Origin of the sequence: Aestuariibaculum sediminum, assembly GCF_014596945.1 — a bacterium.
Classification (GTDB): Bacteria; Bacteroidota; Bacteroidia; order Flavobacteriales; family Flavobacteriaceae; genus Aestuariibaculum; species Aestuariibaculum sediminum.
This window is the reverse complement of sequence record NZ_JACVXB010000004.1, coordinates 1-57,671: the sequence shown is the minus strand read 5'-3', so window position 1 is coordinate 57,671 and position 57,671 is coordinate 1. Positions and strand designations below refer to the sequence as shown.

The 57,671-nt window shown below is 32.8% G+C and carries 35 protein-coding genes (1 of these 35 running past the window's edge); 9 read left to right on the top strand and 26 right to left on the bottom strand.

Going from position 1 to position 57,671, the window contains the following annotated elements; translation table 11 throughout:
• The 11 genes from ICJ83_RS10420 to ICJ83_RS10375 all read right to left on the bottom strand — a co-directional run.
• On the bottom strand, window positions 1–499 hold the beginning of the coding sequence (locus tag ICJ83_RS10420) for a carboxylesterase/lipase family protein (protein WP_188230337.1). It extends 1,049 nt beyond the left edge of the window; the window shows 499 of its 1,548 coding nt (coding positions 1–499); it begins with the start codon at window positions 497–499; the stop codon falls past the left edge of the window.
• A 17-nt stretch (window positions 500–516) separates the two neighbouring features.
• Entirely contained in the window at window positions 517–1,380 is an 864-nt protein-coding gene (locus ICJ83_RS10415) for an alpha/beta hydrolase (RefSeq protein WP_188230336.1), read from the bottom strand.
• Between the two features lie 11 nt (window positions 1,381–1,391).
• Window positions 1,392–2,360, bottom strand: coding sequence for an alpha/beta fold hydrolase (locus tag ICJ83_RS10410; protein WP_188230335.1), 969 nt, complete (start codon window positions 2,358–2,360; stop codon window positions 1,392–1,394).
• 42 nt (window positions 2,361–2,402) lie between these two features.
• On the bottom strand, window positions 2,403–3,401 hold the full coding sequence (locus ICJ83_RS10405; protein ID WP_188230334.1) for a glycoside hydrolase family 43 protein: 999 nt from the start codon (window positions 3,399–3,401) through the stop codon (window positions 2,403–2,405).
• A gap of 57 nt (window positions 3,402–3,458) precedes the next feature.
• Window positions 3,459–5,081 (bottom strand): family 43 glycosylhydrolase, encoded by a 1,623-nt coding sequence (locus tag ICJ83_RS10400; RefSeq protein ID WP_188230333.1) that lies wholly within the window; start codon window positions 5,079–5,081, stop codon window positions 3,459–3,461.
• Between the two features lie 365 nt (window positions 5,082–5,446).
• Complete coding sequence (locus tag ICJ83_RS10395) at window positions 5,447–6,694, bottom strand: DUF2264 domain-containing protein (protein WP_188230332.1); 1,248 nt, start codon at window positions 6,692–6,694, stop codon at window positions 5,447–5,449.
• A gap of 54 nt (window positions 6,695–6,748) precedes the next feature.
• On the bottom strand, window positions 6,749–7,300 hold the full coding sequence (locus ICJ83_RS10390; RefSeq protein WP_188230331.1) for a family 43 glycosylhydrolase: 552 nt from the start codon (window positions 7,298–7,300) through the stop codon (window positions 6,749–6,751).
• A gap of 130 nt (window positions 7,301–7,430) precedes the next feature.
• Window positions 7,431–9,422, bottom strand: coding sequence for a RagB/SusD family nutrient uptake outer membrane protein (locus ICJ83_RS10385; protein WP_188230330.1), 1,992 nt, complete (start codon window positions 9,420–9,422; stop codon window positions 7,431–7,433).
• An 11-nt stretch (window positions 9,423–9,433) separates the two neighbouring features.
• Complete coding sequence (locus tag ICJ83_RS16965; RefSeq protein ID WP_223154726.1) at window positions 9,434–9,817, bottom strand: hypothetical protein; 384 nt, start codon at window positions 9,815–9,817, stop codon at window positions 9,434–9,436.
• Between the two features lie 68 nt (window positions 9,818–9,885).
• The gene (locus ICJ83_RS10380; RefSeq protein ID WP_223154723.1) at window positions 9,886–12,741 is read right to left on the bottom strand and encodes a SusC/RagA family TonB-linked outer membrane protein; all 2,856 of its coding nucleotides are present in this window, start codon (window positions 12,739–12,741) and stop codon (window positions 9,886–9,888) included.
• Window positions 12,742–12,908: 167 nt separating this feature from the next.
• Entirely contained in the window at window positions 12,909–14,090 is a 1,182-nt protein-coding gene (locus ICJ83_RS10375) for a glycoside hydrolase family 88 protein (RefSeq protein WP_188230329.1), read from the bottom strand.
• A gap of 592 nt (window positions 14,091–14,682) precedes the next feature.
• Between ICJ83_RS10375 and ICJ83_RS10370 the strand changes: the two genes are divergently transcribed.
• On the top strand, window positions 14,683–18,798 hold the full coding sequence (locus ICJ83_RS10370) for a two-component regulator propeller domain-containing protein (protein WP_188230328.1): 4,116 nt from the start codon (window positions 14,683–14,685) through the stop codon (window positions 18,796–18,798).
• 165 nt (window positions 18,799–18,963) lie between these two features.
• Here the strand turns inward: ICJ83_RS10370 and ICJ83_RS16960 are convergent, their stop codons facing one another.
• Window positions 18,964–19,284: an Arm DNA-binding domain-containing protein gene (locus ICJ83_RS16960; RefSeq protein WP_317173284.1), complete on the bottom strand. Its 321-nt coding sequence runs from the start codon at window positions 19,282–19,284 to the stop codon at window positions 18,964–18,966.
• Window positions 19,285–19,865: 581 nt separating this feature from the next.
• On the opposite strand from ICJ83_RS16960, the gene ICJ83_RS10360 reads away from it, so the two are divergent.
• The 4 genes from ICJ83_RS10360 (at window position 19,866) to ICJ83_RS10345 (ending at window position 22,705) form a co-directional block, all read left to right on the top strand.
• Window positions 19,866–20,084, top strand: a complete 219-nt coding sequence (locus ICJ83_RS10360) for a helix-turn-helix domain-containing protein (RefSeq protein WP_188230327.1) — start codon at window positions 19,866–19,868, stop codon at window positions 20,082–20,084.
• Entirely contained in the window at window positions 20,071–20,406 is a 336-nt protein-coding gene (locus ICJ83_RS10355) for a HipA N-terminal domain-containing protein (RefSeq protein WP_188230326.1), read from the top strand. Before ICJ83_RS10360 ends, ICJ83_RS10355 begins: the two co-directional genes overlap by 14 nt.
• Window positions 20,396–21,334 (top strand): HipA domain-containing protein, encoded by a 939-nt coding sequence (locus tag ICJ83_RS10350; RefSeq protein WP_188230325.1) that lies wholly within the window; start codon window positions 20,396–20,398, stop codon window positions 21,332–21,334. The genes ICJ83_RS10355 and ICJ83_RS10350 overlap by 11 nt, the downstream gene beginning before the upstream one ends.
• Window positions 21,335–21,703: 369 nt before the next feature.
• On the top strand, window positions 21,704–22,705 hold the full coding sequence (locus ICJ83_RS10345) for a DDE-type integrase/transposase/recombinase (protein ID WP_188230324.1): 1,002 nt from the start codon (window positions 21,704–21,706) through the stop codon (window positions 22,703–22,705).
• Between the two features lie 610 nt (window positions 22,706–23,315).
• Here ICJ83_RS10345 and ICJ83_RS10340 read toward each other — a convergent pair.
• From ICJ83_RS10340 to ICJ83_RS10320, 5 genes are all read right to left on the bottom strand, one after another.
• Window positions 23,316–27,356 carry a DUF6443 domain-containing protein gene (locus ICJ83_RS10340; RefSeq protein WP_188230323.1) on the bottom strand — a complete coding sequence of 1,347 codons (4,041 nt, stop codon included), beginning with the start codon at window positions 27,354–27,356 and terminating at the stop codon, window positions 23,316–23,318.
• A gap of 78 nt (window positions 27,357–27,434) precedes the next feature.
• Window positions 27,435–27,773: a hypothetical protein gene (locus tag ICJ83_RS10335; RefSeq protein ID WP_188230322.1), complete on the bottom strand. Its 339-nt coding sequence runs from the start codon at window positions 27,771–27,773 to the stop codon at window positions 27,435–27,437.
• Window positions 27,774–27,837: 64 nt separating this feature from the next.
• Window positions 27,838–31,386, bottom strand: coding sequence for an RHS repeat domain-containing protein (locus ICJ83_RS10330; protein ID WP_188230321.1), 3,549 nt, complete (start codon window positions 31,384–31,386; stop codon window positions 27,838–27,840).
• A 569-nt stretch (window positions 31,387–31,955) separates the two neighbouring features.
• Window positions 31,956–33,089 (bottom strand): type II secretion system F family protein, encoded by a 1,134-nt coding sequence (locus tag ICJ83_RS10325; protein ID WP_188230320.1) that lies wholly within the window; start codon window positions 33,087–33,089, stop codon window positions 31,956–31,958.
• Window positions 33,090–33,222: 133 nt separating this feature from the next.
• A protein-coding gene (locus ICJ83_RS10320) for an IS3 family transposase (protein WP_188230319.1) occupies window positions 33,223–34,403 on the bottom strand; the annotation gives its coding sequence in 2 pieces (ribosomal slippage) (window positions 33,223–34,148 and window positions 34,148–34,403; 1,182 coding nt in all).
• 105 nt (window positions 34,404–34,508) lie between these two features.
• Here ICJ83_RS10320 and ICJ83_RS10315 point away from each other — a divergent pair.
• From ICJ83_RS10315 to ICJ83_RS10300, 4 genes are read left to right on the top strand one after another with little or no spacing between them, the layout of a single operon-like run.
• Entirely contained in the window at window positions 34,509–35,243 is a 735-nt protein-coding gene (locus tag ICJ83_RS10315; protein WP_188230318.1) for a hypothetical protein, read from the top strand.
• A 3-nt stretch (window positions 35,244–35,246) separates the two neighbouring features.
• The gene (locus ICJ83_RS10310; protein ID WP_188230317.1) at window positions 35,247–38,549 is read left to right on the top strand and encodes a dsDNA nuclease domain-containing protein; all 3,303 of its coding nucleotides are present in this window, start codon (window positions 35,247–35,249) and stop codon (window positions 38,547–38,549) included.
• A 23-nt stretch (window positions 38,550–38,572) separates the two neighbouring features.
• Window positions 38,573–41,116, top strand: a complete 2,544-nt coding sequence (locus ICJ83_RS10305; protein WP_188230316.1) for a sacsin N-terminal ATP-binding-like domain-containing protein — start codon at window positions 38,573–38,575, stop codon at window positions 41,114–41,116.
• Window positions 41,117–41,118: 2 nt separating this feature from the next.
• Window positions 41,119–42,195, top strand: coding sequence for an AlbA family DNA-binding domain-containing protein (locus ICJ83_RS10300; RefSeq protein ID WP_188230315.1), 1,077 nt, complete (start codon window positions 41,119–41,121; stop codon window positions 42,193–42,195).
• Between the two features lie 851 nt (window positions 42,196–43,046).
• Here the strand turns inward: ICJ83_RS10300 and ICJ83_RS10295 are convergent.
• The 9 genes from ICJ83_RS10295 to ICJ83_RS10255 form a co-directional block, all read right to left on the bottom strand.
• A complete protein-coding gene (locus ICJ83_RS10295) occupies window positions 43,047–43,901 on the bottom strand; it encodes a DUF7281 domain-containing protein (RefSeq protein WP_188230314.1) in 855 nt (284 codons plus the stop codon).
• Entirely contained in the window at window positions 43,901–47,599 is a 3,699-nt protein-coding gene (locus tag ICJ83_RS10290; RefSeq protein WP_188230313.1) for an ATP-binding protein, read from the bottom strand. Before ICJ83_RS10290 ends, ICJ83_RS10295 begins: the two co-directional genes overlap by 1 nt.
• Complete coding sequence (locus ICJ83_RS10285; protein WP_188230312.1) at window positions 47,583–48,155, bottom strand: condensin complex protein MksE; 573 nt, start codon at window positions 48,153–48,155, stop codon at window positions 47,583–47,585. The genes ICJ83_RS10290 and ICJ83_RS10285 overlap by 17 nt, the downstream gene beginning before the upstream one ends.
• A gap of 4 nt (window positions 48,156–48,159) precedes the next feature.
• A complete protein-coding gene (locus tag ICJ83_RS10280) occupies window positions 48,160–49,356 on the bottom strand; it encodes a hypothetical protein (protein ID WP_188230311.1) in 1,197 nt (398 codons plus the stop codon).
• 36 nt (window positions 49,357–49,392) lie between these two features.
• On the bottom strand, window positions 49,393–50,793 hold the full coding sequence (locus ICJ83_RS10275; RefSeq protein ID WP_188230310.1) for a 5-methylcytosine restriction system specificity protein McrC: 1,401 nt from the start codon (window positions 50,791–50,793) through the stop codon (window positions 49,393–49,395).
• A 1-nt stretch (window position 50,794) separates the two neighbouring features.
• On the bottom strand, window positions 50,795–52,906 hold the full coding sequence (locus tag ICJ83_RS10270) for an McrB family protein (RefSeq protein WP_223154720.1): 2,112 nt from the start codon (window positions 52,904–52,906) through the stop codon (window positions 50,795–50,797).
• Window positions 52,907–53,009: 103 nt separating this feature from the next.
• On the bottom strand, window positions 53,010–53,918 hold the full coding sequence (locus ICJ83_RS10265) for a hypothetical protein (protein WP_188230309.1): 909 nt from the start codon (window positions 53,916–53,918) through the stop codon (window positions 53,010–53,012).
• A gap of 56 nt (window positions 53,919–53,974) precedes the next feature.
• Window positions 53,975–55,645, bottom strand: coding sequence for a DUF6035 family protein (locus ICJ83_RS10260; RefSeq protein ID WP_188230308.1), 1,671 nt, complete (start codon window positions 55,643–55,645; stop codon window positions 53,975–53,977).
• Between the two features lie 685 nt (window positions 55,646–56,330).
• Window positions 56,331–57,614: a site-specific integrase gene (locus tag ICJ83_RS10255; RefSeq protein WP_188230307.1), complete on the bottom strand. Its 1,284-nt coding sequence runs from the start codon at window positions 57,612–57,614 to the stop codon at window positions 56,331–56,333.
• Window positions 57,615–57,671 lie beyond the last annotated feature (57 nt).

The window sequence follows — 57,671 nt, the reverse complement described above, 5'->3', positions numbered from 1 at the left end:
TTTCTGATTCAGCACTCAGTTCAGGATGTGCCAAAAAGCCGAGAATGCCTACTCGATATGCAATGGCTACCACTACAACGCCCTCTTTAGTTAGTTCAACACCACTGCAAACAGGATCAGCTGTAGTCCCTGCACCAAAACCTCCTCCATAAATCCAAACCATTACGGGCAATTTATCCTGATCAGACTTGGCACGAGTCCATACATTTAAATATAAACAGTCCTCGCTTTTACCAGCAGGAGGATTTCCTCTTTGAAATGGTGACGGAGCAAATTGAGTCGCATCACGCACGCCTTTCCATTTTTCAGGGGCTTGAGGAACCTTCCAACGCAAATTCCCTAAGGGCGGTTGAGCGAAAGGAATTCCTTTAAAAACTCTCAAATCACCTTCTACTTCTCCTTTTAATACGCCTTGATCCACTTCTACAAGTGAAGGATCTTCAGAGCTACAGGAGAAGAAGCTCAGTATAAAAAATAATAATAGTACTTCGGCCTTCATAATTCTTGGTTGAGTTATTAAAAATTCTTAGTTCTCATAAACCAATTTGGAAAATCGGATAGGTCTGGTTCTAAAAACACGGCGGACTTGTCCTTTTGCCCTTTTAGTTGCCAGTCGAGCCAGTTGAGGGCCATTCTGGCAAAGGCTCCTCCATATTTTTCGTTGAAGGTACCACCATGGTTACCATCTAGCATATTGGCAAAAGCCACAGGTACATGATTGATTCGCTGATAGTCCAACTTGGCATTGTTAGTAGCAATATCCTCTTCTCCTCCTACGATATACACCACACTACCATGTGTATCAGCCAGGGATTTGGTACTGGCTCCAGCCATTATCATATCGCCCATACCTGAGTTGAACATCATGTAGGTTTGAATTCGAGGGTCTTTGGCCACCGCCATTACCTGTGCCCCACCACAGGACTGGCCTCCTGCTGCTATTTTGCTCAAGTCTAAACTCTGGCAATAATCACTCCCTGGATTCGCATTTTGAGCAACCAACCAATCCATGGCCCCTATAAGCATATGGGCTTCTGTGCTTTCCCAGTTCTCATCATTGGCTAGTTTCAAGGCACCAATGGCTACCACGATATATCCATGTGAAGCTATTTCAGACAATACCCTTTCATGCGTGATGGATGTATTCGCACAGGCACCATTGGCAAACACCATCAATGGCAATAGCCCCTCTTTCTTGACTGCTTTTTTTAGTTTTTCGGGTCTATAGACTACAAAATCTGGCAAGGTCTCTTCTCTCACGGCTATGGCTTTATAAGGACCACTTCCCCCAAGGTCTATTACTTTTCTTTTAATTTCTTGACCAAAAATTGAATTAGAAATGACAAATAGAAACACTATCGATGTTATACTTTTTTTCATGTAGCAGGTTTTTAATTGGTATAAGATGACAAAAATTCATTTATAATCTCTACGGTTCGATCCAAAGCATCATGATGCAAATTATGACCTGCTCCATCAATATGAAAAAGTGAAACACGGTTCAATCCCTGAACAGCTTTCTTATTGGCTTTACGTCCTTCAGAAGATGTGTCAGCTTTTAGTACAAGTGCAGGAACTTGTATTTTTGAAAGCGCATCACCAATTTGCATCGTTCCACTCATAACGCTCCATGCATCTGTTGAATATGCCCCATGATATTGTTTTTTAGATAAAGCCCAATACTTCACATCCATGATGTGCCATTTTGGGTTTTCTCTTTTCCCCTTTTCTACCAAATCCTCAAAGGTATAATTGTTTTGCCTTACAAGGATTTCGGGTTCACCAAACATACTAAAAGACAAGAGTTTAACTGATTTATCTTCGGTCTGCTTTAAGGGCTTCGAGCGAGATTCACTTTTTCTTCTTGTACCTGGATGAGCAAGAAATGGGTCTAACATAATTATTTGTTTAGCAAGATTAGGGTATTCGGCCCCTAAACGCATCACAGTTGCCGCTCCCATAGAATGCCCTATAAGGATAGGATTATCTATTTCCATGGCCTTTACAAAACCAACCACATCTTTTATTAGTGTATTGGCATCATCGTTACAGGTAAATGGATCTGATAATCCATGACCACGTGTATCTAACATATATATATTGTAATCCGCTTGCATCTTTAATGCAAGTGTCGCCCAACAAAGTCCATTATCAGTAACTCCATGAACCATAACCATTACTGGTTTATCTTTAGCAGGCACAGCCTGGTAATAATGTAAACGAACGCCATTGGCATATACATATCCATCTGACCAACCAATCGGAATTTCTAAAAGCTCTGCTGCAAATCCATTTAAAGGACTTACTAGCATTATAGCTAGAAAGATTAATAATTGACCTACTATACTCTCTTTTTTCATTTTATATTTTATCATAAGATTACATTTTATGGTGTTATATATTTATCGTGGCTGATACAGCCCTTTAATTACAATCTTGTCACCAGAGTCATCCACTTCGAATAAATGCGGAATTCGAATGTAGCGTCCATTTACACTTTTATGGCTATGGGCAGACATTAACAAATTCCCATCAAAAGAGCGAAATAGCATACCATGACCAAAATTTGGTGGTGTTATGGGATTCTTTTCCTGTATCCAAGGCCCATCCAAAGTGCCACTTTCTGAATAAGCTACCCCTTGAACATAATCGCTAAATACCCAACTTGTCCAAATCATCCCTAATTTACCAGTTTGTGTATTAAACAGATAAGGACCATCTGTTACTTTGTTGGGGACAATACGACCGAATTGATCCTGCTCCTTACTCCATGGTGAATCGTGTGCAAAAAACATAACTTTTCTTTTACCTTCAGTACCACTCAAATCTGGTTTTAATTCTATTTTTTCCATGGTACCGTTCCAATTCATTAACCATTCTTCACAATAAACCATGTAAGGCTTACCGTCGGTATCTATCCAAAACGTTCCATCTAAAGTAGCTAAGTCTGGAGGTAAATACATTTCATCTTCCATAGGAACGTAAGGCCCATCTGGGCTTTCACTAACTAAAACATGGCTTGCTCGACGGTTAATCACATTTCCTTTAATGGTGTCAATAACTACTTCTCTATTAGTAAATGTTGCAAAGTAGTAATACCTATCCTTATATTGGTGAAGTTCGGCAGCCCATATCATAGGTCGCGATCCCATCCAAGATTCAGTATCTGTCTTAGCAACAACAAACGGGCCTGTCCATTTTGCCAGGTCTTTACTCTTCCAGAGCAATCCTCCTGTTCCGGTCATGTAATACGTTGATGTTTTTTTGTCGGCAAGTATTGCTGGATCGCTTAAGCGTATAGAATCTAAGGGAATGTTCTCTTTAAATTCTGGTTTCCAACCCTGTGACCAAATAGAAGAACAAAACATGACAAAAGAAAGTATACTAACACATTGTTTCATTTTATTAAACATATAATAAACGTTTCATTATCCTTTACATTGTAATAACCAAATTGCTTACTTTGACTTAACAAAAGAAACATCATCAACTAAGCAATATGCACCGGCCTTTCCATCAGCAAGAAACCCCAATTCCACTTCATTGTTTTTTACCTCTATATTTGCTATGCTTATAGTTGTCCACGTTTCATTTTTGTCTGTTACAACTACTTCAAAATGTGTAGCTCCTGATTTTGCATACATTTTAAGAGTATTAAAGTTATCGCTGTTTTTAATTTTCGCTCTTAATATATAGGTGTCATTCTCAAAGGTCACATAAGGGGAAGAGGTTATTTTTTGATGTACTTTTCTGATAAAATTGACGCTATCACTCATATTAAGGCTCCTTTCTCCAATAACCACCTTACGCTCTTCTTCTGTATTTGCATGGTTCAATATTGGTGAAAGTGAGTCTAAAGAAATTTCTGTTCCGTTAATTACAGTAGTTTCCCAGCCCAAAAGTTTAGTTTGTACAGGCTTATTGTGGCTAGGTATTTGCTTTCTGTCTGCTTCAAATGAAGGATTCTTTATCCAGTTATTATCAGGAGCCACATCCCATTGGCCTGTTTTTTCATTAAGGTTCCAAGAGTTAAGTGAATTAAAGTATGGTACAAAACCATCGAAGGATAATGGGCACCACTGGTTATATCCCAAACCATTACCAGCAAAATCGGCCCAGCGATCGCCACAGAAGATAACAGTTTCTTGTTTACTTCCACGGACAGTAACAAAAAATCCAGTTTGGGAAATATGTGCATAATCATCTTCTGCTCCTGGAAATAACTGCATGTGGTTTTCAGGCAGATAAGGCCCAAAAATATCATCTGAAACAAGATAATATGCATTAGAGCCATCCCAACCGTACAATTGCGATGCTGCTAAATAGTATTTACCTTTATATTTGAACATACAGTTGCCTTCACGTCCTGCTCCTTTAAATACTTGTTTATAATTCAATAAAGTAATGGTATCATTTTTTAAACCTATTTCGGAAATATAAATTTTATGACGGCCTTTTCCATAACTGTAAACCAAATAAGATTTACCTGTGTCTTCGTCTGTAAATACGGTTTGGTCACCTGTATTTGTTGTTCCAATCCAGTCTTCCATACTTTTAACATGGCTTTTGCTGAACGGCCCTAATGGCGAATCGGCCGTGGCGAAAAGTACCTTAGCACCATATTGAATAATCAAAACGTATTGCGCTGCTTCTTTCACATAAGCAACCCCCATACGACCAAGCCATCCCCATCTACGACCGCCTGAATCTTTAAAAACCTCGTCTGGTGTTAAAATGTTGCCTTCAAACTCCCAATTGACTAAATCGTTTGATGAGTAACAACTTACCCCCTCAAAGTTATTTCTAGCTTGGGTTATTGAAGGGTCTTCCCTATATAATTCTGCTTGCTTATAATGCACTCCATACCAAAAGTATTTTTTTATACCTGTTTTGGGATCCGGAAATTTGAATATACCCCCTCCCTGACTATATATGGGTTTTCCATTTTTGGTATCCCAAAACCTATCATTCTTAATGTTGTTGTTTTGGGCTTGGAGCAAGGTTACAGCACAAATTACAAAAAGTATCAACTTACCTTTAACAGTTGTTCTTTTCCTTGATTGTAATGTTTTAAGATTCATCTTATTTCTATATTTAAAAACCTGTGATTTATTTTAATCTCTACTCTTAACCATGTGCCAAAGTCTCCAAAACTGGATATTAATCCAAGCGGGAAACTTTTGTGTATAACCTTATTTTTATAAGTTACCGAATAATAAGGTACACCATCATCAAGCAAAAAAAAAGCTTAAGTCTCTCATCTGGACTCGTTACCGTTTGTGAATTTAATCCAGAAGTATATACTGCTCAAACTAATGTGAATATGTAACTTTTTCTGCCTAAAGTCATTTGTAATAATAGTTAAACTTTTCTTAGAGTGTCAATTATGTAAAATTTATCGTAACCTAATGTTGCACAACAATTTCTATAACTGAACTAATCTTAATTAATTTCTAATCGCATGATCAATTTTAATATCCTGTCCTGACCATATTTTCTTTTGTGTCCAAGGTTCATAAGGGTCACTCCAAAACGGGTCTTCCTTAGACAATCCTAAAACCAAAAAGGCTTCAGTGCACAAATACAAACTCCCCGTTGAGATATATCCTTCTCCTATATCTGGTTGATGACCATACAAACCTATTTGTAACCATCCGTTTTCATCGAAGGTCCCTTCTACATTAATCTGATTATAAATCATAGCATATAAAGCAGACCTTACTTGCGCTGGTTTTACATCCTCGGGTAGTTCTTTCCAAAGGGCTATTTGAGATAATGCCTGGAAAGCTCCAAACCGATATGCTAACGACCGTCCTATTGGCGGGTAAGTACCGTCTGGTGAAATTAATCGTTCCTGAATAGCGGCATAACGTTTTGCTCTTTTTAAAGCTATAGAATAGTCCCTCTTTATCCTCTCATCTTTTTCGACAAGTACCTTTAATATATCTAATATCATGGGTTGAATGACAAAGCTATTGTAGTAATCCCAATGAAAATCTGGCCCATCGCCATACATTCCGTCTCCCAAATACCATTCTTTATGTTTATTTAAGGGATAATCTAAGCGCATGTAATCTGGCCCTGCATCGAACTTTACTAATGCAGCTTCAACCATACCAGAAAACAGTAACCAATTGCTATAATACGGTTTTATAACTCTACTAGACTTTAAGGCATTAATAACATTGGCTTTTGTCGTTTCATCCAAAGGTTCCCATAATTGTTTAGGTGCTCTAATTAATCCTTGTGCTAAAAAAGCAGCATCAACTAGGGGCTGACCATCTTTGGTAAAGTTCATAAAATCTGGTGACTGGGGATTGGTTGCATTATGAATACACTTTCGAGCTAATTCTATGTATCTTGCCCTTAATTTACCTTCTGCAGTGTCGTCTGGACCTAATTCCAACCAAGGTGCCATTCCTGACAACAACCTACCAAAGGCTTCCAAATAAGTTACATGGGTTCGGTCGTCCCAAGCTCCTGGAGACCTTTCCACAGGCATCGTTTTTTTTAATTCATTTTTGCTTAATGCACTTAGAACGGGATCCCCTATTTTTATTAAAGAACTAACAAAGAAATCTCTTATCTCTTGCGGTATAGCTTCTTGTAATTTATTGTTTTGAGCATAAAAATTTAAACTATTCAAAAATAGAACCGTAATAATTAATAGCTTTCGTAATTCTTTATGTTTCATATGTATTTAAAAAATGATATTTTTTTTTTAAGATCTTTAGGTTTGACTGTAATTCTAATTAATTCTCGAAACCTTTGGCACCAAAGGCTTTATACTACCATCTGTATTAAGTTTTAATTTATCGATACAAAATTCTCTGTTATAAACTGCCGTAGGCTCCAATTCACTTCTATTTGAAGGTATAAAACGATGATACACCATATTACTTGTATCTGAGTCAGTTGTTTGAATTACACTATTATGCCCTGTTCCATAATTGCCGTGTTCTGGTATTTTCTCTAAAATTAAATTCTTTTCAGAAATATTTAGAGGCCTAAAAGGCGACATAGTATTTGTGTAACGAACACGATAATCTGGATTACCCATATCGTTTTCTAACAATAAAAAATAACACAGTTCATTGTGGTAAAACACTTCGGCTCCTTGTCTAAAAGAGGTTTGGTTTTTCATTATTTTCTTGATTATATCTATAAGAATGATATCGCCATCGATGCCGGCACTATCTTTGGAGCTAAAAAATAATGGTTTTGGTGCGTTGGCTAATCCTCTAAAATCGGCATTTGCATGCTCGTAGAATATTTTATCTAGACCTTCCTGTTCTTTCATAAACTAATAAATCATGCATTATTTAGTATTAGCCCCATATATTGTGAGTCATCATCCTCTTTATAAAAAGAGAAGAAGACATGTCATCTTCTTCTCTAAAAACAATTTAAACTAAAACAAACTATTTAAACTAATCTATATTGTCTTCGTCTGCTACAGCATCTTGCCAGTTGTCCCACATTTTTATGCTTGGATCGTAACCGTCATACCCATAATTCTGACTCAATTGTCCTTTGGTATTTGCGGTAATGGCACTATTTGGAACTGGCCAATATACATTACGCTTATCCATAGTATAATATTTGGTTCCATTAGGAATTACAATACCTTCTGGATGCTTGTTATAAAGCGTATAATGTACGATACGCTGATACCAATAACTACCACCAACATTGTCGGTTCCCGACTGTTTATCCCAAGTATTAACATCATAAGTATTCCCCCATTCATCAGGCATACCACTTATTGCTAAACAATGAGAAATACGCGTTAGTTCGACGTTTCTCCATTCTTCTAAATAAAGTTCTCTCCCTCTTTCTGCACAAATATCTCCAATAGTTACTGCACTATACATTTGCGAAGCACCTGCGCGTACTCTAATTGTGTTAACATCTTGGGTCGCACCAGGTATATTCCCTTGGTAAAAACGTGCTTCTGCTCGCAATAAATAAGTTTCTGCCAAACGATAGAGATACCAGTGTGCCTTACTACCAGTTGTTGCCCCTCTAAAATCACTAGAAGCTTGGTTGTTTTCACTTTCCACATCATGCAGATACAATTTATACAAAGGAAAATCAAACCAATCACGTATAGAGTCTTTAACGATTAGTCCGCCATTGTCATCATACATTCTAAAGTTTTTACCATAGTCTACAGAACTTGGGTCGCTATATTTAAGGTCTTCCATATTAACCCAGTTACCAACTTCGTTATTATGCCTTAAATCTTGAGTATCTTCTATTCCATTTACAACCCACATTGGTTTTTGCGAATAATACGATGCACTTACGGTAGCAATACCACGACCAAATGCTCTTGCGTAATCGAAGTTTGGGTCGTAATTAGAACTATTTAAGCCAAATCGATTAGCACCTCGTTTTCCATCAGTAGGTGTTATAATATTTCCAGAATTCCAAAATGGTCCAAAAATACGCATAGACATGAAGTATAAAAACGATTGCGCACCATCGTTAGGCATAATCATTAATGCTTCAGTGTTTTCCGAAAGCACCTTATTTTCTGGTCTATGTAAATCCCAAATTACATTTCTTGTAATTTCCCATGTCTGTGGGTTTCCACCTTCATCAAACTGTCCAAATGGGTTTCGCATTAAGGAATACCCCGATTGATCTATTAATATATTCGCTTGGTCCTCTGCTTCTCTAAACCGTCCTGAAGCTAAATAACATTTTATTAATAGTTGTCTACAAGCAGCTTTATTTACTAATCCTTTAAATTCTAACTGTCCTTGTTCAGGAACCCATTCTACAGCTTTTTCCATATCTGCAGTTATCATTTCAATAATTGCCGATTTCTTAGTAGAATAATAATTTTGCTTTGGTACTTCTAGAATTTTCGTAATTAAAGGTACATCTCCAAATTGATATACCAAGTTAAGATATCTGTAAGCTCTATGAAATAATGCTTGCCCCTTATACTTGTTTTTAACATCTTCTGATAGCCCTTTTACATCATCTATATACGACAATACTGTATTAGCATATTTAATACCATTATAACCTTCTTCCCAATAATATCCAAGATAGATATTATCGCTCGGGTTTACCTGAAAAGTTCCCGTTGGAATAATGGTGTTGGCATAATCTGCAATGGTGTTACTTGCATCTGATTTACCATATTTTGCCATATCTGAAAATACATATTCTGTACTAATAGGCACATTGTTGTATGCACCACTGTAGTGAATCCAAAATCCTCGTAAAGCTCGATCTGCAATAGCTATAGTTGCTTTTAATCCTGATTCGGTAGAAAACGTAGTTTCTGGTTCGTAAAAAGAAAGAGGGTCTGGTTCCAGAAAATCTTCCGAACAAGAAATAAACAAAGCAGGCCCAATAAAAAAAGGTGCTAGTTTCGTTATTTTATTTTTTAAATATCTTTTCATCGTTTTGTTTTTTAAAGAGTTAAATTAAATCCAAAGTTAAATGTACGGGTCGCAAGGCCTCCTGTTTCTGGATCACCAAAATATTCCCAATCTGCAGCCCATGTTGCCACATTACGAACAGACATAATAAACTTGAAATTCTTAACATTCATACGTTCTAAAATATTCTGCGGAAGAGAATATGATAAAGCTATATTGTCTAAACGAATAAAATTACGGTTATACAACTTTGCTGCTCTAGCACCAGCTGGTGCTATAGCATCGAGGCGTGCCCAATCGTTAGTTGGGTTATCAATAGTCCAATATGGGTTTTTAAAAGGATTGTAATTATAGGTATATAAACTTCCATCGTTGTAATTATTCAAGTAGTTCCCATTAAGAGATTTATGCCCCATATACGAGTACATATTTATGGAGAAATCCCAATTTTTAAAAAAAGTAAACTCATTACGGAGAGACCAATTTAAAGGTGGTGCGGTTTCCCTAAAAACACTTTATCATTATCGTTATAAACTGGCGTACCATCAGCTGCATCGTCTGCTGTGTAATGGTTTGCAACTTTAGGATCTCCTGGTCGTTGTCCATAACGCTCTGCTTCTTGCCATTCATCTTTTTGCCAAATTCCTATAACTTCATAATCCCAAATTTCAGAAATTGCCTTACCTATAAACCAACCATTACTTATATCGTCTGCCTCCCGCTGTCCAATAACATTACCTTCACTATCTAGGATATTTTCCTGGTTTCCGTATAAAGCATTTATAGTATTCTTGTTGTATGATAACGCGAAATTAGTACGCCATTCAAAATTTGGATTTTGAATATTAACGGTATTTATACCAATTTCAAAACCTTTATTTTGTACTTCTCCTAAGTTAGTTGTTATCGAACCGAAACCAGAAAAACTTGGTAAACGCTGTGCCATAATCATATCGTTAGTAACCATATTATAAGCATCGATAGAACCTGATATGCGATTATTTAAGAATCCAAAATCGAAACCAATATTTGTAGATGTTGTCTTCTCCCATTGTAAGTTAGGATTCGCCATACGATCTATTGCCAAATACTTAACATCTACAATTTCTCCTGAAGAATCAACATATCCCATAGTTGCACCTGTACCAGAACCTAAATTTGCTAAAGAGACATAAGGATCTGCTAAGGAGCGATTACCATTTTTCCCCCAAGACAATCGTAATTTAGCAGTATTCATAGCATCCCAATTAAACCAGTTTTCATTGGACAAATTCCAACCTAAGGCTATAGAAGGGAATGTTGCATATGGATTTGACGCTCCAAATGCGGAATACCCATCGCGACGTATAGTTCCTGTTAACATATACCTATGGTCGTAAGAATAAAATAGTCTTGCCATTAATCCATCTGCTGTTTGGTGTGTATCCGTGGTTGAAAAACCACTATTATCAAGCGTAGCATTAGACGTATTATGAAAACCTAAGGCATCTGATGGTAAAATATTACGAGCATCAATATCATCAGACCAATAACGACGCTCTTCAGCTTCTTGTACTAAGGTTACAATAAAATGGTGTTTGTCATTAAATGTATGGTCCCATGTTAAATTATTATTTAAGTTCCAATCAAAACTTTTAGCATGCCCTCTATCTACACCAACATTAGCGGGATCCCAGCCCTCGTGTGCTGAAGATTGAAAAAATCGGTCGTAAAAAAATTGATATCGTGGCGAAACGTTAAACGAATAGGTGATACCAAAAGGTAGTTTAACTTTTGCATTGAAAATAGTATTCAGTACGGTAAAACCTTTCTCTAAATCCATGAATTGACGGTCATAGTAATAATTATAACCACCAATATTTAGTCCCATTGGTAAACGCTCATAATTACCGTCTTGGTCTCTAAAATTGGAATACGGACTGTTTCTTAACATATTTGCATCCCAATAGTTAGTTCCTGTACCCACCCGAATATCTCCATCGGTTCGGTCTTGAAAATTAACGTTTGCTCCAACCTCAAGCCAATCGGTAACCTTACCATTGACTTTCATATTTGCACGAATAGCCGAATAATCATTTCCTTGCACAGCTCCTTCGGTACTCAAATAACCTAACGACATATAATAATTTACTTGTTCCCCGGCACCAGAAACACTAAGGTTATAATCTTTATTGATACCTGTTCTAAACGTACTGCCATTCCAGTCGTGCGATTTTCCTGCTATAAAATTATCTAATATAACATCTTCTAAACCTAAACGTCGACCCCAAACTTCTATTAAACTTCTGCCATCGGTTTCGGAGGTTGATTGATAAGCCAACCAATCATCCTGAGAAATACCGTATTGGTCCAACTCGAAAGGGCTAGAAAAATACCCTACTTGCCCAACTCGATCTGCTACCCAAGCCTCGTATTGACCCGTATTTTCATTAAAGCCATATGTTTTTGCTGTTTCCCAATCTTCACGATACTTAATATAACCTTCTTTATCATAAATATCACGATATGCACTTTTAACATTAATACCTGCGTTAAAATTAAAATTAATTGTAGGTTTACCTTGACGTCCTTTTTTGGTCGTAATAATAAGTACACCTGCTGCAGCTTTAGATCCATACACTGCTGTAGACGAAGCATCTTTTAAAACATCTATTTGTTCAATATCATCTGGGTTGATTTCTGAAAGTTCGCCATAAAATTGCATGCCATCTAAAATGATGAGTGGTGAATTATGTCCACCACCTGTATATACAGACGTTTGACCACGAATTTGTAAAGATCCGCCACCTTTAGCATCCGCTGAATAGCCCACTTTTAAACCTGGAACACCACGCAAAACATCTTGAACTGTTTGCGGATTTTCGTTTGCTATTTTATCGGGTTTAACTTGTACAACTGCTCCTGTTAAATCCTTCTTCTTGATTGAGCCATAGCCAATAACAATTACTTCATCAAGTACTGCAGTATCTTCCTCTAAGGTTATCGTAATTGAGGTTTCTCCGTTTAAAGCAATTTCTTGTGTTTTGAACCCTGTGTAGGAAACAACAATAGTCGCATTATCGCTAGACACATTTAGAGAAAAAGCACCGTCAAAATCAGTTTGTGTACCGTTTGTAGTTCCTTTTTCAATAATATTTGCCCCCAGTAAAGGTAATCCTTCTCCATCTGTTACTTTTCCAGATATTTCAACTTTTTGTTTTAAGTTGACTAATTCAGTGTCTTTGTTGTTTAAATTAGTGCTTTTTCCTTGAACTTGATAAGACGTAATACAAAATATCAACAACACAATTGTACTACACTTAAAATCAAAGTTACAACCTGTAAAAAGGTGTTTTTTCATTTTAATTGGTTTTGTCATAATTAATTTAGTTTTGTTTGGTTATTTAACATGCCTTTCCGTGGTTTGATATGGCCTGCTTAAATTTGTTTGTTTTTAATTTAATTCATGTCATAGATTTTTAATTTTTGTTTTCACATATTACTTGTTATTATTAATTAAATAGTATTTTAAATTCTATTGTATTTGTATCTAAGCATGGCCTCAATTAAATAGTAATCGCCATATGTTAAAGGCACATCTACTTCACTATTTGCAGGAATGTGTCCAACCCCATGTTTAAGTAAAAAACCACCATTTGTTCCTGATTTGGCTAAATACTCATCCGATGTTAAAGTGCTAATCATCGCGTTGGCCGCGGAGGCATAAGTATTAGACAAGTCTCCATCTACATACTGCCTTAGCTCTAATAAAGCCGATGCCATGATAGCTCCTGCAGAAGAATCACGTAATGCATGTGGAATATCTGGTGCATTAAAATCCCAATACGGAACCATATCATTTGGCATATTAGGGTGGTTTAAGATAAATTCCGCAATCGCTTTAGCTTGGTTTAAATATATCTCATCTTGAGTTTCTCGATACATTACAGTAAAACCATATAAGCCCCACGCCTGGCCTCTAGCCCAAGCCGACTCATCTGAAAACCCTTGTGCTGTGTGCTTTTTTATAATCGATCCATCGTTCTTATTGTAATTCACAACATGATACGAGCTGTAGTCGTCCCTAAAGTGGTTTTTAATGGTTGTATTGGCGTGTGTTACGGCTATATCATAATAAGTAGAATCGTTGCTGTGCTTAGAGGCCCAAAACAACAATTCCAGATTCATCATATTATCAATTATAACGAGGAAATCATCATTACGACTATCCCAAGACTTTATACAACCAACCGTTTCGTCAAATCGAGATGCTAGGGATTTAGCACTATTCATTAAAATAGTTTCGTATTCTAAAGAGGGATTTAAACGTTCAGCATTTCCAAAACTACAATACATCATGAAACCAAGATCGTGGGTTGTTGTATTAAATTGTTCTCGCTTTAAATCGTTTAAAACACGTATAATCTCCTTTTGAAATGCTGGATTTTTAGAATCTTCGTTTAGATAAATAAGAGATCCAGGATAAAACCCACTACACCACCAACCAGAACCACTAGTTTCTAATTTATCTTGATCCGAAAAATAGGTTCTAGGATATTGGCCCTTTGTCAAACTATTCATTAAATGCTGGTACTGTGTTGCTGCGATTTTTAGTGTATCATCTATTTTAGATTCTAGCGTGCTTGATTTTTCAGTGCATGAAAAAAATAAAAATACAGCTGCTACATAAAGGCTTAAAAATGTTTTCATTCTAATGGTTTACTGCTTTATTTCCTAATTAGAGTAAATATTTTTTAACTAAACCATACTTCAAGGATATACCAATAGGAAGTTATACAAATGACTATTATAATTGAAATGACACTTTAAAACTTAATCTTTGTTTTATCCATTTTAAATTTTAACCTTTAATTGATAGAAAACACCTGAATAACGGAAGTTACATTTTAAAGTTTAAGTACATCATTTTTTTGATAGTCTGGTTTAGTTAAAAAATATTTACACTACTTAGTTCTATAAAATTCAAAGTTTAATTTATGGTTTGTTTTTATAAATGTTAAAAAAACACTTATTAGTTTATCGAAAGTAATTTAAATGTAATTCAAAATAGAGGTAATATTGATTAAAAAAGGAGGGAAAATAGTTTCAACATATCCCAAACCAGGTATCGAAGACACCTAACAAAAAACCTCAACCACTTTAAATACAGCAACATATAGTGATTTATATATTACCTTAAGTATTCTCCATTCTGGTATGGTAAAAATTATTTTTTTGATAATTAAAAACAATTAATTGTTATTATTTTATTAATTTTCACACATCAAACCCTACGAATTTTATGACCATAAAAAAGAGTACATTTATAATATTGTTTATACTCTTCTCCTTATTTTGCTATGCCCAAGATTCTTATTTGATTGATAGTAAACAAGATTTAAAATTCGAGTATTTTAATGTTCAATCGGGCCTGTCTAATAATGCAATTACAGATTTAGCAAAAGATTCTCTTGGTTACATTTGGGTGTCTACTTTTGACGGACTTAATCGCTATAATGGAAATGAGTTTTTTAGTTTTAAAAAAGAATCAGACACTTTAAATACAATAAACTACAACTTTATTCATGAAATTAAAGTTAACTCAAAAAACGAACTCCTAATAGCAACTGGTGAAGGGCTTAATATTTACAATTCGAAAACAGAACAATTTTCAATTTTCGATGAAACTAATGGACCGTTTACAGAAAGCTTAAGCAGTCTAGAAGTAGGAAAACAAAATGAAATTATCATTAGTATCTACGGGAAAGGTTTAGAGTTTTTTAACCCCATTGAACCTGAAAAAAGCTTCCTTTTAGAACATAACCCAAACTCAGAAAAAAGTTTATCCTCCAACCAAATCTCTAGCATACTTTTAGATGACAACACTATTTGGGTAGGTACCTTCTTTGACGGACTCAACAAAATCGACTACCAAACAAAAACAGTAGAACGTGTTTTTATAGGTGATGAAACTGACAAAAGTTTAAATAAAATTAATTGCTTAGTAAAAGACGAAAAAGATAATTTATGGATAGGAACTAGAAACGGAATCGTTATTCTTACCAAAGATAGTAAACTTATATACCTTACCGCTGGAAAGAGAAAACAAGGCTTAAGCGACAAAGAGGTTCTTGCCATAGAGCCAGATGGGACAGGCAATATGTGGGTAGGTACGCAAAATGGCGGATTAAACATTATCAATCTAGACGCTTATTTAAAGCATCAAAATTTTATAAAATGGTACTTACCTAACGAAAATGGTAACGGTTTTCAAGGCCGGTGGATTTCTTCTATTTTAAGAGATAACGACAACAGCATGTGGGTAGGCACACATCACGGACTGTATTATATAAACCCAAAAGAATCTGCCATAACTCATATTGAAAAAAAAGCAACCAACGCTCCAATTTCAATAAATCACAACTACGTTAGAAGTATCTCTGAAAGTAAAAATGGCAATCTTTTAATTGGTACCGATGGTGGTGGATTAAATATTTACGACTCGAAAACTGGAAAATACAGCTATATTGAACATCATAACAATAAACCATCAAGCCTTTCTAATAATTATGTTTACGATGTATTGGAAGACAGTAAAAACCGCATTTGGGTTGCAACATACAGAGGTGGATTAAATAGAATGACTTCGGCTTCAGGTGATTTTAAAAAATATCTTCAAGGTTCTATAGACAACGGATATAAAGTAAATGTGATTTTTGAAGATAACCAAAACCAAATATGGGTGGGTACAAATCGTGGTGGTCTTTATAAATATAACGAAACCACAGACAATTTTATTTACATTAAATCTCTTGGGGCAATGGATATTCGCGATATATGCGAAGACGACCTTGGTAATTTATGGATGGCAACTTATGGTAATGGTGTTGTTAAATATATGCCGGACTCTGAAACCTATTTGCAGTTTAGCATGGCAAGAACAACAGGAATTGAAAGTAATATTATGTACGCTATTCAACCATTACCTAATAATTTATATTTAATAGGAACAGGTTATGGTGGACTTCTAAAACTTGACCCGATCCAAAACAAAGCTAAAGCTTTTACTACAAAACACGGATTAAGTAACAACACCGTAAATTGTATAGTGTACAATAATGAAAATGATATCTGGTTAGGTACTCTAAGAGGTTTAAGTCATTTTAACAACACAACCGAAACAATTACAAACCTTAATTATCTAGATGACATTCCCCTAACAAGTTTTAATGTTGGTGCTGCCTACTCTTCAACAGATGGGATACTCTATTTTGGAAGTGACAACGGGCTTTATAAAATTAATCCGACAAAAGTATTTGTTGCAAATCAAAATTACCAGTTAATTTTCGAAACCTTAAAAGTTTTTAATAATAAAGTAAAAGTATCTCCAAATAACCCCAAAAGCATACTTAACAAAGCCTTAACTTATGTAAACCACGTAAATCTAAATTATAACCAGACCTTAATTACTATTAATTTTAGTGTTTTAAAATACCCCAACGCCCAAAACATCGATTACTCTTATATTATAGAAGGCTACCAAGACCAATGGGTAAATATTAATCAAAGTAATGCCATAAATATAAGTAACCTACCTCCGGGAGATTATAATTTAATTGTAAAAGGAACTATAAATCCTCGAACTACCATTAGTAATAGCCTAAGAATAACAATTAGCCCACCATTTTGGAAAACACTACCGGCTTATTTATTATACACTTTGATACTTGCAACGTTCATCTGGCTTGGTTTAAGGTATTATAGTGAACGTATTAAATTAAAGAATTCCTTAATTTTCGAGAAAAAACAAAGACAACTAGAAAACGACCTTAATTTTGAACGGGCGAGATTTTTTACCAGTTTTTCACATGAATTAAAGACTCCTTTAAGTTTAATAATCGCGCCTATTGAAAATCTTATTGAAAAAATTGATAAGAAAAAACAAAAAGAACAATTACAATTAGTACTAAAAAATTCTAAATATCTCTTAAAAAACATACAGAAATTATTAGAATTTAGAAAAACAGAAATTGGATTAAATAAGCTTGCTATAGAAAAAGTAAACCTCTCTGAACACATTGACCAAATGATGCTTAGTTATAAAGCGCTTGCTAAATCTCGAGGCGTCCATTTAAAAATTCAAAATACAGAAAACGACATTTTCATATGGTGCGATATCGAAAAAATTGAAATTATATTACATAACCTCCTCTCTAATGCTTTTAAGTACACTGAAAAAGAAGATACGATATCAATAACTATCAAAAAGACTAATAATCAATTATACATTGCCGTTACAGACACAGGAAAAGGCATCTCAAAACAAGATCTACCACATATATTTGATTGGTATTTTCAGTCAAAATCATCAAAAGGAAAAACAGGTTCTGGTATTGGTTTAGCCTTATCAAAAATATTTGCGGAACTTCACTTAGGTACACTTTCCGTAGAAAGTGACAAAAATAAAGGCTCTAAATTTACGTTACAATTACCTACAGATGCTTTTAATAAGGCTACAAACCAAAACAATTCGAATTCACAAATAACATCTGAAAACACAATAGACCAAGAGCTATCTCCCAAAATTTGGGCATACCAAGCGAATACTGTAGAAACTAGTGAGCTAAAAACCAAAATTAATGAAGATAAAGGGCGTAAACTCATTCTTATAGTAGATGATAATGGCGACATATTATCGTTTTTATCCTCGTTATTAGAAGAAGACTACGATTTAATATTCGCAGAGAATGGAAGTGATGGAATTGCTAAGGCCATGAAATATGTTCCCGATTTAATACTAAGCGATGTTATGATGCCTCTCAAAGATGGTATCGATTTATGTAAAACAGTCAAAAAGGAACAAACCACTTCGCATATACCTATCATACTTCTTACTGCTGCTGCCAATCCCGAAAAAATAAACGAAGGTTACACAGAAGGCGCAGACGATTATGTTACGAAACCATTTCATCCTAAACTTTTAAAAACAAGAATTAAAAACCTAATTCAAACACGATTAGATCTTAAAGCTTATTTTAACAATAAAGAAAAAGAATCAACTCAATTTATTGAAACACATAAAACGTTGTTAGATAATGAAAAAGCATTTCTAAAACAATTTTACACGATTATAGAACAGCAAATTGCAGAACAAAATACTAACGTAGATATAATTTGCGAAAAACTAGGCATGAGTAAAACATCGCTGTACAGAAAAATAAAAGCCATAACCGGAAAAAATATTAACGAATTAACCCGTAAGGCAAGACTTGATAAAGCAGTTAAATTAATTAAATACGACAACCTAACGATTTCGGAAGCCTCATTCGAAGTCGGATTTAACAGCGTAAAATATTTCAGAAAATTATTTAAAGAGGAATATGGTAAGCTCCCTTCAGAATTAAAAAATGATCTTTAAGTGCAAAACTAGCTGAGATTCCCAACATATAAATCCGATAGAATAATAATTTTTTGCTTGACAAGCCGCTACTAAAAAATAATATATTCCAGTTAGAAACAAGGTGTTATATTTAAACAAATCCTTTGATTTTCGTTCGTTTTTTAAGAACTAATACAAATATTTCTATGTACTGTAGTAATTCTTCATCGTACCTAGCTTAAGTACAATCTCTATTTTATCATGATGATAACCAACCAGATCTCTCAAAGTCTTGCTGGTTTCGTCTTCTCCTAAATACCGAGCCTTAATCGAATCTGAAGAAATAATAGCATCTTCATAGAGTAATTCTTTTTGACAATTTAATAATTTGCCAAATACTTCATCTAAATAAGTATTCAGAGACCTTATTTTTATAGAATTTCCCTTAGCCCTACTCTTATTGCTATCCCAGTCTTTAACAAGAACAGATCGCTTCAAACTGATTTCCGATCGCTTTCCACTCACTGTGATATGTACATAAATAGAAAGCTGCTGTGGATTACTTCTTGATTTTCTTGTGAAGAAATAACCGTAGAGGTGTCTTTTAATTTCATTGTAAAATGACTTTAATTAAAAAATATCTGTTAATTTAAAAGTCAAATCAATCTCGAAAGTTTCTTAAAGATAATACATATCGTTTAAACTTCCGAACAACTGACATTTAGCTACAAATCAATTCCAACAAATGTTTAAAAACAAAAAAACACTGAAAATCAATAGATTAACAGTGTTTTAGTTTAACTTATTACTAAGTTAGTCGGGGTGGCAGGATTCTGAAGCAAAACCCAATACACTGTATTTCAATTATTTAAAAACAATATTTTCAAATAGGACACTCTATAGGACATAGCCAAATGAGTTTTTGACATTCACTCATCAAATTTAGTCAAAATACTACAATTTAGACTGTTCGAACTCAAAATTGCGTAAATTATTCATAATATAAATTATACCTAAAAACATATAAATCATTTTTAAAATATAAAATTATACTTAAATACATATAATTTACTATATTTGTTTGAATTTATATCCAAAAACATATAATGAAGTCATTAGCTGAATTTGTAAAGTCCCGACGAAAAGGAGTTAACCTTACTCAAGAAGAATTCGCAGAACGCTCTGGTGTAGCATTAACAGTACTACGTAAAATAGAACAAGGTAAAACCAATCTGAATATGGACAAGGTTAATCTTGTATTAGCTATGTTTGGTCACGAATTAGCACCTGTTAACAGTAAAGAAATGAATAATGAGGCAAGGTAACGTATATTACAAGGATTATTTAGCGGGAACTATTACTGAAACCGATGAAGGTGATTATTTGTTTCAATATAATGCTACCTATGTAAATGCCTTCCCCTCTAACTTCATTACATTTACAATGCCCGTTAGACAGGAACCGTATGTCGATAGTAGACTGTTTCCTTTTTTTGAAGGTTTAATACCTGAAGGTTGGTTACTAGATATCGCTACTAAAAATTGGAAAATCAATAGCAATGACCGCATGGGACTATTACTAGCCTGTTGTCAAAACTGCATTGGTGCAGTAAGTATTATACCAATACCAGAAGAAAATGGAAAATAGATGTTTATATTGTTATCAATCTCTTGAAAACGAAATTGATTTTCATCAAAAGTGTTCTATAATTTTTTTTGGAACTCCAACACCTCCGGTAATCCCTTATACTATTGATCAAATGACTGAGCTTGCTAAAAGTGTTGTAGAGCGCAGTGTGGCTGTGCCTGGAGTACAACCTAAATTATCTATGTCATTGAAAAAAGAAACCCAAGAACATTCAGATGCAAGGTTAACCGTTGTAGGAGCTTTAGGAGGACAGTATATTTTTAAACCTCCATCCCTACACTTTCGTGAAATGCCCGAGAATGAACATGTTACTATGCGGATTGCAGAAGCTTTTGGAATACGTGTGGTTCCATCAAGTTTGATAAGGTTGGCTTCCGGAGAGCTCTCTTATGTTACCAAGCGTATTGATCGAACGGAAAATGGCGAAAAAGTTCATATGCTTGATATGTTTCAAATAACTGAAGCTTTTGACAAGTATAAAAGCTCAATGGAAAAAGTTGGAAAGGCATTGGACAGTTACTCTAATAATACCTTGTTAGATAAAATCTTCTATTTTGAATTGGCTGTTTTTAGTTTCCTAACAGGAAACAACGATATGCATTTGAAAAATTTCTCAATGATAGAAAGTCCTTCTGGATGGATATTAGCTCCAGCCTACGATTTATTGAACGTTACTATTGTACTTCCCGAAGACACTGAAGAATTAGCACTCACTCTTGAAGGAAAAAAGCGAAAACTTAAAAAGTTACATTTTGAACAATTAGGAAAAGGACTTGGATTGACCGATAAGCAAATACAAGGTGTCTTTAAACGTATGCTTAAAAACAAAACAAAAGCTTTTAATTGGATTGATAATTCCTTTTTATCGAAGGATATGAAAGCTGCTTACAAAAGCATTCTGAAGTCAAGATACGAACGGCTCATTTAACAATTAGAGCTTCCCATTAACAAATCTAAGGTATTCACTTATCGGTCATCGGATTTTAATTCTGAATTTTACCTATAAAAAAGAGTTATCGAAATTCAATCCAGCTTAAAACGACAATCTTGGGACACCTGTATAAAGCATTATTACAGATTAGGTTTAGAGGCGCATATTCCTGAAAATTTAAGGAGCAACATCCCCAGCTCTAATATATCCAGATGGAAACAAGAGTCTGAAAGCAAATATAAAGGTTGCGAAATTTCAGAATTTATTAATCAGGAAATCGATTTAATTAAACGATTTAATCAATCGGCAAAAATTAAAACCGTAATCGAATGTTATTTTAAACTCTCGGATACCTTAAACCATATTATGTCTAATATTAAAGGTTTTAAATCGCTTATTAAAAACAACATGGAATTGGTGGTTAATACCGTAGAATCTGTAAAACACAGCGTTCCTATAAATAAAGCTCTAAAACTTTTCGATATCTCCAGAAGCTCTTTTGAAAACTACAAAACCATCCTTATTCATAAATGTGAAGCCTCCTATTACAAATGGTGCACCAGAAAAATGCCGAACCAACTCTTAGCAAACGAAGTACGCACCATTAAAAACTATATGAATCATGATGCATATCGATTCTGGTCAAAATCTTCCATTTACCTAAAGGCTATTAGAGATAATAGCCTTTCCTGCGGACTCTCCACCTTTTACAAATACTATAATATTTTAGGTTTTACTGGTACTAACATTATAACAAAGCCTAATAATTATAATCCGCTTAAAACTACAAAACCCAATGAGGTGTGGTGTGCGGATGTCACTATTTTCAAAACGAATGACGGCGTGAAGCACTACATCCATATTTTAATGGATCACTTTTCTAAAATGGTTCTGGGTTATCAAATTGAAAAGCATAGTTCAGGAAAAACCATACGCCATCTATTACAAAGTGCTTACCTGAAATACAATCCAAAACAGACGTTATTTTTAACCGATGGTGGATCTGAAAATGTTAACGCCAACGTTACTTCAATTATAGAAGCTTCCGATGGAGCGATTCAACATAAAATAGCACAGCATGATGTTATCTTTTCTAATTCTATGATTGAAGCGTTTAATAAAGTGCTGAAATACCAATTTCTGTACCCCAAACATATTAATTCCCGGACTAAACTTGAAACAGAACTTAGTCATGCCATCGATACATATAACCTACAACGACCACAACTTAACTTGAACGGAAACACGCCTTTTGAAGTATTTAATGACTCTTCTATCGATTTAAGCACCTACTCTAATAAATTTAAAGATCAAATACAGTACAGAATAGCTCAAAATAGAAATACTTCTTGTAAAGTATGTATATAAATCAGAAATGATATGATGTTAGAGGAATTTAATCTCTTTTACCTTTTGAGAAGAACATTTTAATTAACTTTTATTATTACACAAAACAATAACCTACTCATATTTAACACCTTCCCTTATATGGGACAACTTATTTTAAAATGAACTCGGGAATAGCACGGGAACAGCAGCACTACTTTCACTAGCCTAGTCAATAAAAAAATCAATACTCATAACTTTTCCAATTCGAAACTTGCCGAGATGTTTTAATGCTTTGAAATAACTTAATCTAAAAACTAATTCGGAGCTATTTTTCAAAATCATAGAGAATTCACCATAAATATTAGTACATTTAATACATTCAATATCTTCTAATTTAAAGGTTATTTTTTTTCCAAAAGTTGAAACGGCCATAAAATTGCCTGAATCATATCTTATTTCATAGTATTTAACCAATCTACTACCCTTATATATACTAAAGCCAAGAATGAATATTAAAGGTATTAATAATAAATAATTGTTCAGAATAAATAAAGAGTATATAATAAAAGCCTTTAAAATAATAACGGGTAAAATAGAAATAATAGTACTAGTTAATGAATGCTTCGCACTTATCCTTTTCATAAATATTTTAATAATTTAAGTTTAGATTTAATTCCGAATTAAATTCAATCACTAAAAATAGTCCAAATTTATATCCTCCTGAGTTTGATTGATAAAAATTTGTTTCACTTGTATTTAAATCTGTTTCTGTTTTCACCCCAGTACCTATAATTCCTCCCCATAGAAATTGAGTTGAAACCGTCCCATTCTTTCCTTCTTCACCATTAAGTTTCTTTGTTACATCTTCCCATGTGTTTTTATAATTAATATTACCTGTAAATGTACCAAATTCCGTAGGTAAAGAACCTTCTATTCCTGCAGTAAAGACATCTTCATCTTTCCCAATAAAATCAAATGTTTTTTCATAATTCCTTTCTTTAAATGAGATCATATCTATACTACCTCCATTAATATCTATCCCAATCCCATTTTTCAATTCAAAAGCCGCTCTAGGTCCTAAAGTTACTTTAAATTCAGATACTTGTTCTGAACTTTGGAACCATCCTGAAAACAAATTTTCAACTTCTCGAACAATACTACTTCCGTCATAAGGGAAATAAGTAAGTTCTAATCCTTCTAACTCAACACCCATCCCCATCTTGTTTTCTTGGAAAGCATAAGTTGAGTTATATGGGTAGTCGTCTGCAAGTGGGTCAATCTGCCAAAAACGTCCGATTGCAGGATCGCTGATTCGGTACTTCCATTCATGGATATTCAATAATAAATTCTCAGTTAATTCCTGTCCTTGATAATCCTTAAAAGGATGATGTGAAACTATATTACTATTATATCCTTTATGTTTTAAGCCAAATGGGTAATAATTGTTTTCTTCTAACAACTCATTTGTATTTGGGTCTGTTGTCACTTCAATTTCCCCATTACCATTAATATCTTTATATGTTAATCTTATATTATCCCATATATCCTTATATTGATAGACATACCTAAATCCATTATCCGCATCTACATAGCCTTCTGGGTGATTAAAGAATTTCAATGAACCATCACCTGTATCGCCTGTTCTTGTATAAATATAATTACCTGCATAAAATGTATAAACATTAGTTCTACCGCTTCCTCCTACTTTCTTTTCTAATTTATTCCCTAAAGCATCATAAACATATGATATTTGTCCAGGAAGAAGTATTTCTCCTGTAAGCTCATTTTCTTCGTAATCTGCTATCAAACCAACAAACACTGGTAAGTTTAGATGATTATAAGATACTCCAAACTCAGGGTAGGCAAAATTAAAACCTTCAAATCCATTATATTCTCTAATATCCCAGGTCATATTTCCATTTTGATCATAGTAATAATTTCTATTAGAGTACCCCGAATCATCTTCAATCACAATATCAGTCAATTTATTCCCATTATAGTCATAATAAATATCATTATTAGTAAAACTATTAAGACCATCAGACCATATGTTTCTCTGTAAATATTCTAAATTTCCATTTTTATCATAATCATAATTTGAATAATAATTATGTACATAAGCATAATTAATCTGATTACTAAACTTCGATTGTGTTATCCTATTAAGAGCATCATATTTATAACCATAAGTTCTCAAAACATTATCATTGGCAGTTTTCCATTGCGTCTCACTTATGTTTCCATTATACAATGGTGATGACTGTAAGGTTGATGTGGCCACTGGATTATTGTAATTAATTTTAAATCCAAATAGATCGTTTCCTAAACTTGATGGATTATTGATTTGCTTTAACCACCCTCTGATATTATAGCTATAATCTACAGTTTGTAGTCCTACTGAATTATTAATATCTGTCGCTACAACACCTCCTACCTTCTTACTTTTCAATTGTCCTAAAGCATCGTACCCATTAAATACTATTAACTCCTCTGCCTGAGAACCTATTTTTTGTTTTTGACTAACAAGTCTTCCCATTTGATCATATGTAAAAACATCTTCAGTTATTAATATTGATCCACCACCTTTTTGATGACTTGACACCATTTTCTTAACTCTACCTGAAAAGTCTAAAGTACTTTTTATTATATCGGTAGTTTTCAAGTAATCATTAAAACTAGCATTATATATTGGACGCCCTCTTCGATCATAATAGGCAACTTTAGTAATCCATTTATCAGTTCCTAAAATCCTTATTTTACTTCCTGTAGTAAGACCTTTTGTGTATTTTTTCCCAGCTCCATTGTTATAATTGATTACAGTTTGATTATCTATCTCCAATGGAGGGTCTACTAAGGGCGCTCTATCAAATGTATAATTATCGTAATAATTAATTGTATAGATTTCAGAAATACTGACTGGTATAGCGTCATTGGAATAATACAAGTTTGCTCCCCCTAAACTTATTGAAGAATCATTTTTAGTTACATATTGGCTATACGTATTAATATCGTTCGCATAACTTTGCATTAATTGTCTCGAAATTTCATTAGACTGAACATGCAAACCTGTATAAGCAACTCTACCAAATGCATCATATTTAGTAAAAAGCCATTCTTTATTAGGACGTTGGACGGCATCCTGAGTCAATACGACTTGATTTTGATTATTATAAATAAAGTACTCTTCTCCCTTGCCTGGTATTTTTTTAACAACTAAACGCTTTTTTCCATCATACTTATATAGGAACCCTAATTCATTAAGCTGATTTTTTATAGTTGATATACTTATACTACTACCATAAACACTCATCTTTGGTGGTAATACATAACTTAAATTACCATAATCATCATAAACATAATACGTGTCATGAGCTCCATTGTTATACGTACGTTTTAAAACTACCCTACCCTGTTTATCCTTAAACTCTTCTGTTGTATGATTGGTACCACTAACCCAATTTTCATCTTTAGTCACTGTTTTATACAGTTCTCCTGCTGCATAATAACCATTATTTAAACTTGATAAATTTAGTGTCGGCTCATAAGTTACCACACCACTTACTGTACTTGCAACCACACTTGCTTCAAATAGACGAACTTCATCGGTTGCATTGCTTTGGTAATCGAACTTAATAGTATGATCGGTATCTGAACTCTTATTTAAAGCCCATGTGGTTCCTGGGGCTGCTTGTTCTAAAACTCTATTTAAAGGCGATGCCTCAAAATGTTTTTCTGAATATGGATTTGGCGTCGTTTGACTAATCTCTGAAGCAAAATGCGTTTGATAATACGAATGCGCTCCTGATTCTGCATTATTTACAAGGCTTCCTAAATTTCCTGATATTGCATAAGGAAGCCATTCTTTATCACGTCTTCCAAAAGAATCATAACCTATGTGGGTTATAATATCCTCTCCTGAGCCTCCTGCTCTTATCCCGATGCTCTGCTTAGTTCTCCCTAAGCCATCTAAATAGTTAATTGTTTCTTTAACTTCTGATTGGCTCAAACCTGACATATCACTTGTTGCAACTTGTGGCTCTATGGTATAAACATAATTTTCATTACTAAAAACAGGGGGTATATATCCCGATTCTGTTCCATATTGAATAGCTAAAGCATCACTCCATTGTCCATTATATGTTCGTAAATAAAAAACGCTACCAGATGTTAATGTTACTGATATTGATTGATTTCTAGGATCCATTACCTCTCCATCAGGAGTAGACTGCCAAAAACTTATACCATCGGTAGGTAACTGCAACTGGTCAATTGTTACACTATCTTCTCCATAAATTAAATCAATATTTATCATTGAAGGCGTTGCTGGTTTAAATCCTTGATCAATTGTTGTTAAAAATGTATCTGACCAATAAACATTAAACAAATCATCAGTAACAACTCCTATTATGATATGTATTGGGTTTTCATTTTGAAAAAAAATGGCACTTCCCTCTGTCGTTGAAACCAAATCGGCTGTACCATTATTGACAAACCACTCAACTGACACCACACCTAATCCTTTTACATCTTCTATTTCATATATAAATGGCCCTGGAAAATCATACTCTGGATTCCATTGTTCTATTAATCTGGGGCCATTAACATAATATTCAACCTCAGGAAATGTTTGTCCAAAAGTCATCGAGGAAATCAAAATAAGACAGGTGAAAATTATTTTACTAAATTTCATATCATTAATTGTTTTGTCGATTAAATACTAACACTGAAAACAAACTCTTTAAAGAACCTTTCCCATTTACCAATAGTATTAAATTGAATTTGATTCCAACTCTATCTTATAGCTCATCAAAATGGCACTATCCTTTTTAATTTCTAATACCCCTTGATTATTTATAAACCAATTTCCTTCAAACATTTTACCATCACTCAATACCTGTCTATAATCACCTGAAGAATTAAAAGAAAAAGTTCTTCCCTCATATAATTTTCTTATTTTTTCTTGCTGAAGTGATGGTAACTTTAAAAAGTTAGTTCTCGATTCTTCAGACATTCTAGAATAAGTTGAATTATAATCTAACTTCCACTCTCCTATTATAACGGGGCCTATTTCTTGTGAAATTCCTTCTGAAATGTAAAATATTGACATAACTATGGCTAGCCATATATGATATATTGCTCTCATTACTATTTATTTTTTAAATGATTATTTGCTATTGACCTTTATAGTGGTACTCGTGTTTACTTAATATTTTACTTTCCAAATCTTTCATATATTTCAATCTTCCAAAATCATCATACTCATATCGCATTATATCTCCTCTAGGATCAGTTTCACTTGTTATACCTATTAAAGGGTCATATGTGTAACTAGTAACCATAGCTTTAGGCAAACCTTCTCTTAACGCCTGCAATGAGTTTCTTAATGAAATCTCTGAACCTACCAAATAATCCGTATTTGACTTTGATACTGCATCATCAATCAATACCAATTGCTCCGAAGTAATTGAATTTAAATGCCCTTGTTCAAAAGTTGCATTTTCTATTTTTGCAATTGGATATTGATTTTTATAGCCCCAAATAATACATGTATGAAAGCCACTCTTGGTATTGGAATATTCTATGAGTTTCCCATCATTATCATACTTCTCATAAACAATTTCATCACTAAGACCTGAATCAAATAATATATTTTGATAATTGTTAGGATCCAATTTTTGAGGCACAAAGGCATTTAAACTGTTTAAATCCATAGTTTTCTCAGAATGCAATAAGGCAATATCACTACCATTTAGTTGAACAGTCTCAAATTGGGCTGATTTAACATCTAATAAAACATCATTATGAAATAAAGTTCTTTCTATAACTGGCACTCTGTTTGTAGACAATAAATTATTAAAAACAGAATTTTTTATTTGGAAGCTAAAATTTATTTCTTGAAGATTTTCCAATTCTATTGGACTATTAAATACCGTTTGATAAAAATCCTGTTCATTATTATAGGTTTCCTTTTTTAATAAACGATAATTGTTCAATCCCAAATCTGGATACCTTGTCCTTTTAAAATAATTAATTTCTTTAGTTTCTATATTTTGGTTTTCAAAAACCGACTTAACATGTTTCTCTTCTTCCGTTATATAATATTCAACTGGAGTTCCGCAAAGAGACCAGGCTCGTTTTATTGCCCCATTAGTATTTTGCCATGGTCCTGCTTCTATTTTCGTTAAATAAAAGGATGGGAAAACAAATTTTGTTTCACCAAATTTTCTATTAAAAGTAATCTCTTCTATTGGCTCCACTTCACCATTTGATTTTGTTACAAATGAAGTTACCTTGCTTTCCAAACCTCTAATTTCACCTAAACTCTTAATTGGGTAACCTACTAAATCCAAATAATCAGGATTTGTATTATCTGTTAATCTCAAGCTTACAAATGGCGTACCTGCCTCCGAATTAAGAAACTCCTTACTAATTTGAAGTTCATTATTGAAATATTTATCAACTTTCCCATAACCTACTCCACTGTAAAAAACACTACTAGTGTATAAGGGATTGGTTGAGTAAAACTCCGCGCTTGATGTACAAGTAGTTATATCCGGTCTATAAGTTTTAAAATTTTTAAATCGTCCAAGTGCATAATAAGGATTACTGTAAACATATTTTTCTATAGTAGATTTATTCTCATTAGTCGTAATAATGCTATCTACAACTGATTCCAAACGGGCATTAACGTAACCACTTTGTCCTGTAAATGGGGTGAAATTCAAATATTCTCTAGTACCAGAGTGATAAAAATCAGTAGAATAAAATTCCTTTGTAGCTCCCGTTGGGTAATGTATTTTCTTCAATCTTGAACCGACATATTCAAAGTCATATTTTTTTTCAAAATCTTCATCAACTGTCCCAATGTGTTTTCTATTTAATGTAACTTCTTCAAGAAATGTTCTATCTTTCTCTGGAACTCGATAAGTAACACCTTGTTCTGTATAATATGTAAACTCAGAAAAATTATTAAATTCTACAATTTTAATATCAGAGCTATTACTTGTTGACAACGATATTTTGGATATCAATCCTATATTAGGAGTTTCAATTGTTTCTGTAGGAGCATTGGCATATAACGATGTTCCAGATACGTAACCTTTTGGGTTTCCAGAATCTCTTGAAATTAACACCTCTGAAAAATTATCATCATCTGTTATACTATATAATTTCGGTTTTTTCACAAAATGAGTGGTAGTAGTGTGAGATTCATTTATAGGGAACTGCAACCAAGTCAACTCTTCTGGAAAACATCCATATAAGGATAAACCCGATAAATTATAAGTAACCTGATTATTCCCAATATATTGATAAGTAAAGTCCCTATTGGATAACTTAACATCAATTTTAATTTTATTTGCGGCATGAGTCCTATATGCTTCCCATTTGTTGATATAATTAAAACTAATTTTTTTATTGTTCAATAATTTAATTTCCTTTAAATACCAACCAGAATTTATTTTGTCTCTTCTTAATTCAGCATCATCCTTTTTATCTCCATTTGGTAAGACTTGCAAATTATTATTATCCCATGAATAATAATCAACAATACCGTAAATACCATTTCCTAAATGACTAAACCAATTTTGGTTTAAAGCACTGAAATTATTTTCATTGATAGATAATTGATATAATGCCTCTTGAACAGTGGGAGGTATAACTACTGAGGGTAAATTAGTATCTGCAAATAAATTTGCATTCGAAGGTAAATCGGCTATAGATATCACATTATTATTAACCACTTCGAATAAATGAGTAACAGTAAACCCGCCATCTACCGGATCTCTATATCTACCTAAATTCAACAAATCAGTTTTACTTTGAGAAACTTCTATTGCATTCGAATCAATTCCAAATAAATATTTCACTCCTGTATTATCGGTAATTTCAAATCCAACAAAAGCATTATTTTCTAACTGATATTCAATATGAACTTTAGGACCTGATACAATCTCATATCCACCATTTAAAAGGTCTAAATGAAAAGAACCAGAAAACGACGGTGTAGAATAATAAAAAATATCAATTTGAGGATCCCAATCACCTTTTAAGCCTGAATGCACATCTGAATCACTTATGCTGATGGGAGTACTAAATTTGCTCTGACTAATTGCAGAAAAATAACCTTTAGTTGGATGTTCATCTTCTATCCCGTTAACCTGTCTTGATACCTTAAATTGATCTAAAGACAAACTCCAATCTCCTCCAATATCTGAATTAGTATAAAAAACAGGTTCTCCAAAAGTACTTTTTAAGTTTTGTGGATACCTATTATTGATAGAAATAGGTATTTTATAATCAAAATATGTATATTCAAAAAAAGGTATAGTTATGTTCACTTTTCCGTTAAACAAGTCATCATTCAACCCTATGGCATTTAACATATACTGCCCAGGAGATGGCTTAAGAGAATATTTATCTGTCATATCAGAAGGACCATTCTCATCCAAATAATAATTATCCGTTCCACTATAACTAATGGTTTGATAATTTAAACTTTGTTTTGATATCTCTTGATGACTCGGGTTAAGAATGGCAACCAATCCTTCATGCTCTAAATCTCCTAAATCAAACCTATTAGTTACCTCTCCAAATTCACCTATTTTATAATTAGTCCCTAATATCGTATTCGAATAACTTGTATTATTTGATTTGAATTCTTGAGCTTTTACCTCCATCCACAGAAAAAACAAAAGTAAAATGACGCTATATTTATACATTAAAACTATATATTAAATTAATTTTGCGTCAAAACTATATAAAGAAAAAATTAAAGAGATAGGGCAAAACCTTAGAAATGCAACGGTATTACCGGAGAAAATCTCAAATCACCATGAGTTCCCCATAACAACCTGATTATTAAATTTATTTTTTTTACAAATAGTGAATTTAAAATTGAAATATAAATCACAAATTTTACCAAATTAACTAGCACTCGCCACTTTCAACAACTACAAGCTAATAATCAACAACTTACACTCCATTCTTTGAACTGTATTTGTATTGGTATTACATCATATTATCAAGGATACAATCCACAACAATAAGGTTTTACCTCACATAAAATAAGCTTAAAAATATTCTTGAGGAAATATCTAACAAAAACTAATATTTGATCTAAAAAATTATAATCCAATAAAAATGTAATCAATAAAATTGGCCTAACTTTAAAACCTACTTATTTTCATTAATTTAATAGGCCCCTAAAAGACAATCTAGATTCTTAAGAGTTGAATTAATGATAATCTATCAATAATTGAATTTTAATTAAAAAGAACACTAATTAAATCTATCCCAAAACATTACTTAATTTAAACATCGGTAAATACATGGCTATTAAAATCACACCAACAAAAACACCCACTATTAAAATGATAAAAGGTTCCATTACTGTGGTCATAACCTTTGATTGTTGTTGTACTTGATTATTATACTGCATGTTTAATCTGTTAAATATAAACTCTGTTTGATTCGTTTCTTCTGCTACCTTTACAAGAGCGACCATTTTATCGTCAAAAAGTTTATGTTGTTTCAAACTATAACTTAAGGATTCTCCTTTTAGAATATTACGCTCTACTGTTTCTAAGGCTTCTTGCAACGGATAAAACATAATCATTTGTTTTACGAGTTGGATACTGTTTACAAGTGGTACTTTTGAAGCTACTAGCAAAGAAACAGCTTGAGTGAATTGTGACAAATAAATAAGTTTTACAAAATGTCCTATAAATGGGATTTTCAAAACAAATGTTCCTTTGAACTCATTAAACCAACTTTTTTTATTAAATAAAGATTTTAAAGCAAAAAGTAACACAATTAACACTAAGAAACACCATCCATAGTCTCCCATAAAATCAGATATTCCAATAATAAATTTTGTGATAATTGGAAGTTCTACCTTCTGTTGTCTAAAAATATCTTGAAACATTGGCACCACATAACGTAACATGAAAATAACAACCAAAATAGCTGTGGTTAAAATTATCATAGGATATGAAAGCGCACTAATAAGGTTTCTTTTTTGCTCATTTTTCTTTGCAAAAAAACTACCTAGTTGTTCTGACACTAACGCCAACGTTCCTGTTTCTTCTCCAATTTTTATAGAATAATATTCATATTTTGAAAATTGATTTTTTACGCTAAGCGTTTCAGATAAAGATTGCCCTGAAATAACATCATTTAAAATATCTGACAATAAGGTCTTATTATATGCTTTCTTTTGTGAGCTTAAAATAAGCTCAAGAGCTTCTTTTAATGTTATTCCTGCATTTAAAAGAACACTTAACTCCGTATAAAAATCTTCCTTTACTTTATTTGAGAACACCTTATTAAATACATGAATCTCCCTTTTTAAAAAAGAACCATTTTGCTTATCGGTTTCTTGTCTTGATTCTATGTTGGTTACACTATCTAATTTAAATGCCATTATTCATAAATATTGCAGCATCATTATGCTTATAAACAAAAAGTTGTTGGCTTTGAAATCCTTCAGTCATTTCTAATTTCAAAGCATCAACATTTTGGACTTGCAACAAAAAACTGGACAAATAGTTGAATGACTACGCTGCTAGTTTAAGGTTATACATGTCTAATTCAAATTCTCTTATAGTTCTATTTCCTAAAAAGGAATGTCTTCTTCTATTATTGTACCAGGTTTCTATCCATCCAAAGATTGATAACTCCGCTTCAGATCTCAACTTATAATTGTGCCTATAAACCCATTCTACCTTTAATGATTTAAAGAACGATTCTGCAACGGCATTATCCCAACAATTACCTTTTCTGCTCATAGATTGGTTTACTAAGCCATTGTAACTTTTAATTAATGAGGTAAACTTATGGCTGGCATATTGTATACCTCGGTCGGAATGAAAAATTAAAGGCTGGGTTAAAGTTGTTTTCTTTACAGCCATATGCCAAGCCTTAATAATAGTGTCTTCTGTACTTAGGTTATCGCTTAGAGCCCATCCAACAACTTTGCGGTTAAACAAATCAATAATTACAGTAAGGTATAACCAACCTTGTTTGGTTTTGATATAGGTAATATCGCTTACCCAAACTTGATTCTGTCTGCTTACTTCAAAGTTTTGGTTTAACAAATTAGGTGCTATTGGGTAATTATGTTTACTATCTGTGGTTGCTTTAAACTTACGTTTTCGTTTTGCAAACAAATAATTAGCACTCATAATACGCGCCACTCTGGGCTTTGATATTTTGTAGCCTAATGTCTCCAACTCTGTTTTTATTCTGGGTGAACCATAGCTATCAAAACTATCTTTAAATATAGATTTAATAAGCGTAGTTATTTTTTGATTTTCTAACCATAATTTACTTGGTCCTGATTGTAGCCAATGGTAATAACCGCTTTTGCTTACCTTTAATATTTGACACATCGTCTCGACAGGAAATCTCATAAGGTGTTGCTTTATAAACCTGTATTTTTCTTGTCGCTCGCGGAGAAGATGCTGATGGCCTTTTTTAAGATGTCTCGTTCTAACTCGGCTTCTTTTAATGCCTTTTTCAATCGAGATATCTCTTTTTCTTCATCGGTCATTTTAGGATTACCACGGCCAGGGAAACTGTTGTTACCGTAATCTTTTAACTCCCTACGCCAACGGTAAAGTACTGATGGAAATATATCCAAGTCTTCACATACTTGTTTTACATTGCCTTTGGCATAACTTAACTCGACTGCTTTTTGTTTAAATTCTAAGGTGTAATGTTTAGATTTTCTTCTCATAATTGCTAAGATAAAAACTAACTAACATTTTCTCTCATCTTTATGTCCAGTCTAATATAGGAAGTCCAATTACTTAAAAATGTTGAAAAAGAAGATAAATTCTTTTTGGCTCATTGTTGTGCTCTTAAACATAATAAGTTTCTAATTGAGTTTGAAGCTGTTTGCAAAACTGATTCGGAAACTGCTTTAGGTTCTGATATATTAAAAAAAATTCAGCAATCTTTATATCAATCCTTCAAGTATTTTAGCAATATTGGGCATATTTATAATCAAATTTATGCACTGACCATCCTTTTGGAAACCTTTGAATTAACGAATAATAAAATAAAAAAAGGTGAAGTCATTAGAGCTCTTAATTCTTATGTTGAGCGATATAACAATCCTGAATTAAAAAGGAAGATAGATTTTACTATTTCAGGAGGAACATTTGCCAATTATATGCTTGAAAAAATTGAAAAAATCAAGCAAATTGAAAAAGAAGTTCAGCAAATGAGAGCAGAACTAATTTTATTAGATAAAAAAGAAAAGAACAAAAAATACCCCATCAAAAATTGTAATGTGATTCATGTTTTTCCAGCAGGATATTTTCAAATTCCTAAGAATAAAAGAAGAAAGTGTTTTGAAATATTGAAAATTAATAGGGAAGTGGAAAACAGGCTTAATTGGTTTTTCAATGAAGGTATAATTCCAGTTATCAATTCGTATTCTATTGAGATTATATCTGAAGGCTATGGAGAGGGAAATTTGGAATATAAGGGGATTGAAAGTTATAGAAATATGTCCAGAATTAGAAAAGCATTTTTTGAAAATAAGTTCTATAAAACAAATATTGAATTTTAACGGATGGAGACTAATAAGTTATTTATTTTTTCAAAAGATACAGATGCGTATTTAGCTCAAAGAGGGTATAATTATCAAACTCTTAAAACCCTTGAAACCTGGACAGAAAATTATCTAAATAAAATAAAGGAAGATATTTATTGCGAATATGAAGAAGATATTTTTCAGAAGAACCCTTTACTAAAAGAAGCAAAATTCAGACAGATAAAACTCTATTCAAGTAACTTTTCATTTAATAGTGATGAGGTTCAAAAGTGTATTTTTCACTTCTTCATGCTTCATATTAAATCAGACTACACAGACTTCAATAAGGAGTTTGTTTTTGAAACGAATACAGATATTTCAAGAAACTATACTGGGAACGATGCTGACTTACTACGAGAATGGAATGAAAATCAAGATAATATTTCTCCAGAAAAACTTACTAATTATGCCGAAAAAGTAAAAGATATTGTAACTGCAAAAATCAGCCAATTATCTGAGAAATTGAAACAAACTATTACAGAAGAAGAAATTGAAGAAGCTAAAGAAATATTCTCAAACTTGGATGATTCTTTTTGGTTAGAGTTTACAAAATTAATTAAGTGGAAGTTCATCTGCATTAGTCCAGATATTGAATATAGTAATGTTAAAGAAAGAATTGAATCTCTAATACTTCAACTTCCGTTTTCAGAAGTTATTGGAGAAAGATTACATGAATTTTATGGAGTTTTACTCGAAAAGGTATTTACAACATCAGTTAATGAAGAGGTTGAAGGTAGAAAATTAACGACATCCTTATTTGAAAAAACTATTTTAGATATTGGCGACACGGATGACAAATGGTACTCTAAAAAATTCAGGTATTATGAACGTTTAAATGAAATAGAATCATTTAGGATTGGAGAGTTTTATGAAATTTTAGACCTAATTAATTACTGCCGAAGAAAAAAATATTTACATATCCATAAAGATAAATGGAATTCTCTTTTAGAGTATTATACAAAAAACGCATCTATAAATCCTATTCTCCGTAGAAAAGCAATCTATGAACTCATTTTTCTTAACCTAAATTTTCACGAAGTAGACTTTGAGAAATTGAAAGATAGAGAACGTCCCGATGGAAGTTTAAAAGGGTTTGAAAATGAGATAATATATTACTTTCAAGATTTTAAAGAGTTTCAAAGCACAAAAGAACTTGAAAATGCACAAAATATTCTGAATTTAGTTTTTCCTGCTGTTATGCAAGAGCAAGATGAAATAAGCGAAGAAGAGTTAAAAAAATGGGTAGTACAGCTCTACAAGGAAGTTAATTCAAGATTAAATACCGTTACGGACAAAAACGAAAAATGTAGTCTTCTTGAACAAAAGGGAAACTTTTTGCAACTAATAAATAAACTACGTCCAAATAAAAATAACCATGAATTTATACAATATTTTTATGAGATTTTAGACCTTTTAGATGACGCTCCTTTATTTCCTGTTTCACAATTTGGGGAAAGACTGGATAAGTATATTAAAATTTATATCAATGTAGACCCAGAGGATAATGATGGAACAATAAAGGTCTTAGAAGAGTTTTCTGAAAAACTGTTTCCTTATGTCGAAAAGCGGGAAGGGAAATTACAATTAGCAAAAAAACAAGTTCAAAGAGGAATACAGTATCTAAACCAAAAAGGACAACCTTTCCTAATGTTGAAAGCATTAGATTACTTTCATAAAGCTAAAATGAACTATCAGCATGAAGATAGTATGGAGGGTTATGTGTTAGCCCTACTCAATATAGGTCAACTATATAATGCCTTAGGAATGCACTACGCAGCGAAATATTATGTTTTAGGTGCATTTAGAGTTAGCATAAATAAAGAATTGACAAAGCGAATAGAGACTAGCTTAGCAATGTTATTTTATTGCGATTTCAAACAAGGAGCATGGTTTAATGCAATTGACCGTTATGATAAATACATTATTTTTCGAGATTCTTTAAATTTAGAAAGAGATGATTATGATGAAGAAGGAAAGATAACTCAAAGAGTTTCCCTTATTCTTTATACCATGCAAAGAAAGTTCAATCAATACAAATATTTTATTGATGATTTTTTGAGGTATTTAGATTACATAGGCTCAGATATAATTTTACCAATATTCAGTTTTCTTGAAAAAGAATTTAAAAATGAGAAAGATTTTGAAAGACTTCTCGAAGGAGAGTTTGATGACGTACCAATTAATGATATAGGAAAAACTAGAGAAGTTTCTTTTTATGCTTTAGGTTCTTTATGGAAGTTCAATTTTTCAAATGATTATAAAACCACTTCAATAGCAGAAGAGTTTATTGCAAACGCTCAGATATTATTTGCCGAGATTGCTCTTTTTGAATATGATTTTCATTTACTTAAAACGGAAATTGAGATTGAATTGGAATTATCAAACGAATATAAAGAGCCTATTCAGTTAGCTTCAAATGAAATTGTAAAAAGGAAGGTTTTTATCTCATTTTTTGATTCTAAAGACCTTGTTGAAGCCAATAAACACACGGTAGTCAATACTGTTTCCATAAAGTATGTTTTAGACTCGATTAGCCTATTAAAACATGAGGTTTTCCTGGAACAATTTTTCAAGTTTATAAAGAACAGAGAATTAGACAATAAGCAAATATCGGTAAACATATATCAAAGAATACATAGAGACATTTATTTAGAAGAAGATTTTGACATTTTCAAAAAAGAAGATTATCAAAAAGAAGACTTAGGCTTATCTTTCATTAAAGAGAATCATTTTATGAAATGGAATAATTCTATTAGTCATTTATATAATCAGGAAGATTCTTTGGAAGCAATTATGAACAGATATATCAATTCCAAAAAGCCAACACATAGAACCCTAGATACGATAAAAAATAGGTCTGAATTTCATGCAATGATAAATAAGTTCAGAAGTGAAGATTGGAGAGATTGGCAAATAGTATCAAATATAATGAACTTCATAACCAATTATAAACTCCAACGCTTTGAAAGAGATAAACTAGAAAGTATTAATGATGATACCAAACTTATGGAAGCATATCAAAGTCTTAAGAAAAAATATATTGAAATGGATGAAAATGATTGTTATGTCTATTTTCCAATTGAAGCATTTGAAACTGATGATTTCGAAGGTCAATTTAAGGTTATCATAATAGGTGTATTAGATAGATATGGGTTAGAATGCAAATTTCAAACACCTCCATTTGATGCTATTAGAGAATTTTTGAATATCAAGTTCAATTTTAATGTTGATGAAGTGGAAGAATTAAATCCATTCAAGGATGTTCCTTTTGAAACGGCATAGGTTGAAAAAACAGAAGCAAACCAATGATAAAATCACTCGAAGAAGGTAGAAAAGAAGACGGGAATCGTTCCATAGCAGACAAAATCATAAAACGATTACATGATTTAGATAAAACCGTAGAATATAATCAAGGTAGGTGGGCATGGGAATTATTACAGAACGCTAAAGATAGTACTGCAAAAGATGAAGACCACAAAATCTCTGTGCAAATAATATTGGACGAAAACCAAGTAGAATTTAAACACAATGGTATTCATTTCACAGAACATGATATTAGAGGGCTGATAAACCAAATCTCATCAAAAGAAGCTGAGGAGGGGGAACAAACTAGGAAAACAGGTCGATTTGGCACAGGATTCTTGACCACTCATTTACTATCTCGTACAGTTCAAATTAAAGGGATTCTTGAAGCTGAAAGCGGTCAGTTTTATAATTTTCAATTTACTTTAGATAGAGAGGGAGAAAAAATAAAAGACCTTTCTCCAAAAATTGAAATGGCTTGGAATGGATTTCAGGAGTCCGTAACAGAGATAGAAGACTTTAGTTTGTATAACAAAAATGATTTTAACACGTCTTTTGTTTACTCACTAAAGAATGAAGAACAAAAGCAAATTGCACAAATTGGGATAAATGAGTTCGTTAAATTATTACCTTATGTATTAGCATTCATTCCCAAAATCGAGTGCGTAAGGATTATTGATAATAGAGAAATAACAGAAGTCATTTTCCAAAATAGTACATCAAAAATTGATGACTTTATTACACCTATTACTCGAAAAGAAGACGGAACAGAATCTATTATTCATATTTTAGAATATTCAGGAGAGAGAACGTCAATTGCCTGTCAAGTAGAAAAAGAAGAAGATATTTATTCCTTTACAAGTGTTGAAACTTTACCCAAACTCTTTTGTGATTTCCCTCTAATCGGAACTGAAAATTTTAATTTCCCAATTGTTGTTAATAGTTTTGATTTTAATCCCTTAACTGAGAGAAACGGTATTTGGCTCAAAAAAGAAAATGATGATGAGGTTGCTGAAAACCAAAACTTATTGCTTGAAGCCTATCAACTTTATAAGGATTTAATGGAGAAACTATCAGAGAGTACCTATTCCCAATTTTACAATGTGATAGAAACTAAAATCCCAAATGTGGACTATCTTAATAAGGAATGGTTTCAGAAAGAAATACAAACTCCTATGAGAGAGTTTTTGATGGATTTAAGTATTGTAGAATTAGAGAATGATAATAAAAAAGCAATCAAAGATATTTGGTTTCCTTTGAAGGAGTATTCCAAAGATGTAAAAAGAAAACTATGGAAATATAATTATGATTTGTTTCCTGAGTGTGTACCTAAAGAGAAACATCTTATTGGTTGGAGTAATAAATCATGGAGTAATTGGAAAAGTTTAAGTTATGAAGAACTGGCGAAGGATTTACAAAGGCAAAAAAATATTGATGAATTAAAGACATCACTTGAAGAAGACGAAAGAAAGACTTTTGAGTGGTTAAATGAAGTTCGAGAATTTCTGTTACAAGAAGAATCGAACAAACTCCTTTTTGATAAATACGCTATAACCCCAAGTCGAAACGGAGAGTTTAAAACAACTTCTGAATTATTCATAGACAAAATTAAGGATAAAGAGTTAATTAAAATACTGAGACTGTTAGGCGAAGACTGGAATGATATTTTAATAAATAAAAGTATAGCAAACGGGCGTTATCATATTAAAGAAAAGAAGGATATAGCTAGTCAGATTACACTAAAAGTTAATAATCCATCACGAAAGGATGAAAATTATAATAAAGCAATTATTCTTCTTTCAGAATGGTTTGAGAACAATAACCCTGATGAAATTAAACATTTATTTTCTGACTTATATCGAAAAAAAGCTGAATTGTTTATGAATACAATTCTTGATAAGGAAAGCCTCTATCGTATAATGAAAAGTGATACAGACTTGTCCAAAGTAGCAAAAGCAATTGATGATAATCCGCATTTGTTGGATAATATAGAAAGTTCTGAACAATTAAAATCCTTACTTACAGAATATGATTTAAAAGATATATCCGAATTAAGGAATATTATTGAAGCATCTAATAATAGAGTTTTTATTCAAAAATCGGAACTTACCCAAGAAGATTTGGCAGGATTAGGGATAACATCATTAGAAGACTTAGAAGAGGCGTTAAAGGATAAAGACCTTTCTAGTATGTTCCATGAGTCCAATAATAATGTAAATGCTTTTTTATATGCTGAAAAATTAATTTCAAGAGCAAAGCAAAGAATCATTGAACATTTGGAGACGTTGGATGAATATGATTGTAGTGAAATAGATACTGATATTTCAAAGACTTCAATTGGTGGAATAAAGAAAAATGGACAAGAAATATTTATTGTAACTCGTCCATCAGACAATAACTTTATCATTGTGTATTATGGATCTGAGAAAGATATTCTTGATTATGAAAATGCTGAATTATGGGTAGATAATGGAATTGATACCCCTAAAAGAATAACTCTTGGCAGAGTCTTAAAAAATACAGGAATAAACAAAATCCCAGTTTGAAAATGAATATTGAAAAAGATATAAGAGAAATTCTTGATAACAGAACTCCCGAAAACAATAAAGTTGAATATAAAGCAGTCTTACCTCCTGCAAAGAATATCGCAAGGTTAATAAGTTCTTTTGCTAATTCCGAAGGAGGGTATATTATTCTTGGTGTTTCGGACAGCTTAGGATTAATTGGGTTAAGTCAAGATTTTCACGCAAATAGTATAACTCATAAAGCCTTAGATTTACTTTCTCCTAGTCCAAAAGTGGAGTATCAATATGTCAATTATAATGACATAAGTTTGTATGTTATTGGAATTGAAAAATCAGATACTGTAATTAAATTAGAAGGAAAGATTTATAAGCGTATTGGGGATTCTTCTGTTTTAAAAAATCCACAGCAATTAGACTTTAAGGCTAATGGCTTTGAACGAATAAAAACGATTAGCCAACAATTAGATGATTACAAAACTAATGCAACCAATTCCAAGATAAAACTTATTGAACATTATCAGAGTATTTTAAAAGTAATGGATGACTTACAAATTATACTATACCCAAAGACTCCAGATGAACCAACTACAAATCAAGAAGGAAAAATTCTATCTCGTATTTTGTACTCTTCATTTGCTGATAATTTTGAAACCTATTTATCTGACTTATTATATGAGATTTTCTTAGCAGACCCAATAACTTTAAAATCTAAACAAACAGTTACTATTGAAGACGTTTTGAACTGTTCAGACCTCCAAGAATTTATTAAATATTGGGCTGTTCAAAAGATTGCAAAACTTCAAAAAGGTAGTGTAAAAGGATTCGTGAAAGACAACAAACAAATTAGTAGCCTAAATGTATTTGATAACACGAAAATTGAAGAGGTTGAATTATTACTACAAATAAGACACCTTTACACCCATAGAAACGGAATAATAGATGAAAAGTTTCTGAAACATTATAACGGAGATTTTAAACTTAATGAGGAACACAGAATGTCGATAAGTGAGATATGTAATAAATTAGATTATTTCTCTTGGTTAGTGAATGAATTAGATAATTCTGCTATTGAAAAATACAATCTGGCCATTTATGAATAATCCATTGAATTAATTCTGTACATTGAATAGTAATCCTAGGGGCAAAGTCGAATTGCTAATTGCAATACTTCATTTATCTCAAAATGAAAACCATTAATATACATTGGCGGTTCAACATCGTCCTGCAAACAGGTAGCACAGGTAACCATCAAGGATTTTGCCAGACACAGCATTTCAAAATGATTTTCAAATTCAAGCTTGCGAAATAGAAACTCCCGCTCTACACTACGGATTGGCTCTTTTACTATTTAATTGTGATAACTGTTAAGATTTTCTTCTTTTATATTTTGTAGAAAAGTCGAAAGCTCATAATTAAACCATGACTTAACCTCCTAGGTAAATTGCCCTAATTTTTGTGATAGTTGCTCGATATCCTGTTTGCCTATATCATAGCTATTGGTATACCTAGCAGATGAATAGGCATCGTCCAATAAATCAAGCCATTTACTCTCAAACTCAGATTCTATATGAAAGGCTCCTTCGCGTTTGTTTATTTAATACATAGGTTTGATGACTCTTGATACTGTGGGATATCTTGGTCTTGCCACATATGAATCGTTCTATAATTCTATACCCCTGTTCAAAGGTTTGGTGTGCCATAAATGCACTTTGAGGTAGTTGTTTTTGCCCTGAAAATAATGAAACCCTTTTTTAAATGCCTTCATTCTGGATATATACCCCTTAAAATCCTTCTTGATATTTTCAAACAGTTTGGCTAATTCCACTTCTGGCAAAGCCATTATTTGATTATCCTCATTCGCTTTGAAAACAAGGTCTTTTTCATGGCAATAATTTAGAAAGATAGATTGCCTTGTTGGACTTGGCTGTACGCATAACTCTATAAAAAAAGACTAATTCTTTTTTATATAATATTCCTGATCAAGTCCCTTTTTCATTAAATGGATTACTCTAATTAATTCCAAAAGTTTTACTTCTTTAATCTCATTAATTTTAAAATTTATCCTTTGCTTATTATACCGCACCCTATTTCCTTTATTCTCAATATCATCAATAATATTTTCCGGAACAAAAAAAGATGCTTTTTTTGAGAGATGCCTTTTATACTCATTCATATAAATCCCGATTCCCGCCATATCAAAGTCTCCAAAATGCAGATAATCATTCGGAATTGACTTCATCCATTTAATAAAATCCTTATTTTGATTCTGAGGATAACGAGATACAAACAATGGGGTCATAGTTTCAAAAAGATAGGACTGTTTATTTATATCACTAAAATTTTTAGCATTCTCTACACCTACAACGGTAATTTCTTTAGGTATTTTAAATGTTTCATAATCATATATAAAAGTAAAGCTTCCAGGTAAAGGATTTATAACAAATCGTTCGTTATTTAATTCTGCAACAATCGGAGTATAGCTATTCACCAAAAAACCTTTAAAAGCCCTTTCCTTTGATTTCTTGGAATCGGTGGTAATTTTAACCAAATCGGCCCGAGTGGAGCTCTTTTCTTCCAAGGCAGAAATATAGTCGCCTAAGTCATCAATTTGCAGTTGATTAGCCAAATAATTCTTTAATGCTTCCTTATTAATAAGCCCTATAACCTTACGGTGTTTTCCTTTTCTGAAAAGTATATTTTCGAAAACCAAATCATCAATAAGCTTAGCTTTTACAGAGCTGGAAGGAATAGATTCCCCGTCCATCATAAGAACTAATAATCTGGCTATTTTTAAAGATAACTGCATTAATTCAATACTTTAGAATTTACTTTTACTAAGCGGTTTACTTTGGTAATATACTTTTTCTTATCCGCAATGGATTGTTCTTTAGCTAACTTATAGGTGTATTTATAATCAGTAGCATTTTGGCTGGTTGGAGATCCATTGATCAAAAGGATGTTTCTCTCATTTGCAAACCTTAAAATCCCACGAACATTGTTTGGGTGTAACTTTCCTATTTCGTCCATCATACAATGCAATTTAAATTCTTTGAATTTTCTTGAAGCATTGTCCTTAAACACATTCAACAGTAAGATATTGATCATCGCTTTTACCAATATATCCGTTCCTTCACTCCCAACATTCGAGAGTTTTTCCACCCATCCAGAATCATTATCATTTTCGACTATCCGAAATTCCAGATCGAAGGATTCCGACAAGGTTAAAATTGGTGTTTTTGTTCTTTCTAACTCCTCTACCAATTGCTTTAATAATTCAACCGCTTTCTGGTTCTTTGAATTACTATCAGCGGATGTAAACAGATTAGTTTCCCCTAAAACGAGGCTATTTTCATCATTGAATTCCTTTATTCTTATCAACAATTTTACGATAGGATTGGAACTCTTCTGAGTACGCATTTCCATTTCTTTAATAGCCTGAACAAAGTTTCTGGTTAGAAAATCCTTATTAATTTTATCGATGATTTTTTCTATTTCAGCTTCTTTAGAGTTAAGCTCCGCTGTTTCTCTCCCTATCAACTGAATAATATTAGCAAAACGTTCATTAACCCGTTTTTCATACTCATGTATTTTATCCTCTTCAATAAATTCCTTTAACTCAGAAGCAAAATTCAGATACTCATCATCCCCACTGAGCTTTACCTTAAAACTAAAAATATTATACTCATTGAAATTTCCTGTAAAAGCATTAGTGGCAAATTGCAATTCTTTAAAACACTCTATCCCTTTGTAATATTTTCCTTTGAGTTCAGAAATAATTCCAATTGCGGTTTTAGGATTTTCTTTCTCTTTATTTGCTTGTAAAAAAATGCTTTGAATGGAACTAAACACTTCCGAACCCTTAAATTGTTCAAATTCTTTTAAATCCCTTTCAAAATCTTCTAATTTAGATTTTATAAATCCGACACTTTCTTCCTGATTGATACATTTAGCTGCTTCCTTTTCTAATTCAGTTTTATGCTCCTCTTTGATGATGACCTGACTTTTCTCCAAACTGACTTTTTCAGCTTTTAGCAGAGGAACCTTGTCAAAAATCTCTCTTTTGTCTTTTTTATATTCAATCTCTATAGTTTGGTTTTTTTCGATAAAATCCAAATGATCTTTAACCTCATTTAAACCTATATCAATTTCATCAAGCCTTTTGGTATCAGCTCCTTTAGTATCAAGCTCACCATTTTGCTGCTTTTTAAGCTCTTCAATACGCTTTTCTGATATTGTTTTACTCTCAGTAACCGAAGTGTTAATGCTTTTTATTTTTTCATCTTTTGCCTTCTCAACCGCTGTAATCTCATTATCTCTTTCGTTTTCTTTTATCGTTATTTTTCGCTTTATCCCTTTCTCTATACGCACCAGATTTTCCTTTGCTCTTTGTTTATCTGATGCCAGTACTTCCAATTCATTTTCTAACTCTGATAAAGCCCTGTCTTTCTCCTGTTTAGACTTAGCAAGCCATTCATTTAAAGCTACTTTATTTTTCTTTAGCTTTTCTTCACTTTGTCCTAAGTTATATTCATTTTCGGAAATCGCTTCCTTTAACTGTTTGATTTGCTTATTAAACTTATTCTTCAACTTCTGTAAATCATCCTTCTTAGTCGAATTAAGCTGTTGTATATTTTCATCTGCTATCTTAATTTGACCATTATAAAACTTAATGTCCTCAAAATAATCTTTTACCGTTTTGATGCTGGTATTTAACGCGTTCAGGTTTAATTCAACACCAAATAAAGTTGTTGTTTCACCATGAACTAACCTTGGGGTTAGTTCTGAATTAAAAAGTACATGTTCCTGATCGATTACCTTACCTATGGTTTTCTCCCAATCCGGATAATTACTATTTAACCAGCCATAAAGTGACGATTCGCTCTGTTTGATTTTAGTTTCAATCTTTTGAATTTCTTCGACACTGCTTTTGCGCTTTACAGTTTCTTTTTCAATGGCTGTTTCGAAACTCCTTTCCACCCCTTTTTGTTCCAAATCCCATTCTTTCCTGGTAGTTGATATTATGTTTTTAAAATTTGAAATACTGCTTTTCGCTTCAGAAATACTATTATTCAGCGTAGTTGTCTGAGTATTGCATTCTTCTATCTCTTCCTTAAAAAACACCTGATACTTCAACTCGGCCTTCTTGTTCTTAACTCTATTTTCCTTTTCAGAGATTGTACGCAACTCATTATCGGCAATGTCCTTTTCAGCTTTATGATCCGAATTAATTTGGTTAATTAACTCCTGATAGACATTAGTAATGGTCACTTTGTTTTCAGTAAAAGTAGCATTAAGGCTATTAATTTCAGCCTTCTGGTTATTTACAAATTCCTGCTGCTTAATTTGAACATTGGAAATAAGCACTTCATATTTCTTACTTATTTCAGAAAATTGTGCTGTCAATAGGTTCTTCTCATCATTCAGAGATTTCTGTTCATTTAACAGTGTTTCCTTTTGGGCTACTTTTTCAATTATTTCATTTATTTTCAGGTTATCATACCTACCCTGTTTATTTTTTGCTTCTGTAAGTTTTTCTGAAATCGAATGAAGTTTGAATTCTAAGTCCTTCTCTTTTTTTTGGTGTCGGGCAGTTAGCTTTTCCTTTTGCTCTAATAATTTTTCTAAAACCTCTTTTTCTCTTGTATAACTGGATGATAAAACAGGATTTTGGTCTTCAATAAGTTTGATTCTGAAAGCCAGTTCATGGGCAAGATCTTCCTTTTCCCGTTTGAGAAAATTAAATATCCGGTAATTATTGATTACCTTTTCTGCCTGAGCTCTGATAAGTATTTGTCCGTTTTTATTTTCCTTAAACCATATTTTGATATCGTTAATTTGGCTTTCAAAATCCCGTAAATGATTTTTGGCGTAATTTTCAATATCTATTACAAATTCATCCTCATTCAGGGAATTTATTATAGTATCCTTTATGAACTTTGCTTCTAAATTTGAGTTCAGGAATACATTTTGAATGGTCCTTGGTATATTTTGAAATTGCTTACTCTCAGTAATTGCATATTTTTTATATTCTGATCTAAAAGCCTTATTGTCACCATAAATGATTTTACGAAAATCTTCATAACTGGTCACAAGCGGTGTATAATAAATGCTTTTTCCAAAGGCATTCCTAATATTCTCCCAACTTTCATAAGCCCTGTTGTTCTGATCAATAAACAACTCCCTTTTATAGCCCGAATCAAAGAACCTGAAGGCAACTTTACCATTTACCCTATAAGCCAACACACAGAAAGGGATTCCGTCTCTGAGAACTTCATAAATAACATATGAATTCTGATAGCCAAAATAATAATCATCAAATCCCTTCTTCTCCCTTGGGATACCCAATTTCGTTTTATTGGCATTATAAAAAAACAAAATTGCACGGAGCAGGGTGCTTTTCCCAACCCCCTGTGTACCGATTAAATGGACATTACCGTCTAACTCTATTTCGGCATATCTTACTGAAGCACTGTTTATAAATACTATTTTATTCAGGTATCTCATTTTCTATTTCTTCCGGGATATTAATGGTTAGAATCAGATCTTTTAAATAGTTAAAAGAAGTAAGGACTTTATAGGTTTCTGATATCTCATTCTCAAGAGTTATAAAATTATCCTTTTCGAGTTTCTCAATTATTTTCTTAACTCTATCGGTGTAATTCTTTTTATCGGTTCCTACCTTTTTAAAACCTTCCAGTTTGGACTTTAGGTCCGCATTGTTCTTTAACTGGTTAACAACATCAGCTGGAGAAAAGCGAAAACCAACATCAAAAGCACTATCAAAAGTTTTAAAAAAATCAAGGATATCAATCCACTCAAATGCCCTCTCCAATTTTCTATCCAATTCGGCATTTTTCTCAGTCCTGCTAAAGCAAAAGAATTCATTACCCTGTTCCAATACGTAGTTAATCTGATAAAAATACTCGTATAAATCCTCAAAAGTATCTTCGTCATCCAAAACTTTAAATAATTTTTGAATATGGGCATCAGGACTGTTTGAACAGATAAACTGTCCCCTTTTTAATACCTCGAATATATCTGATGTGTGTGTTGTTCTCATAATTCTATTTTGTTACTACTGTTGCATATTCTACTCCATTGATGGTTTTAAAATCGTTTTTTATTTCCAGTTCCTGCTCGTAAAGTGAAATAACCTGACAAAAAATAGTAACCCTTTCGTTAAAGTCTACTTCCTTTAAAAAATCGTAATTCAAAATAAAGTTAAACAAGTCATCACTGGTAGCTACAAAACGGTTTCTAATCTCCTCATAATTTATCATCACTTCCTCTTCAATAGTATTTTCAAGGTATTCGTTTGAGATACTATCCGCCAATTCCGGTTTGATTAATTTCCGTCCCCTATAGTTCTTTGCAATTCGTTTTATTGCCTCAAAAGCTCTTTCATTATTCCTTAAATAATCTATTGAAAGTTTGATAGGTTCCACACTCCTTGTTTCAAAAACAACCTGACTCTTTTTACCTAAAACCTTCTTAATATCCGTTTCTGCTTCTATAACAAAATGGTCTTTAAGGTATTTTAATTTTCGCAACTTCTCCAAAAACTTACCATGAATTTTGATTTGGTTTAGATAATCAATAATCTGTTTCTCTATCTCAATAAGGTTATGAGAACATTCTACCAACTGATACTTTAATTCGGTAATAATCCTATCCAATTCCTCATCCATCGCTCTGTTATAAAAGGTAACTTCCTTTTCATCTATAAGTACAGAGGTTTGGTTTATAAGATTTTTTATAACGGTTCTCTTATCATCAAGATGCTCCAGCTTTAACCGCTTGTTTTTGTAATTGGATTCGTTTTTAAAAGTGTTTTCAATGTTTCGTCTTAAATCAATTGTACATTTTATGGTGATAACACCTATTTTACGAAATGTCTTTTTTATAAAGCGTAAATACCCATATCTCCTGTTATCATTATTCTCATTTAAAAAGTATGCGATATTTTCTTCTATCCCCCTAATATTTTCATTAATATAGGATAAATTGATTTCCTCATTGACATCCAGTACCTGTTCAAAAAATTCTAAAAAAAGATCATCCAGCTCCAAAATTCCACCATGTTCCCTTACTACTGATCTTTCTATTAAAAAATCAATTCTACTTTCATTATAATCAACCAACTCCAAGGCGTCACTTAACCTATAATCAATAGACTTCCGTTTACTGAACATTTCAGCAATTAATTTGGACTCCCTATCCAGGGTTACCACCAATTCTTTTATATCGTTAAAAGTATTCATGATCTCAATTTAGGGCTAAGAATATTTCGCATGCTTTCATATCTTGTCTTCTATTCGGTTTGAAATTCGTTTTACAAATTCATTTTCACTCTCAAAGAGTTCTTCCATTGTCTGGCCGGGATGAATATAAACCCCGTCTATTATAAAGCAAACGGTATTACTTTTATTTCCATATAAGCTTTCATCATAAGAATTATCCTTGTATACTTTCTTTGACAAAGGATAAATCAATCCGCTTGCCAGCAGGGCATTCTGATAATAACCGGAATACGAATGTATCTGGTGCAGGTCTTCCCTGTCCACATCTCCATTTCTCATTTCCATACTTTTGAACTTTGCATCGAAAACAATAACTTTCCCATTCATCTTATGTTTCATCACCAAATCAGGAAACATGGACCTACGATAAAACTGTGTCTGGTAAATCGGTATTTCTTCCTGCCCCTGTACATACCAGTCCTGAAAATTTCTGCTTAAGAGCTTTTCCAGATAGAGTTCATACAATTCTGCTATATCAAAAAGATAACCCGTTGTCGCTAAATGTGAATTTTCACTATCCGGCATCAAATCCTTATTCAGTAAGATTATCTCTGCATATTCCAAAACTTTTTTAAAATGACTGTACATGGGGTTACTGACTGCCTGATGTGTTTTGGCTTTTTGTATTGTTTGGTAATTTACAAAACGTCCGGAATATTGTTGTTTTAATAATTGCTCCACTCCCAGTAATCTACTGTGGATTTCTTTACCGAAAAGACTTTCTAATTTTTTCAAAGCAAGGTAAAGCACATCAACAATCTCCTGAATATACATTCGTGCTCTAAAAACTGTTGTTAGTTTCCCCTGAAACGGAATATCTCTTTTAAGGTATTCATTAAGATCTATACTTCCTCTTACTTTACTACTTCTTTCACGATGTCTCTGATATTGTTGTGGCAGACCTAAAACAGCCGCCTTTTCCAATGACTGGATAAATAAATGGGCAATAATAAACAAAAACTGGTTTTCTGTTTTATCCTGTTTGGCATTGACATGTTCATTATCAACATAAATATCATTTACAAAATTAAGCATACGTCTTAAAAACGTATTACCATACCTTGTTGTAATATTGATTTTACAACCCTTATGAAAAAATACTCCCGCATACAATCCCGTCTGTATTATGTATTCCTTTTCCAGCCCTGTCTTTTCTTTGGAATACAATTTCAGTATTAAACGCTCCTGATCCGTTTCAAAGAGTCGATTTCGTTTAAAATGAAATATTTTAACCTGTTCGAGTTGCCCGGCACCCAGTTTTAATTCATAAACGGAAGAAAAGACCTGTTTCAAATGCCTGACACCTGACTTATTAACATTAAAAGCCCTGGCCAATTCCGACTCTCTAATTGGTCTTTCTTCGTAAAAATTATGGTTTACAGGGATACTTATTCTCATATTATCTCATTGCATCTTTAAATCTGCTTAATGCTTCATTCAACCTGTTGTCCAATTCACTTTCGGCAAAAACAGCACGTAAATACTCATTAAGTGTAGGGCGCAAATGCAAATCGAATAAAACACCTGCATTGTTTGACGTAATTTCTTTGCGTTTTGCTATGTGGCTTATTTTCATGAAAAATGAATGCCCAAATTCATAGGATTTTCCCAATCCTAAATCTTCAGATATATAATTATTTAACTTTTCACAAGCTTTTATATATTGATCCATGTTGATAAAATCGTCTTTATCTTTAAACCGTGTATTTTCTTCAATTACATCATAATCACAGTCCTTTCTTATCCATTTAAACCTTCTGCGAAGTGCCAGATCAAAAGCATCGATACTTTTATCGACATCGTTCATCATGCCAATGAAGAATACATTTTTAGGGACACCAAATTTCACTTCTCCATTATCAATTGTATAAGCCAGATGCTGATATGCTTTCTCATCCTCTTTAATCAGGTCCTCAATAAGGGTAGCATATTGGGTTCTGATAAGGTTTTTACTATCATCCCCATTATGCCTATAGTCATTTTCCAAAAGCAATAAGGTCTCTCCGAATACTGTTGAAAGGTTAGCCCTGTTTATTTCATCCACGATGAAATAAAAATCCTTTTCCGGACTTTTTTTTGCTTTAATACAAAAATTCTTAAAAACACCATTTACCAATTCAAAACGAATATTACCATCCTTTGAGACACCTTTAGGCTTTATTCCCTCTATAAAATCCTCATAAGTAAAAGAAGGATGAAACTGTAACACCTCGTATCGTGAACTATCCCCCTGACAGACAAAATCCAGGCTATTCACTACAGTATAGGTTTTACCGGTCCCCGGAGGACCATACATTATAACATTTGGATTATCTCTATCCGCAATAGCTTTTGAATTCACATAGGTCCACAAGAATCTTGATAATAAAATAAGTTCACCCCTATCATTATCGTTAACTTCCAACAGCTCTTTTGCAACGATACAGACCTGATGATTCTTTTCAAAATCATTCTCCGCATCACCATCAATAAATTCATTATATAGTTCATCTATCGGTTGTGAAGAATACATATAAAGGAAATCCTTAAGGCTATCCAAAACAGCTAATTTCATTAAAATCTGTTTGGCACTATAATTTGCCCCTCCCACTAACCGGATCTTTTCCAACGGATCAGACGCCATAACAATACTGCTTACTACTTCTTTCACAGTATCATTAAAGTAGGCCTCCGCCTCCTCTCTGTTGGCATTGGGTTTTCCTAAACTTTTGATAAAATAGTTCTGATTATCATTATTAAGCTTGACTTCAAAATTCTCTGCATTACCGGGTTTGGAAGAACCTAAAACAACCCGTGTAGTCCGCTCCAAAAAGTTACATAAATATCCTCCGGGCATTGTGGCTGTATGGCTTCCTAAAATATTGGTATATTCATCTAGACTTAGTGTATCATTAATAATCTTATCCTTATACAGGCTCCACTCATTGATTACACTTTCAATCTGTTGATTGTTGATATCCTTATTCTTCTCTTTTATCCCGTCCTTGAATTTACTCCAAAGCACCTTGATTTGAAATTGTCGGTCTTCTGATAATTTTATATTCTCCATTAATTGTTTGATAATTTGTTGATTCAATTCCGCAGATAGCAACCTGACAATTTCATGGTCCGCCTCCACCTCATTGGGTTTTAAATGATAAAGGGTAGCCGGCTGCCTTGACTCTCCCCATGTACTATTGTTAAAGTCAAGCCCCAACTGATTAAGACGTTCTTTTGGAATTGTAAATTTTAATTTTCGGTTTTGTGCCACATCAGGGGTTCCTTTCACGCGTTCATATTTTGCATGTGAATCCACAAAACCACATAAAAAGAATTTTTTATTGGAGTTTTGTCCCTGCGCAATAAGTATCACATCTCCAATACGTACTTCATTTTTAAATTTTTTTCCAAATTGATGCGTATCATCATAGCCTATAAAAGCTCGTTTTAAATTTTGTATGGAGTCCTTCCAATCAGTTTGATCGGCGCCGTTCATAACGTTAGGCGATAATATCCAATATTTTCTTTTCATTACTGTTAAATTCCTCCTGATTATGATTTCTTTAAAACATCCAATTTAATAAATACTGAGGCAATGAAATCGGAATCATTTGAAATTGGATATATAGCAGTAGTTATTTCCATATTTTTGGTATCAAATCAGCGATATGCTTCGGTTGGTTGGTTGTTTCTCCTGATTTATTTTCCTGCAGTTCAGATTTGGCCGTTATTCCTAAATTTATAGAGCCATCATCATTTTCCCAAACACTACAAAAATATTCAGTTCCTTCCTTTAAAACTATATCCTGATTAAAAACCACCCTCTTAAAAAAGTTTGGTTGTGATTCCTTTGTACGATTGAAGTGTTGGGGTATCTGAAAATTTAAGTCCGATTCAATTCTGATGGTTTCTAATGGATTTATTTTTAAGGCTTCTCTTAGTCCCGGAAGAAAGAAAAGTTCCCTAATTACCCCTTTTCCATAGCCTTCTCTACGAATATCTATGAGCGCCAAATTATCAAGTTTCTCAATTATAGGCCATGCGAATTCAAAATTCTGAGTTAAAAACTTTTTCCTAAACTCATAATAATTACCAAATTCTATAATCTTACGCAAGACATCAAATTCATCTTTTTCAAGTCGATTCCAAAATTTGTATTTAACTGCATAATTCATTCTGTGACTTTTTCGCTCAAAAGGGTTTTGGGCTTTTCGCAACTGTTCTTTTTGCTTAGAATTACATTCTTCACAGATGAATTTTTTATTTACGAGTTGTGACCGGGCAGTGGTCAGGCTTGTTACCGTAATTTCGATATCCACGGAACAGACCAAACATTTTTCCACGTGCAAAATGCTTTCGGAATTGGACTTTACGATCTTTGACAATGTTGAACTGCTTATACCAAACCTGTCAGACAGTATTTTAGGTGCTGTCACAAATTTACCATCTTCTATTTTCCAATATTCATTGATGATACTCCTATTTTCTTCCTGGCAGTATTCACTAAACCTTACTGATACGAAGGGATATTTTTTCTCACTCATTGTTATTATCTTTTTCCGAAAAGTGTATACTTTAATTTCACGAATTCATTCCCATATTAATCAGTTCTATCATTTAATTCGGGATATAAAAGACTAAAAAGCGGATCACAGTCAAAATTGGCTATCGGTCTTTCTTCATAAAATGCCCGTAGCTTTTTGTTAAAGGTACCCTTTTTATCCAATTGGATTAATTTCTCCCAAATACCATAGTGCTTAAATGCTATTTCTATGTAATCCCAATACTGCTTATAGGAATGAACAGCATTATTTGCAAAGGCAATCCATTGATTTTGTTGAAAGCCAAACCCAATAATTTCGTTTCTCTTTGCACTCTCAATTGTACAAATTAGATTTTGATGATCAAACAGCATATCTATCAGAGACTCATTATTAAGCTCATTGGATAAATGATAAAGTAATATATCAGCCTGTCTTTCCTTCTCCGATGAGCTCCAGCTTTCAATAAGAGTCTCGTCAGCCTCAGTAAAAACATATCCTCTTTTAAGAATTACTTTTGACAGGTATTTTCTGTGTTCTAATTCCTTATTATCCGCTAATGTCTGAAATAGGCTTTTCCCCTCTTTGGATTTTTTATTCACATCAATATCGAAAAAGTGACATTCGAGCATAAATTCCAAAAAAGAATAATGATTCCTTTTCGCCTTTGAAAACCATTTGTGAATTTTAGGCTGCCCATCTTCATCTTCAAAAGCTTTGGACTGCTTAAGCATCTTTAATTCGAAATCATTCAGTTTAAAAACCTTTTTCTTTACCGGGTTGAAGTAATTTGATTGATTTTGCCATAACAGCCTTAATTCATTTATTATGGCTTCAGTCTTTTCTTTAGCCTGAGTAATTTTTCTTGTTTTTATTCTCTCGGTTTCTGCCCTTTCTTCTTTTTCAATAATTTCAAGCCTTTCCTTTTCCTTTGCCTCCAAACTCTCCTGAAGATTAAAAAAATAAGTTTGGTATAATACCGTATCAAATTGCAATTGGGAGAGGTCGATTGATTTTTCAATCCACTTGGTCTTCAACCGGTTATTTTTTGTTAGAAAAGGAAGTTTATAAGTACAAAGCAATTTAAAACTATCTGTGCTTTCATCTAATTTAAAGAAGTTCTGATATTCTGTTAAATACTTTATATCCCGTTCTGTCTGGCTTTGCCCCTGAACATCAAAATTATCAAGTATCCATATCAGATACATCCCATTACGCCGGTAAAATTCGTATCGGTTAATGATGTATCTTAAAGACAGATCCGATAGTTGAATTTCAAAAACCAATTGTTTGTCCCTGTATTGGCAGGATACATCCGGTTTTCTCTTCTCACTACCCTCTATGATAAATTTTTCATCAATATTTATTGTTGAAACTCCATCTGTTTTCGATAACCTTTGACCTATTATATTTTTTAGTTCCTTATGCCTGTCACTCTCTTTTGATTTAAAAATTTTTACCAGAGCATCCATTTCCTTTGGAGAAAACTTTGAATCCTTTAATAAACAATCATCTGCATAAGGCTGATGCTTAAAATAAAGCCGGTCGTTCTTACTTGTAGATACATTAAGTTTTTGGGTACATTCACAACAGTATAATTCCACTTCATCCTTATGGAATTGTTTGCGGACCTCAAATCCGCTTTTTGCAGTTTCAAAAACCTCATTTGCTTCAAGAATTTCACCTGATATCTTATCAAAAGCTACCTTAATCGTTCTTTCAAATGACATGTTTTGAATATTATTTTTACTGGAATTAGCAGGAGTCTGATTAAGTCCTGATCTTTATGAAGTCTAAAAGTAAACTAAAAAGTAAAAATTTGCAATGAATAATCGTACAAATAAATTCCATATAGAAAAATCAGACTAACTATATCACACCTTTTCATTCGTAAATGCACAATAAATAATATTCCTCAAGGTATCATCAACCTGTTTTTTACCTGCTTCCTCATTAATATCAATCCCACAGCATTTGCTTCCGTTGGATTTGGCATGAAGTGACGAATAGTAGATTCCTCCCAGCATAAGGACTAAATTTGCCCTGAGGTTGACATTCGAATCTTTACGGTCATCTTCCCGAACTTCAAAAATCTTTTCTTTCACTTCTTCACGTTCATCGGATATTTTACAGATTAAAGGTTTACAAAGATTTTACACTCTTAGCCCAAACTAATGTTCTTTTTGAATTGATCATAACTATGATCATTCTGAATTATACCCATTTTTTTTAAGGTTACTTTATCGAATATCAGTATCTGTGTAAAGCCACTTCCTCTAACAAATTAAACAATGATAATACCTTCACTTATATTGCGTATTTGTTCGACGTTTTAAGCTTCCTAATATTGTAACTCTCAAACGTTAAATCACACTGAAATGTTTACGTTCAATTAGCCCTCAATATTAGTCTTATTTAAACAATACGCAATTGAACAGGGTCTTTTATTAGATCCGAAGTATACTTAACCTTTTCCCTATCTAACACAGCTTTCAATTTACCCATATCCTTACTAATTTTCTTCTCTATTACCCTAGCATATTTCTGTGTAGTAGACAATTTAGTGTGTCCCAAAAGTTTAGATACTGTTTCAAAGGGCACATCATTGAGCAGAGTAATTGTAGTTGCGAAGGTATGCCTGGCTACATGAAACGTTAAATGTTTATTAATACCAGCTAACTTAGCAATCGTCTTCAAATATTTATTAACCTTCTGATTGGAAATTACCGGTAAAAGCCTGTTTTGGTTAACTTGGTTTGGATATTGACTATAACGCTCTAAGATTTCGTTGGCTTGGGGCAATAAAGGCACTTTAACCGTAGTTTTAGTTTTCTTTCTTTTAATATCAATCCATAAATCACCATCAACACCTTCTACTATATCTCCTTTTTTGAGCAGTTCAACCTCGGTATAGGTTAATCCAGTATAGCAAGAAAACAAAAACAAATCTCTAACAAGAAGCAATCCTGATTCCTTCAGTTTAACAACCTTTAGTTTATTAAGTTCTTTTATTTCTAAAAAGGCACTATCATAATCATCATACTTTAAACCGTATAAATTAAAAGGGTTGGCAGTAAAACATCCAAACTTAACCGCAATGTTTACAAGCTTCTGAAACCTTTCCATATGCTTCATAACACCATTATTGTTTAAAGGCTGTGAAGATCGAAGAGGTTTACATGTTCTTAGGTAGTTTTCAAAATCTACAATAAAGAGATAATCTATAAATTGTAATTGAATATCCGAAGTCTTATATTGATGCTCAATAAACCGTTTAAGATACTTTTCTGTTGCTCCATAGTTTTTTAAGGTGCCTTGAGATAGTTTTGGAGCTTCAACCTCTTTGTGATACCTTATAATATCCGATAACTTTTCAAAGGTTTTGTCTTTTCCTAAATAACGAAGTTTAATTTTCTGAGAAGTAATCGGGCGACCTTCGCTATACAATTGTCTATGGCAATCCATTAAATCAGCATAAACATCATCTAAATACATGTTTATACTCTGCGAACCTTTAACTCTTGGATTAAGTCTTGAGGATTCTGAACACCAATGAGATTCAAAGGTCGTACGTTTAATACTGATGTCTGCTCCAACTCCATCCACACGAATACGTGCATAAATAGGAATTTGTCCGTCACTTTTGATTGCTGTCTTTTTAAGCCAAAAGCCAATACTGAATGATTTTGTGGTTTTCATTACATTTCACTTTAGTTAAACAATGATTAAAGTGAAAGTCAAATCTCTGGAAAGTCC

Excerpts from the sequence above, each read along its gene's own strand:
- ICJ83_RS10340 (WP_188230323.1), bottom strand. The coding sequence starts at position 27,356 with ATGAAATTTAGTAAAATAATTTTCACCTGTCTTATTTTGATTTCCTCG.
- ICJ83_RS16965 (WP_223154726.1), bottom strand. The coding sequence starts at position 9,817 with ATGGGGCATAAATCTCTTAATGGGAACTACTTGAATAATTACAACGAT.
- ICJ83_RS10335 (WP_188230322.1), bottom strand. The coding sequence starts at position 27,773 with ATGTCAATATTTTACATTTCAGAAGGAATTTCACAAGAAATAGGCCCC.
- ICJ83_RS10310 (WP_188230317.1), top strand. The coding sequence starts at position 35,247 with ATGGAGACTAATAAGTTATTTATTTTTTCAAAAGATACAGATGCGTAT.
- ICJ83_RS10410 (WP_188230335.1), bottom strand. The coding sequence starts at position 2,360 with ATGAAAAAAGAGAGTATAGTAGGTCAATTATTAATCTTTCTAGCTATA.
- ICJ83_RS10285 (WP_188230312.1), bottom strand. The coding sequence starts at position 48,155 with ATGAGAACAACACACACATCAGATATATTCGAGGTATTAAAAAGGGGA.
- ICJ83_RS10400 (WP_188230333.1), bottom strand. The coding sequence starts at position 5,081 with ATGAATCTTAAAACATTACAATCAAGGAAAAGAACAACTGTTAAAGGT.
- ICJ83_RS10355 (WP_188230326.1), top strand. The coding sequence starts at position 20,071 with ATGAGGCAAGGTAACGTATATTACAAGGATTATTTAGCGGGAACTATT.
- ICJ83_RS10390 (WP_188230331.1), bottom strand. The coding sequence starts at position 7,300 with ATGAAAGAACAGGAAGGTCTAGATAAAATATTCTACGAGCATGCAAAT.
- ICJ83_RS10385 (WP_188230330.1), bottom strand. The coding sequence starts at position 9,422 with ATGAAAAGATATTTAAAAAATAAAATAACGAAACTAGCACCTTTTTTT.
- ICJ83_RS10375 (WP_188230329.1), bottom strand. The coding sequence starts at position 14,090 with ATGAAAACATTTTTAAGCCTTTATGTAGCAGCTGTATTTTTATTTTTT.
- ICJ83_RS10370 (WP_188230328.1), top strand. The coding sequence starts at position 14,683 with ATGACCATAAAAAAGAGTACATTTATAATATTGTTTATACTCTTCTCC.
- ICJ83_RS10330 (WP_188230321.1), bottom strand. The coding sequence starts at position 31,386 with ATGTATAAATATAGCGTCATTTTACTTTTGTTTTTTCTGTGGATGGAG.
- ICJ83_RS10275 (WP_188230310.1), bottom strand. The coding sequence starts at position 50,793 with ATGAGAATAAGTATCCCTGTAAACCATAATTTTTACGAAGAAAGACCA.
- ICJ83_RS10295 (WP_188230314.1), bottom strand. The coding sequence starts at position 43,901 with ATGCAGTTATCTTTAAAAATAGCCAGATTATTAGTTCTTATGATGGAC.
- ICJ83_RS10380 (WP_223154723.1), bottom strand. The coding sequence starts at position 12,741 with ATGAAAAAACACCTTTTTACAGGTTGTAACTTTGATTTTAAGTGTAGT.
- ICJ83_RS10290 (WP_188230313.1), bottom strand. The coding sequence starts at position 47,599 with ATGAGATACCTGAATAAAATAGTATTTATAAACAGTGCTTCAGTAAGA.
- ICJ83_RS10325 (WP_188230320.1), bottom strand. The coding sequence starts at position 33,089 with ATGGCATTTAAATTAGATAGTGTAACCAACATAGAATCAAGACAAGAA.
- ICJ83_RS10280 (WP_188230311.1), bottom strand. The coding sequence starts at position 49,356 with ATGAATACTTTTAACGATATAAAAGAATTGGTGGTAACCCTGGATAGG.
- ICJ83_RS10255 (WP_188230307.1), bottom strand. The coding sequence starts at position 57,614 with ATGAAAACCACAAAATCATTCAGTATTGGCTTTTGGCTTAAAAAGACA.
- ICJ83_RS10405 (WP_188230334.1), bottom strand. The coding sequence starts at position 3,401 with ATGAAACAATGTGTTAGTATACTTTCTTTTGTCATGTTTTGTTCTTCT.
- ICJ83_RS10395 (WP_188230332.1), bottom strand. The coding sequence starts at position 6,694 with ATGAAACATAAAGAATTACGAAAGCTATTAATTATTACGGTTCTATTT.
- ICJ83_RS10305 (WP_188230316.1), top strand. The coding sequence starts at position 38,573 with ATGATAAAATCACTCGAAGAAGGTAGAAAAGAAGACGGGAATCGTTCC.
- ICJ83_RS10260 (WP_188230308.1), bottom strand. The coding sequence starts at position 55,645 with ATGTCATTTGAAAGAACGATTAAGGTAGCTTTTGATAAGATATCAGGT.
- ICJ83_RS10415 (WP_188230336.1), bottom strand. The coding sequence starts at position 1,380 with ATGAAAAAAAGTATAACATCGATAGTGTTTCTATTTGTCATTTCTAAT.
- ICJ83_RS10360 (WP_188230327.1), top strand. The coding sequence starts at position 19,866 with ATGAAGTCATTAGCTGAATTTGTAAAGTCCCGACGAAAAGGAGTTAAC.
- ICJ83_RS10300 (WP_188230315.1), top strand. The coding sequence starts at position 41,119 with ATGAATATTGAAAAAGATATAAGAGAAATTCTTGATAACAGAACTCCC.
- ICJ83_RS10270 (WP_223154720.1), bottom strand. The coding sequence starts at position 52,906 with ATGAAAAGAAAATATTGGATATTATCGCCTAACGTTATGAACGGCGCC.
- ICJ83_RS10350 (WP_188230325.1), top strand. The coding sequence starts at position 20,396 with ATGGAAAATAGATGTTTATATTGTTATCAATCTCTTGAAAACGAAATT.
- ICJ83_RS10265 (WP_188230309.1), bottom strand. The coding sequence starts at position 53,918 with ATGAGTGAGAAAAAATATCCCTTCGTATCAGTAAGGTTTAGTGAATAC.
- ICJ83_RS10345 (WP_188230324.1), top strand. The coding sequence starts at position 21,704 with ATGTCTAATATTAAAGGTTTTAAATCGCTTATTAAAAACAACATGGAA.